This is a genomic window from Acetobacter sp. UBA5411 (genome assembly GCF_002409645.1).
Classification (GTDB): Bacteria; Pseudomonadota; Alphaproteobacteria; order Acetobacterales; family Acetobacteraceae; genus Acetobacter.
Map to the genome: position 1 here is coordinate 289193 of NZ_DHNR01000005.1, position 43714 is coordinate 332906.

General features: G+C 54.3%; 41 protein-coding genes and 2 pseudogenes. 17 read left to right on the forward strand and 26 right to left on the reverse strand.

Features of this window, described 5'->3' with window-relative positions:
- On the forward strand, positions 1-777 hold a 777-nt coding region (locus tag B3759_RS02120), incomplete at its 5' end, for an AAA family ATPase (protein ID WP_291363158.1).
- 184 nt (positions 778-961) lie between these two features.
- A complete protein-coding gene (locus B3759_RS02125; RefSeq protein WP_291363160.1) occupies positions 962-1336 on the forward strand; it encodes a YidH family protein in 375 nt (124 codons plus the stop codon).
- A 27-nt stretch (positions 1337-1363) separates the two neighbouring features.
- Here B3759_RS02125 and B3759_RS02130 read toward each other — a convergent pair whose 3' ends face one another.
- Positions 1364-2143: an acetoin reductase gene (locus B3759_RS02130; protein ID WP_291363162.1), complete on the reverse strand. Its 780-nt coding sequence runs from the start codon at positions 2141-2143 to the stop codon at positions 1364-1366.
- A 411-nt stretch (positions 2144-2554) separates the two neighbouring features.
- On the opposite strand from B3759_RS02130, the gene B3759_RS02135 reads away from it, so the two are divergent.
- Positions 2555-2722, forward strand: coding sequence for a DUF1328 domain-containing protein (locus tag B3759_RS02135; RefSeq protein ID WP_291363164.1), 168 nt, complete (start codon positions 2555-2557; stop codon positions 2720-2722).
- Here the strand turns inward: B3759_RS02135 and B3759_RS02140 are convergent.
- The 7 genes from B3759_RS02140 to B3759_RS02170 all read right to left on the reverse strand — a co-directional run bounded on the left by B3759_RS02140 (position 2691) and on the right by B3759_RS02170 (position 7641).
- The gene (locus B3759_RS02140) at positions 2691-3254 is read right to left on the reverse strand and encodes a disulfide bond formation protein B (protein WP_291363166.1); all 564 of its coding nucleotides are present in this window, start codon (positions 3252-3254) and stop codon (positions 2691-2693) included. The genes B3759_RS02135 and B3759_RS02140 overlap by 32 nt on opposite strands.
- A 54-nt stretch (positions 3255-3308) precedes the next feature.
- Positions 3309-4670 carry an alpha,alpha-trehalose-phosphate synthase (UDP-forming) gene (locus B3759_RS02145; RefSeq protein ID WP_291363168.1) on the reverse strand — a complete coding sequence of 454 codons (1362 nt, stop codon included), beginning with the start codon at positions 4668-4670 and terminating at the stop codon, positions 3309-3311.
- A 2-nt stretch (positions 4671-4672) separates the two neighbouring features.
- On the reverse strand, positions 4673-5404 hold the full coding sequence (gene otsB, locus B3759_RS02150) for a trehalose-phosphatase (RefSeq protein WP_291363257.1): 732 nt from the start codon (positions 5402-5404) through the stop codon (positions 4673-4675).
- Between the two features lie 253 nt (positions 5405-5657).
- The gene (locus tag B3759_RS02155; protein WP_291363170.1) at positions 5658-6260 is read right to left on the reverse strand and encodes a DUF2155 domain-containing protein; all 603 of its coding nucleotides are present in this window, start codon (positions 6258-6260) and stop codon (positions 5658-5660) included.
- A 20-nt stretch (positions 6261-6280) separates the two neighbouring features.
- Positions 6281-6499 (reverse strand): hypothetical protein, encoded by a 219-nt coding sequence (locus B3759_RS02160; protein ID WP_291363259.1) that lies wholly within the window; start codon positions 6497-6499, stop codon positions 6281-6283.
- Positions 6499-7068: an outer membrane lipid asymmetry maintenance protein MlaD gene (gene mlaD, locus B3759_RS02165; protein ID WP_291363172.1), complete on the reverse strand. Its 570-nt coding sequence runs from the start codon at positions 7066-7068 to the stop codon at positions 6499-6501. Before mlaD ends, B3759_RS02160 begins: the two co-directional genes overlap by 1 nt.
- Positions 7069-7260: 192 nt before the next feature.
- Positions 7261-7641, reverse strand: coding sequence for an NADH:ubiquinone oxidoreductase subunit NDUFA12 (locus tag B3759_RS02170; RefSeq protein ID WP_291363174.1), 381 nt, complete (start codon positions 7639-7641; stop codon positions 7261-7263).
- 236 nt (positions 7642-7877) lie between these two features.
- Between B3759_RS02170 and B3759_RS02175 the strand changes: the two genes are divergently transcribed.
- Entirely contained in the window at positions 7878-9524 is a 1647-nt protein-coding gene (locus B3759_RS02175; protein ID WP_291363177.1) for a vitamin B12-dependent ribonucleotide reductase, read from the forward strand.
- 568 nt (positions 9525-10092) lie between these two features.
- Here the strand turns inward: B3759_RS02175 and B3759_RS02180 are convergent.
- A complete protein-coding gene (locus B3759_RS02180) occupies positions 10093-10614 on the reverse strand; it encodes a DUF4142 domain-containing protein (protein WP_291363178.1) in 522 nt (173 codons plus the stop codon).
- Between the two features lie 303 nt (positions 10615-10917).
- On the opposite strand from B3759_RS02180, the gene B3759_RS02185 reads away from it, so the two are divergent.
- A complete protein-coding gene (locus tag B3759_RS02185; protein WP_291363180.1) occupies positions 10918-11769 on the forward strand; it encodes a glucose 1-dehydrogenase in 852 nt (283 codons plus the stop codon).
- 336 nt (positions 11770-12105) lie between these two features.
- On the opposite strand, the gene B3759_RS02190 is transcribed toward B3759_RS02185, so the two are convergent.
- From B3759_RS02190 to B3759_RS02205, 4 genes are all read right to left on the reverse strand, one after another.
- Positions 12106-13893: a thiamine pyrophosphate-requiring protein gene (locus B3759_RS02190; protein WP_291363182.1), complete on the reverse strand. Its 1788-nt coding sequence runs from the start codon at positions 13891-13893 to the stop codon at positions 12106-12108.
- A gap of 364 nt (positions 13894-14257) precedes the next feature.
- Entirely contained in the window at positions 14258-14761 is a 504-nt protein-coding gene (locus B3759_RS02195) for a ferritin-like domain-containing protein (protein ID WP_291363184.1), read from the reverse strand.
- A gap of 127 nt (positions 14762-14888) precedes the next feature.
- Entirely contained in the window at positions 14889-15221 is a 333-nt protein-coding gene (locus B3759_RS02200; RefSeq protein ID WP_291363186.1) for a hypothetical protein, read from the reverse strand.
- Between the two features lie 449 nt (positions 15222-15670).
- Positions 15671-16924 carry a DNA recombination protein RmuC gene (locus tag B3759_RS02205; protein ID WP_291363188.1) on the reverse strand — a complete coding sequence of 418 codons (1254 nt, stop codon included), beginning with the start codon at positions 16922-16924 and terminating at the stop codon, positions 15671-15673.
- 192 nt (positions 16925-17116) lie between these two features.
- On the opposite strand from B3759_RS02205, the gene dctA reads away from it, so the two are divergent.
- Positions 17117-18478 (forward strand): C4-dicarboxylate transporter DctA, encoded by a 1362-nt coding sequence (gene dctA, locus B3759_RS02210; protein ID WP_291363189.1) that lies wholly within the window; start codon positions 17117-17119, stop codon positions 18476-18478.
- Between the two features lie 144 nt (positions 18479-18622).
- On the opposite strand, the gene purU is transcribed toward dctA, so the two are convergent.
- Complete coding sequence (purU, locus tag B3759_RS02215; protein WP_291363191.1) at positions 18623-19501, reverse strand: formyltetrahydrofolate deformylase; 879 nt, start codon at positions 19499-19501, stop codon at positions 18623-18625.
- 867 nt (positions 19502-20368) lie between these two features.
- On the opposite strand from purU, the gene B3759_RS02220 reads away from it, so the two are divergent.
- The 10 genes from B3759_RS02220 to B3759_RS02265 all read left to right on the forward strand — a co-directional run bounded on the left by B3759_RS02220 (position 20369) and on the right by B3759_RS02265 (position 32254).
- Complete coding sequence (locus B3759_RS02220) at positions 20369-22129, forward strand: alginate export family protein (RefSeq protein ID WP_291363193.1); 1761 nt, start codon at positions 20369-20371, stop codon at positions 22127-22129.
- A gap of 162 nt (positions 22130-22291) precedes the next feature.
- Positions 22292-23563 (forward strand): MFS transporter, encoded by a 1272-nt coding sequence (locus B3759_RS02225; RefSeq protein WP_291363261.1) that lies wholly within the window; start codon positions 22292-22294, stop codon positions 23561-23563.
- A 131-nt stretch (positions 23564-23694) separates the two neighbouring features.
- On the forward strand, positions 23695-24300 hold the full coding sequence (locus B3759_RS02230) for a nitroreductase family protein (protein ID WP_010668453.1): 606 nt from the start codon (positions 23695-23697) through the stop codon (positions 24298-24300).
- 12 nt (positions 24301-24312) lie between these two features.
- The gene (gene ubiM / locus B3759_RS02235; protein ID WP_291363196.1) at positions 24313-25539 is read left to right on the forward strand and encodes a 5-demethoxyubiquinol-8 5-hydroxylase UbiM; all 1227 of its coding nucleotides are present in this window, start codon (positions 24313-24315) and stop codon (positions 25537-25539) included.
- A 92-nt stretch (positions 25540-25631) separates the two neighbouring features.
- Positions 25632-26372 (forward strand): flagellar basal-body rod protein FlgF, encoded by a 741-nt coding sequence (flgF, locus tag B3759_RS02240; protein ID WP_291363198.1) that lies wholly within the window; start codon positions 25632-25634, stop codon positions 26370-26372.
- Positions 26373-26418: 46 nt separating this feature from the next.
- Entirely contained in the window at positions 26419-27204 is a 786-nt protein-coding gene (gene flgG / locus B3759_RS02245) for a flagellar basal-body rod protein FlgG (RefSeq protein WP_291363263.1), read from the forward strand.
- Positions 27201-28196 carry a flagellar basal body P-ring formation chaperone FlgA gene (gene flgA / locus B3759_RS02250; RefSeq protein ID WP_291363200.1) on the forward strand — a complete coding sequence of 332 codons (996 nt, stop codon included), beginning with the start codon at positions 27201-27203 and terminating at the stop codon, positions 28194-28196. Before flgG ends, flgA begins: the two co-directional genes overlap by 4 nt.
- 30 nt (positions 28197-28226) lie before the next feature.
- Positions 28227-28952 carry a flagellar basal body L-ring protein FlgH gene (gene flgH, locus B3759_RS02255; protein WP_291363202.1) on the forward strand — a complete coding sequence of 242 codons (726 nt, stop codon included), beginning with the start codon at positions 28227-28229 and terminating at the stop codon, positions 28950-28952.
- A gap of 746 nt (positions 28953-29698) precedes the next feature.
- A complete protein-coding gene (locus tag B3759_RS02260; RefSeq protein WP_291363204.1) occupies positions 29699-30613 on the forward strand; it encodes a glycosyltransferase family 2 protein in 915 nt (304 codons plus the stop codon).
- Positions 30614-30688: 75 nt separating this feature from the next.
- Positions 30689-32254: a glycosyltransferase family 61 protein gene (locus tag B3759_RS02265; protein ID WP_291363206.1), complete on the forward strand. Its 1566-nt coding sequence runs from the start codon at positions 30689-30691 to the stop codon at positions 32252-32254.
- A gap of 28 nt (positions 32255-32282) precedes the next feature.
- Here B3759_RS02265 and fdhD read toward each other — a convergent pair whose 3' ends face one another.
- The 11 genes and pseudogenes from fdhD to B3759_RS02320 all read right to left on the reverse strand — a co-directional run bounded on the left by fdhD (position 32283) and on the right by B3759_RS02320 (position 42089).
- A complete protein-coding gene (gene fdhD, locus B3759_RS02270; RefSeq protein WP_291363208.1) occupies positions 32283-33089 on the reverse strand; it encodes a formate dehydrogenase accessory sulfurtransferase FdhD in 807 nt (268 codons plus the stop codon).
- Positions 33090-33128: 39 nt separating this feature from the next.
- The gene (locus B3759_RS02275) at positions 33129-33554 is read right to left on the reverse strand and encodes a molybdenum cofactor biosynthesis protein MoaE (RefSeq protein WP_291363210.1); all 426 of its coding nucleotides are present in this window, start codon (positions 33552-33554) and stop codon (positions 33129-33131) included.
- Positions 33551-33793, reverse strand: a complete 243-nt coding sequence (locus B3759_RS02280) for a MoaD/ThiS family protein (RefSeq protein ID WP_291363212.1) — start codon at positions 33791-33793, stop codon at positions 33551-33553. Before B3759_RS02280 ends, B3759_RS02275 begins: the two co-directional genes overlap by 4 nt.
- Positions 33781-34389, reverse strand: coding sequence for an NTP transferase domain-containing protein (locus B3759_RS02285; RefSeq protein WP_291363214.1), 609 nt, complete (start codon positions 34387-34389; stop codon positions 33781-33783). Before B3759_RS02285 ends, B3759_RS02280 begins: the two co-directional genes overlap by 13 nt.
- Positions 34390-34482: 93 nt before the next feature.
- Positions 34483-35556: a GTP 3',8-cyclase MoaA gene (gene moaA / locus B3759_RS02290; protein ID WP_291363216.1), complete on the reverse strand. Its 1074-nt coding sequence runs from the start codon at positions 35554-35556 to the stop codon at positions 34483-34485.
- Positions 35557-35627: 71 nt separating this feature from the next.
- Positions 35628-37931, reverse strand: a complete 2304-nt coding sequence (locus B3759_RS02295; protein WP_291363218.1) for an FdhF/YdeP family oxidoreductase — start codon at positions 37929-37931, stop codon at positions 35628-35630.
- 4 nt (positions 37932-37935) lie between these two features.
- Positions 37936-38397 carry a nitrate reductase associated protein gene (locus B3759_RS02300; RefSeq protein WP_291363265.1) on the reverse strand — a complete coding sequence of 154 codons (462 nt, stop codon included), beginning with the start codon at positions 38395-38397 and terminating at the stop codon, positions 37936-37938.
- Positions 38398-38450: 53 nt separating this feature from the next.
- Positions 38451-38600, reverse strand: coding sequence for a DUF2474 family protein (locus tag B3759_RS02305; protein ID WP_291363220.1), 150 nt, complete (start codon positions 38598-38600; stop codon positions 38451-38453).
- The gene (gene cydB, locus B3759_RS02310; protein WP_099349150.1) at positions 38587-39606 is read right to left on the reverse strand and encodes a cytochrome d ubiquinol oxidase subunit II; all 1020 of its coding nucleotides are present in this window, start codon (positions 39604-39606) and stop codon (positions 38587-38589) included. Before cydB ends, B3759_RS02305 begins: the two co-directional genes overlap by 14 nt.
- 3 nt (positions 39607-39609) lie before the next feature.
- Entirely contained in the window at positions 39610-41043 is a 1434-nt protein-coding gene (locus B3759_RS02315) for a cytochrome ubiquinol oxidase subunit I (RefSeq protein WP_291363223.1), read from the reverse strand.
- Between the two features lie 432 nt (positions 41044-41475).
- Positions 41476-42089 (reverse strand): annotated as a pseudogene (locus tag B3759_RS02320) (NAD(P)H-dependent oxidoreductase).
- A 201-nt stretch (positions 42090-42290) separates the two neighbouring features.
- Here B3759_RS02320 and B3759_RS02325 point away from each other — a divergent pair.
- A pseudogene (locus B3759_RS02325) lies at positions 42291-43194 on the forward strand (LysR substrate-binding domain-containing protein).
- A gap of 374 nt (positions 43195-43568) precedes the next feature.
- Here B3759_RS02325 and B3759_RS16830 read toward each other — a convergent pair.
- On the reverse strand, positions 43569-43700 hold the full coding sequence (locus B3759_RS16830; protein WP_349679285.1) for a hypothetical protein: 132 nt from the start codon (positions 43698-43700) through the stop codon (positions 43569-43571).
- Positions 43701-43714 lie beyond the last annotated feature (14 nt).

Sequence of the window (43714 nt, forward strand, 5' to 3'; positions counted from 1 at the left end):
GGCGTCGGCAAGACCGAGCTGACCAAGGCGCTCGCCGAATTCCTGTTCGACGACGAAAAGGCCCTGCTCCGTATCGACATGAGCGAGTTCATGGAGAAGCACTCCGTGGCCCGTCTGGTCGGCGCGCCTCCGGGTTATGTCGGCTACGAAGAAGGCGGTGTGCTGACCGAGGCCGTGCGGCGTCGGCCCTATCAGGTCATCCTGTTCGACGAGGTGGAGAAGGCTCATCCGGACGTCTTCAACATCCTGCTTCAGGTGCTTGATGATGGTCGTCTGACCGATGGTCAGGGCCGTACGGTGGACTTCCGCAACACGCTGATCGTGCTGACCAGTAACCTTGGTTCCGACGTTCTGGCCAACCAGCCGGATGGCGAAACCACCGACATGGTACAGGCTCAGGTCATGGAAGTCGTCCGTGCGCACTTCCGTCCCGAGTTCCTCAACCGTCTGGACGAGATCGTGCTGTTCTCGCGGTTGCAGAAGAAGGACATGGCGCGGATCGTGGATATCCAGATCGCCCGTCTCCAGTCGCTGCTGACCGACCGGAACATCGTGATCAAGCTGGACGATCTGGCCCATCAGTGGCTGGCCAACGAAGGCTACGATCCGGTCTACGGCGCCCGTCCGCTCAAGAGAGTTGTGCAGCGCAGCCTGCAGAACCCGCTTGCAGAGCTTCTGCTCGAAGGCGCGATTCACGACGGCGAAGAGGTCAAGGTCTCGGCCAATGGCGATGGTCTGATCATCAACGGTCGCGAGGCGGCAACTGTTCTCGCCTGATCGATCAGGTAAATGACGTCATGAAAGAGGCTCCCGGTTTCGGGGGCCTTTTTCTTTTTGGGGAAACTACAGATCGCAATGAAACTGCTACGTTCAGGAGCAGGATCGCTGATCGGTCTCTTGCGTCTTTGTCCGCAGTCTGAGAAACCGGCCTCCTTCATCGGCGCGACAGGAACCTCTTCTCATGATCGAACGCTATACGGATCACGCCGCGAACGAACGCACCTTTCTTGCGTGGATACGAACGGCTCTGGCGCTGGTCGCTTTCGGTTGCGTTCTCGCAAAATTCGATCTGTTCCTGCGTCTTCTGGCAGTCCAGCATGCCATGCCTGCCCATCAGTCTTTCGCGTCCACCTCGCAGGTAGGCATTCTTACTGTGCTGACCGGCATTCTGCTGATTCCGGTTTCTTACTGGCGGTTCTGCAAGGTGAGAACGGCGCTGAATGAAACGAAAACCATGGATATTGCTCTGGCGAAGGTCGAGGGCATCCTGACCATTGTCCTGATCGCCCTCTGTCTGGCCGTGTTTGCTGTGCTGCTGCCTGCTGTTACAGGCTGACGGCAGCATCGCGTTTCCAAAACGCGATCATCGGTAGACCATGCCTCCATCGATCAGAACTGCCTGCCCTGTCATGTAATCGGAATCCGATCCCGCGAAATAGGATACGAGTGCAGCGACATCGTCAGGTGTCTCGGGGCGGCCAAGAGCGATACCTTCAACATATTTATTGAAGGTTGCTCCTTTCTCAGCCCCTGTGAGTTCGGCAAAAAGACTGTCGATTTCGACCCACATGTCGGTTCCCACAATGCCGGGGCAATAGGCATTCACTGTGATCCCCTTGCTGGCATATTCCTTGGCCGCTGCCTGGGTCAGCCCCCGCACGGCGAACTTCGTCGAGGAATAGAGTCCCAGCAACGCGTAAGCCTCATGACCGGCGATCGAACAGGCGTTGATGACCTTTCCTTTCTGCTGCCGCATCATGAACCGCTCTGCCGCCGCCTGAATGCCCCACAGGACACCCTGAACATTGATGCGATAAATCCGCTCGACATCTTCCGGCGTGACAGCGGCGATCGATTTGACCTGTGCAATGCCAGCGTTATTGATCATGACATCAAAACCGCCCAGCGTCTGATCAGCATGTTCCACGGCGGCCCGAACCTGCTCCCGGTCTCCGATATCCGCGCTGAAAGTGGTGCAGGTTCCTCCTTGTGCGTGAATCTCCTGCGCCACTCCATCCAGCGCTTCCCGTTTGATGTCGACCAGAGCGACGGCAAATCCGTCACGCACCAATCGCAGGGCAATGCCCCGACCAATTCCCTGCGCCGCCCCAGTCACCAGTGCGACTTTTTGTGATGCTGTCATGCTGAACTTCCTCTCTGGACATCGGCTTTGGCCGTGACACGGGAGCACATCACGCCTGCATCTCCGATGACTAAAGACGCAGTTTCAACCTCTCATCTTCGTGACAACACCTTGTCCATTCTGTCGCATAAGCGCGACAGGTCAGCGGAAAACATACTGGACTTCAATCAGCGGAGAGTTGGTCAGAAGCAATTCACAGGATCAATCCGGAATGGTTTCGGAATGGGTCAGCACCAGACCTTTTGCGCACGCCCCATGAGCGTTTGCTGTATGAGGCCGTAGAAAGAACACACCCGCTAACATCACCTGATTCACCATGAGATCATCAGGCCCTGAAGCGCTTTCCTTCAAACCTGAGAAACTTTTCCGTTCCGCTTTGCGTTCAGAGATTAACAGAACGGAGTATTTCCCATGGACCTTTTACGCTGGACCCTGATCTTTCTGGTCTTCGCCCTGATCGCAGCTGTGTTCGGTTTTTCCGGTATAGCCGCGAACTTTGCCTATATCGGCAAGATCCTGTTCTTCATCTTTATCGTCCTGTTCGTCATCAGCCTCTTGTTTGGCCGCCGAAGGGCCTGAGTAAACCGGCGATCAGAAGAACGAAAACTGCAAGGGCTGCCACTCCCTCCATCACGGTCAGGGAGATCGGCAGCCCGTTAAAAAGATAGGTCGGCAAGTCACACGGCTTGGAAGGCCGTAACGGCATGGAAGCCAGCCGCTCGGCCATTGTCGCACCTGTCAGATGCGGTGACAGACATTCCGGAAGCGGACTCTTCCAGAAACGCCATTCAACACCGGCATGAACTCCGACAAGAATAAGATCGACAAGTAACGCCGGCACGCCGAACCACGCCACGGTTCTGGCCCAGCGTCTGGGCACGAGCAGACCCACCGCTCCAATCACCACCAGCGCACGCCACGGCCAGCGTTCCCACAGACAGAGCGGACAAGGCGCTATGCCCAGCCCGTCCTGCACCCACCACACGAAAAGCATTGCCACAACCCCTGCAAAAATCAGCAGGAGATTGGGCAGGCGGACAGTTCCGGGCGTCTGTTTATTGAAAATTCTGCGTCGTGGCATCAGCACCATGCGCCAAGCTTTCTGTTCCACATGAAGGTCATGTGTTTTCGGGAAACGTGCGTATAGCAGCCTCCCATAGGAATTTCACCCGGTGCCGGTCTTTCTGGTGCGATTCAGGGCTTTCAGGAAATCCCGCGCCCAGGAACCCGCTGTCGTATTCCTGATTTCATTGTTCAGGATATTCCAGCGACGCCTGCGCTCTTCCTTTTTCATGGTCAGCGCCAGATGCAGGGCATCCGCAATAGCATCTGAATCATGAGGATTGACCAGCAGCGCTTCATCCAGTTCAGGCGCGGCTCCAGCCAGATGCGACAGGACAAGAGCACCGGGATTGTCCGGATTCTGCGCAGCCACATATTCCTTGGCGACCAGATTCATCCCGTCCCGTAACGGCGTGACAAGAGCCACATCGGCAAGACGATAGAACCCCGCCAGCGTCTGGCGCGCAATCGGGCGTGTCAGATAACGGATTGGCGTCCAGTCATAGGCGGCAAAAGCGCCGTTGATCCGCCCGATGGTTTCGTCCAGCTGACGACGCAACAGACGATATTCCTCGACCTCACCACGGGAAACCGGTGCGACCTGAAGATAGGTCACATGACGATGATGCTCCGGGTAGCGGATCAGCAGCTTTTCATATCCAAGAAAGCGCTCTTCAAGCCCCTTGGAATAATCCAGCCGGTCCACACCGATAATCAAAGGCTCATCGTGAAGGCTTTCCCTGAGTCGACGCACTTCAGGTCCATCGAAAGCATCCCGCGCCTCTTCGCTGAAGGAAACCGGGTCGATACCGATGGGACAGGCCACAACTCGGGAAGGGTCGGTCATCCCTTCGACACGCAGACATTCCCAGAGGTTCTGGGCGTCTTCTTCCGTCTGAACGCCGATGAGATCATAGGCCTTCATATCGTCCAGAAGCGCGGTCGCAGGCGGCAGGGCGCGGAACAGGCTCCAGGGCGGAAAGGGGATATGCAGGAAGAACCCGATGGGCACGGTGACTCCCAATTCCCGTAACGCCTGCGCCAGCGGGAAAAGATGATAATCATGCACCCAGATGATATCGTCGGGCTTCAGCAGAGGGGCGAGCACCCGGGCAAACATCCGGTTCACCTCAAGATACTGCTGCCAGTCGGCCCGCGCGTAATCCATCAGGCCAAGCCGGTAATGGCAGAGTGGCCAGAGAATGGCGTTTGAAAAACGCTGATAATAGCCGCGATGCTGCGCGTGAGTCAGGGGAATGGTCGCGTAGGTTACCGTTCCATGCGTATCCAGAGCCGGCACTGGGTCCACATCTGACGCCACCACCTGCCGACCAGACCAGCCGAACCACAATGTACTCTGGTCTTCACGCAGGGCATCAGCCAGACCAACCGCCAGACCACCCGCCGGCTTGTTCCTCTCCCGAGGATCCGGCACGCGATTGGAAACGATAACAAGACGCCCCATCGTTATGCTCCGTTACCCGCAGCAGGCCGGTCTTCGTCCCGAGAGGGCACCAGAGACGCCAGCCAGCTTCGGAAAACCCCGGGCGTAGGGAAATCCACAGGGATACGGAATCCAACTCCGCCCAGACGGACTGCGGCCCGAATAGCGTCCTCATCAGTCACATCGTCTCCGACAAATACCGGTCTGCGACCTGCGAACGGCGCATTTTCCATAAGCAGTTCGACTGCGTAGCCTTTGTCGACCCCGGCTGGGCGAATTTCCCATGCCATTTTTGCCGCCTGAATATGGAATTTGCCGCCCTCGTCCTTCACCCATGCCTCCGCTGCCTTACGGAGCTGCCCTTCTGCTTCCGGCGCTCCCCTGTAATGCAGAACGAAACCGCCGACCTTTCGTTCCAGCCGCGTGCCCGGCAAAGACGCAACCAACTCCTGCGCCTCGATCACCCACTGGCTGGGAACGGAGGGAAGCGCTGCCCGCTCAATGGGGCCGCCGGGACGATGACGAATGGCAATGCCGTGCTCTCCAGCGACGGCGAAAGGCACATCTCCGAGAAAAGCGTCAATCTGATCAATGGACCGCCCGGATATGACCGCCAGCGCATCACCGGTCGCTTCTCTCAGGGCAAGCAGCGTTTCCTTCAGACCCGGCGGCACAACCACAGACTCAGGCGTGGGAGCAATGTCGACAAGCGTGCCGTCAAAATCCAGCAGAAACGCCACCTGCCCCAGAGGCATGTGATTCCGCGTCAGGGTAATGGTGGGACCCTGAGGAGCCGAAGTCTTGTCCGAAGAACTCACGACAAAATGCCTTCCCTGCTCACCTGTTTCAGCCTGCATCTGCCCGGCTTATCCCGGAGAGCAGCGCATACAGGTCGTTATACTGATGGAGCCGCTACCTGCTGCGTAGAGTGCTCAGTTTCACCACAGCTTCCCCGGCATTACCATAGACCGACCGGGGTTCCTGCCCCGCATCCCGGTCGGGGCAACTTCAGGGTTGATCGCCCTCCGTTGCACCATGATCTGCCTGAGAGCCGGAAGAAGAAGGCGTCACATCCAGATTCTGCGGGGCAGCATTCCCACCATTTTCATCCTGCTCCTGACCGGATTGTGAACCATCAGGCTTTCTTCCAGGTAAAGGCGGAACCGGCGGACGCTCCAGCACGGGCAACATGGGCTGAACGTCGTTTCCTTCACAGGTCACGACATGCACATCATAGATCGGGCTTTCGAGAATCCCCAGCGATGGTTCAGCGGCCAGCATCCAGCCGTGAAAAACCGCTCCCTCAGCTCGTCGATCCTGAATATCGAGCCACGCCGCCGCATCCTGACGCGCTGTCGGAGCATGCAGCAGGCACCGCGTCACGCCGATGGCGAGCGTCTCATACTGAGACGTTCCGCCGACAGGAACCTTGATGGTTTCAACACGAGAATCAAGACGATTGAGCACCCGAACAACGGCCGTGCTTTTCCCCTGCCATGTGTTGGGCGGATACATGGCAGGAGGCGCCAGCGGCTCCGCTGCGAGAGCCGAACCAGCACCAATCAGAACGGAGGCCAGCCCCAGACACGCTTGAGCAGACCGTAACAGCATCTTTGTTCCTACCCCGTCTGTCATACTGAAGACTTGCTTCGTGGACTGGAGAGAGACGCCACAAGAGACGTCAGCATCTTTTTCATTTCGGCCTCATCCACACCCATCAGTACGGCATCTTCAAACGCGTCCTGCATCACGCCCTGCAACTCTTCCCAGTTCTGACGCAGAACCAGCAATTTTTCCGTGCAGGAAACCGGCGTTCCATCCGGCTGGGGCCAGAGCGCAGGCGTCTCCATCACGGCTGGGCCTCGCCCTTTGGCGCGTCCATTCCCTGCTTCGCTTTCGCCTGATTGGCCTGCGTCAGCGTATCCGTCACAGAGAAAATGAACTTGCTGAGCAACTGCTCCAGACTGATCGCCCCCTGCGTCTCGCTGATCTCACCGCCCGCCTTGAGCATCTTCGTGTCACCGCCGGGTGAAATGGCGATGTATTTACCGCCAAGCAGACTGTCGCTTGTGATGATGGCAGCGCTATCCACTGGCAACTGCACGTCCGGGCGGACCGTGAACACAACCTTCGCCTGAAAAGTCTTCGGATCCACGCCTGCGGACGCAACATGACCGATGGGGATCCCAGCCAGCTTCACATCGGAGCCGATGTCGAGACCATCAATATGAGAGAAACCGGCCTTGAGCTGGTAGCCCGCATCCGTCTTGCGACCGCTGCTGACCACGGCGAGCCCCAGCAGAAGCACGAATACGACGATCACAGCAAAACCCGCCACGAGCTCTACGGTCGGACGTGAATTACGCAGAGGCGGCAACGCCGCCGTCGCCGGCTGGGAAGTGGTCGAAACAGAACTCATGGGTTCTCACGCGTCTTTGTGATCATTCGTTCTTGTCGTCTGGAACGATGAAGTCTGACAAGCCCGATAGCGCAACTCTCTGGCAAGAATGTGCCCATAGCGACGCATTCGTCTGTTCAGACCATATGAAAAAAGCGCGTAAGGGTTTTCACCCTCGCCGCGCCTTTCAGCCTCATTCAATGCCGTAAAGGCTCAGCTTTCCGGTGTCCAGGCATCATAATCGCCAGTCGCAGACGGACGGTGACCACCCTTGTAGGCGCTGCCGGGTGGACGATAAGCCTCAGCCGTACCGGTCTTGTTCGGCTCATATGGCAACTGCCAGGGCTTGCGGGTCTCCATGGGGATCGGCTGATCTTCCATGTAATGCAGCCAGCCCCACCATTCAGGCGGCACGGCGGACGCATCCTCGCCCTTCTTGTAGATGACCCAGCGCTCATAGCGCTCGCCCCCGCCCGTCTTCCGGGTGGGTCGCCGCGACTCGTAATAGGCGCGACCATCGTTGTCCTTGCCCACAAAACGTCCATGCAGGCGGGTATGAAGAAGGGTGCCGAGCGTTGCCATGAAGAAGACCATAAGGAGTCGAACCGCCGCCGTCCACTGCCCACACGCCTGCTCTCGTTCACGTTACGCAGTACTCCTTCCGGAGCGCACAGAAAGCATCGCCATGCCGGTCAGAAGAGTAATTTCAGCCCTGTTTCGGGCCTGCTGAAAGTTATCCCCCATATCCTCGCTATTCCGACCATTATCCCCCCCTTATCCTCAGCCTGCCCCGCTTCCGCCCGCCTCTTGCGGAACGATAAGCTTCCGGCATGAACGCTCATCATTTCTGGAACGGTGTCGAAATGCGCACCGTCATGGCCTCCGCCGACCCTGATGCTCCGGCACGCGCCATTACGCTGCCCGCCGACTGGGATGACGAGGCCGCCTCCGCACTCGCAGAAATCGTTACCGGAATCGGTGCGGTTTCCCTGCCGCGAGAATCCGCACGCTGGATCGACTCCTTTACATCCGGTGCGCCGCAACCGGATGGACAGAGCGCAGCGCCATCACGCGGCGAGATCATCAGCGGGCGCTCGCTCGCATGGCTCCTGATCCTGAGACAGGCCGCGCCGACGCTTGCCGTCTGGCATGGGGCTTCCGACAGACGGCCCGGATTTGTGCTCAACCTCGCCGCCTTTGTCCTGCCGGGCGAAGACTTTGCCGCCGAGACGTTTGTTGCGGCGCTTCGTCTGCTATGCCTCGTTCTGCGCACGGATGCCCGCGTCAAGGCAGCGCGACGGAACGGCGAACTGCCGCTCGACGAGGCAATGCCTTCCGAGCCGACGCTGTTTGATCTGCCTGTCGCTTCACAGACGACAGAGTCCGCCCCAGCAGAAGCCGACATGACGGGCAATCTGCTTCCGGATGCACCGCTTCCGATTGTGGGTGAAATCCTGTTGACCAATCTGGACGCCTGCCTCGCCGCGCTTGGACTGGATTATGACAGTGATGATGGGCGTGACGCCGCATGTTCGATCGTCGCACTGACGACACTTGTTTCCCGTGAGGGCACAGGGTGCGACCACCTCCCTCTCATGCCGCATCGCCATGTCCTGCCGGGCCTGTCCGCTGCAATCCGGGATGCCTGGTCGCGGGCCGCTGTGGATACTGAAGCACCGGAAGCCCGCATTGAAACCGGCTTTTCCTCACCCGGTCCTGTCGATGCGCTGCTCGGTTGCGAAGCCTGTGGCCTCGCCCCCATCTTTTCCCCGCTTGGACCTGATGGACAGCTTGCCGCAAGCACGCTCAATCGACTGGCTGCACGGGGCCTGTCGGTGGAAACGGCCCTCGCCGCTTCTCTCGCAGGTGAAAGTCCGCTGCTTCTGCCGACGACCGACGCGCATATGCGGATGTATCGCGCCCTCGCCGGATTTGTGGACCGCGTTCCGGCCCGTCCTGATCCGACGATGGCGCCGCCGCCCCGCATCCTGCCACGCGGCACGTTGCAGCCGCTTCCCGAGCGTCATACCGGCATCGCCCAGAAAGCTTCCGTCGGCGGTCATCGCTTCTTCCTGCGAACGGCTGAATATGAAGACGGCACGCTTGGCGAGATTGCCCTGACACCGGCCCGCGAAAGCGCGATGGTGCGTGGTCTGATGGAGAGCTTCAGTCAGGCCGTGAGCATCGGTCTGCAATATGGCGCGCCGCTGGAGGATTTCGTCGAGCGGTTCGCCTACTCATCCTTCGGTCCCGCAGGCACTGTCGAGGGCGATCCGGTCACATCCTACGCCACGTCGATTCTGGATTATGCGTTCCGCGCCCTGTCCAATCTGTATCTGCAACAGCGTCTGCCCGACGCGCCGCACGAGGATGACAATCAGGGTAATTCACCGCTTCTGCCGTTCGACTTCAAAAGCGGAGAGACACCCAAACCTTCAACGCCGGGTGGACGGCGTGGATTGCGACTGGTCAGTTAGGTTCAAAATCCACTTGAGAGAAGAATGACAATTCACCGCTTGATCGATGAAGATCAAGCGGTGAACGTAAATGTTTCTGCTGTCTGAAAGCCTGATGGAACGGATTAAGCCGTTTTGTCTCTGACGCACCCAGTTCCGCACGTGGATGACCGTCGTGTTCTGAGCGGAATTGTTTACGTGATCGGTAACGGTCTTCAGCCGAAAAGACGCGCCGGGCAGACGCCTCTTTACCCAAAAGAGGGCTTTTCCTGCCACATCGAGTGCACAAAGAGCGGGCTGAACTGAAAGCGGTATGTCGTATATAGCGCTCAGGGCTAACCAGTTCAGCAACATCTGATCACAGGTAGCGACTTCAAGGCCACCGATGTTTTACTGACGGTCTGTCGGAAGAGACGGAAAAAGTTCGTTTGAAGCAGGCTCTATGTCAGCAACCGGATCAGATGCCCACCTGCAAAACGAAGCATCAGAGCGCGTTTCCATCAAAGAAGAATCGCACATAAAGCCACCTGACCGTTTAACGGTCAGGTGGCTGTTTCGTATTAAATCCAACCAGCGGTTAAATTCGTAGTTATTCCGGAAGTGCTTTCGCCATTTTCAAATGTTCCTCAAGAGCAGGTATCGTATCCCCAGCCCATTTTTTCAATGCTTCATTTTCACCGCTTTTCGCGTATCGTTTGAAAAGCGACAGCGCGTTCTCATGAGCAGAAATCTGATCCATACGATACTGCCTTACAAAACTATCGCCATGAAGACCGTTCAATGTGTCCAGTTTTGTCTTGTGTGTGTCATCAATAGAAGTCGGAAGGATACTTCCCTTACTGTTCTCACCAACAATCTGCTTCAGTTCAGATGATGTTTTCTGATGATCTGCGATCATTCTTGATGCAAATGCTTTAAGAGAGGCATTTGACAAAGCCATCTGACTGGACTGAATCTCAAAAAGATCACTCCAGGCAACACTCTGAATGAAATCATCCGTTTTGGGAGCAACTCCCATCATGGAGTTCAGACCCGTTTTCTCCGGAAGTGACTGTGCCAAAGCGGGCGTAGAAAAACACAACGCTATAGCGAACAAATACGATATTTTCATAGGAGTTTCCTTTTTCAAACCGTGATGCTTATTTAGACAATCCTGGAAATAAAGCCTCAATCATACGATCGCCTTTGACTATATTTTCCAGATTTTACAGTTTCCCATAAGCTTCGTTTTCTACAGGGCGAAAAACAAAACTTATGGGTGATAGACGGCTAAGAGAGTAAAATTCTGAACGATATGTTCATCTGAAAGTTGCGCATTTCCGCCTCAATAAATCCGATACAAAGCATTTTTTCTGCATCGAGAAACTTTCTTTCTTGATGGTCTTTGGAACTATACCCTCAAGGAGAAAATTCCATGCCAAATGAAGAAAAATTCCCACCCCAGAAGCAATCTGTTCCGGGTGACACACAAAAAATGAATCCAACTCCCGATCACGGAGAGGAAAGTTACCGAGGTTCAAACAAGCTTTCGGGCAAAGTCGCTTTGATAACTGGCGCTGATTCAGGAATAGGTCGAGCTGTCGCGATCGCCTTTGCTCGCGAAGGTGCTGACATTGCAATTGCTTATTATACAGAAGACAAAGATGCAAAGACGACAGCTGATTGGGTTCAACAGGCAGGTCGTCGTGCCCTCCTCATTCCGGGTGATATCCAGCAACAATCCCATTGCAATGAGATAATACAAAAAACAATCGATGAATTTGGACGGCTGGACATTCTTGTCAACAATGCCGCTCACCAGAAATCCGTGAATAATATTTCCGAAATAGATGAGAAAGAACTCGACACAACATTTCGCACTAATTTTTATAGTATGTTCTTTTTGTGTCAGGCGGCATTGCCGCACCTGCAAAGTGGGGCCTCAATTATTAATACGAGTTCCATTAACGCCGCTCAGCCATCTCCTCATCTGCCTGCTTATGCGGCCACAAAGGCAGCTATTTCCAATTTTACGGCTGGTCTTGCTCAAATGCTGGCTGAACGCAATATCCGCGTTAATGCTGTTGCACCAGGCCCTGTCTGGACACCTCTCATTCCGTCTACAATTCCGGAAGAAGCCATTACTGAATTTGGTAAAAACACCCCTATGGGCCGAGCAGCTCAACCAGCAGAACTGGCAGCCGCATACGTGCTGTTTGCTTCAGATGAGAGCAGTTATACGACCGGAGCAGTAATTCCTGTAACCGGAGGCAGATCAATGCTCTGACAGTAGAGCCTCTCAACAGGTGAAATTTATAGAAACCATTGCTTCACGGGGCCATCACAGGCCCTGTGATTTTTTTAAATATAATTCTATAGACAACAACCGTGTCATTATCTGCCTTCCTGAAATTCTCATCCTCATCATTCAAAAATATCTTTTACCCAATACATCCCAAGAAACCCTACCATGAGTTAAAAAACACATCACGTTGGTCGTAATATCGCTTCGTCCATATCACAGATCACACACTAACGTCCGTTTCCAACGCTTCTCTTCAGACTATGTTGAACCAGATAACTCCTTATTCAGTCACTCTGTTTACATATATATCCGAAGAGATCACGATTTGTGTGAAGGCAGAATGGAAGCAAGCATTTCCTTTGCCGATCCCATGATGACACTGGCACGCTCAGGTTCCGTCGGTAAAGAAGACAGGAATGCTTTTGCCTGCTGCAAAGTAATATGCGGAGGCAGCGGCGGCACGTTGGGATCTGTACGCGCTTCAAGAATGACCGGACGGTCGGCAGTCAGAACTTCGTCCCACGCGGCAGCTACTTTTTCGGGATCATCAACATAGATACCCTTTAGTCCCAGCAGTTCGGCATATTTGTGATAGGGAAAATCCGGAATGGATTGTGTAGATTCCGTCTTTCCCTTGCCAAGCTGAATACGTTCTTCCCATGTCACCTGACTGAGATCCTGATTATTCAAAACAAGAACAATCAGTTTCGGATTCGACCACTGTTTCCAGTATTTGGAAATTGTAATCATGACATTCAGGCCGTTCATCTGCATGGCGCCGTCACCCATACACGCAATGACGGTACGCTCAGGATAAGCCATCTTCCCTGCCATCGCGTAAGGTGTTCCTGCTCCGAGCGACGCCAGTCCACCCGACAGGGAGGCTTTCATTCCACGGCGCATTTTGAGATCACGCGCGTACCAGTTGGCGACGGAACCAGAGTCAGCAGTGATGATGGCGTTCTCGGGCAAGCGTGGCGAAAGTTCCCAGAATACACGCTGAGGGTTGAGAGGCTGGGCGCTGGTCATGGCGCGTGCTTCCAGAACCTTCCACCAATCGGCGACTTCTTTCTCGATCTGTACGCGCCACGACCGGTCCTCGTTGCGGTGAAGCAGCGGGATCAGGGCGCGCAGGGTTGCCGCGCTATCGCCCTGAAGATTGATTTCCATGGGGTAACGCAGTGACAGGTTGGCTCCATTGATGTCGATCTGCACACCACGCGCCTGTCCCGGTTTCGGCAGAAATTCGCTGTAGGGAAACGATGATCCGACCATCAGAAACGTGTCGCATCCCTTCATGAGATCCCATGAAGGCTTCGTACCCAGCAGGCCGATCGAACCCGTGACAAAGGGTAGTTCATCGGGAACCGCGGCTTTTCCCAGAAGCGCCTTGGCGATGCCAGCACCGAGAATTTCCGCGATCTCCAGTAGTTCATCTGTTGCCTCAAGGGCACCGGCCCCCACAAGGATGGCGATTTTCTTTCCTGCATTAAGTATATCAGCTGCCGCGCGAAGACCTGCGTCCTCTGGTACTTTGCTGCCAATTGTCGTTCCGATGCCTGTATGGGTCGAACCATGCTCCATCGGCGGATCGGAATAGGACAACTCCTGCAAATCATTGGGCACAATGACGACCGTAGGCGACCGTTTATCACGGGCAATACGTACGGCACGATCAATGGCATGCCGCATTTGTGATGGTTCAGTGACTGTCACAATGTATTCGCATGCCACATCCTTGCAGAGCGATTGCAGATCGACTTCCTGCTGATAATTCGAGCCAATTGCCGTTCGCGCTTGCTGACCCATGATCGCCACGACGCCGACATGATCGAGTTTAGCATCGTAAAGTCCGTTCAGAAGATGGATTGCGCCCGGTCCGGATGTGGCGAAACACAGCCCCACCTGCCCGGTAAACTTGGCATGAGCCGTAGCCATGAAAGCCGCCATTTCTTCATGTCTTACTTGAATATATTCAATGTGGCCTGCATCAACTTCCTTCTGCAAAGCGATATCAATGCCACCAGCACCATCACCAGGATAACCGTAAGCACGCTTGAGGCCCCATTCCTGAAGACGTTTCCATAGGAATTCGCTGACGTTCATCTCGCCCTCCTTTTTGGAAGAAGTTTATAAAAACCAGAAATGCTTTGTATGATCGTATTTTCTGAGAAAATTCACCCAACGTATCGACAGAAGGAACATCAATCCCTTCTTATTACAGGAAGATTTTTTCTAATCTTTATCTATAGAACACTATCATCCACCGAATATTACTTCGATATCATCGCAGAGAATTCGTTTTATTTTGAAATACAGACTACAAACCACACTGGATAGATCTTCGGTCAAAAAAGATCCAATTTCCGTTTGACCCACCTTGTAAAAGAAGAATTACAGAGACTTTTCCCTGCTCTCTCCATGTCAAGGAAGGTCAAACCTCTCGCTCAACCGAAGAAGTTCTGCAGCTTCAGACAGCATGCAGGTTCACGCCTTTTTCAGCGATGCGTGTCAGCTTCTGATCTGCCGACTTCTCTTCCTCAAGTGTCTGCTTCAGGACCGCTGCACAATCGGGGCGACCAAGTTGTGTGGCATAAGCAATAAGGCTGCCGTAACGGGTTATTTCATAATGTTCCACGGCCTGAGCTGCTGAAAGCATGGCGGCGTCACAAACCTCGGCATCATCACAATCACTGATAATGTCTTTTGCTTCGGCAAGGATTCCATCCATAGCCGGACACGTGACCCCTTTGACGGGCTGGTCATGCATCTGGAACACCCGCTCCAGCCTACGGACTTGCTCCTCTGTTTCAGTCAGATGATGCTGAAAAGCCGCTTTCAATTCAGGATCTGTCGCGCTGTCCACCATGGTTGGCAGATTCTTTATGATCTGATTTTCAGCATAATAGATATCCTGAAGTGTATGCACGAACAGATCATCAAGAGTCTTTATAGGATGTGAGAAAAAGCCCATGGGTTTTCTCCATTTTCAAAAACATATCCCTAGCCTCACTGGCGCGGGATGATGCGTAAATTGATGGGAACATTTGATTTTCGGGAACACCAGCACATCGCCGATGTTCCCTCTAGCTGACAGCAAATCAGCTCTTCTTGTGGCTTTGCTGTCCTGCTTTGACATGCTGTTCATGCGTGCCGCCCCGTGTGCTGGAGCCATGCTCGCCTTCCCCTTTCTCGCTATGCGATGTGCCTGCATTCTTGTGGCTTTGCTCGCCCGCCTTGACGTGCTGTTCGTGAGTGCCGCCACGCGTACCAGAAGCATGTTCACTTTCGTTCTTTTCGCCATGAGAAGAACCAGCATTTTTATGGCTTTGTTCGCCAGCTTTTACATGCTGTTCGTGACTACCACCTTGGTTTGCCATTTTTCCATTCCTCTTTTTTGATACAGGGACGATTGCACATTCAACCGTCCTCATGACAAACCACCTAGTTTGAATGAAGTTTCGAAAATTCTAGGGAAATTACAAAATATTGAGGAATAAACTGATTAAAAATAAAAATGCAAAACAGATTCATGTTTTGAAATCGATAAATTTCCAACCCATGACTGATTGGATTATTTGGCATACTGATTATCAACCTCAGAATACAGACAGCCGAATCTGATGTGTTACGAAAATTAATTACAATATAAATCATAAATTTTTATAAAATAAACTAAATACACAATAATTTATTATAAAATTTTACATTTCTTTTTTTGAAATAAATTGAAAATATTCAAATTTTTAATTTAATATACTTCACATAAAAACACCTTTTATTTAACCACAATTAATCAGAGATTCCTTCTTATAAATCCTGAAAAAATCTCGAATTATCTTTATCCAATATATTTCTCCACTCTCAAAAAGAATAACTCTTCCTACAGCAGCACTTCTTCTCCACCATCGTCAGTCGTGTCGAGGCTTCGCAACTGCCGGGCCACAACCCGTGTGCGCTGCCGTGCGTCCTCAATCGTCGAACTCATCGACTGGGCGTTGCGCGACAGTTTTTCGAGAACACCGTCCATTTTCAGCATTTCCTGACGTGTCGCACCAAGCAGTCGGGCAATGGTGTCCGTGCGTTCTTCAAGAGAAAGCGTGACATAGCCAAGATGAATGGTACGCAGGAGAGCAGGCATCAATGATGGCCCCATGATCAGAACACGGTATGTACGGCCAATCTCGTCAATCAGTCCTGGCGCACGGGCCACTTCCGCATAAAGACCATCTGTCGGCAGATAAAGAACAGCGAACTCCACCGTTTCGGGTGGCACGATGTATTTGGAAGCAATCTTGCGCGCCTCCATCTTCACCGTATTTTCCAGAGCCCGCCGAGAACCACGTTCCGCATCCTTGTCATCCTGCGCAACGGCGTCGAGCAGTCGCTCATAGGCTTCTGTCGGAAATTTGCTGTCTATGGCGAGCACCGGCGGATTCGACCCCCGCACAGGCATACGCACAACAAATTCGACGACCTCACGCCCCTGCCCAAGACGACGGTTGGCCTCGAAGGTACCTGGAGGAAGCACATCCTCCAGAATGGCACGCAGTTGCGCCTCCCCCCATCCACCGCGTGTTTTGACATTGCCAAAGAGACGCTTGAGATCGCCAATCTGCGCCGTCATTGCAGACACTTCGCCCATAGCTTTCTGCATGGCCGAAAACTGCTCCAGCACGCGCTGGAAGGATGTCTGCATCTGACGCTCAACCGCTGCGTGCAGCTGCTCCGTGACTGCACCGCGGATGGCGTTCAACTGAAGCGCACTCGCCTCCGCCATTTCCCTCAGCGCTTCGGACTGCACCGCCCGGGCCTCCGCCTGATCCTTGCCGAGTGCGCCGGACAGATGAGCCACGCGTTCCATCAGTTCAGCCCGCATCTGCTCGACACGACCGATCAGCGCCCGTTCGGTTTCCGCCAGCCTGATCCGCTGCTGTTCAGCTTCGGCACGGCGCACTCCGGCCTCTCGCTCCACCAGCACATAAAGCCGCGCCAGCAGGTCGCTGTCACTCTCCCCACCAGAAGTTGAACGGTAACGCAGAACTATGAACAGCAGAAAAGCGATTATCAGACAGGCGCACACCAGCAGCCCAATCCACAGACCGGTTTCAGGGGAGCCCGCAGACGTTGGAATCATGACTCACTGTGCTTTCTGAACGATCGAACGCCTTCCCTCTAACAAATCAGAACAAAACAAGAAAGTGCTGCTGAATTTGGCGCAAAGCCTTTGTCCTGTTATCGAAACCATTCCATCCACCGCCTTGCTGCTGTGACAGGACCAACAACAACAAGAATTCTCCTGTACGGGATCACTCAAAGAACCATGATAATGACAGAAACCTCTTCTCCATCCCCTCGGCGGCAACTCTGGAAAAGCCTGTATGTGCAAGTTCTGGTGGCCGTGGTGGCCGGTGTCCTGCTTGGCTACTTTGATCCCGGACTGGGGGCCGCCCTGCGACCGCTGGGCGACGGCTTCATCAAGCTGGTAAAAATGGTGATTGCGCCGGTCATCTTTCTGACCGTCTCAACAGGCATTGCCGGAATGGGCAATCTCGGCAAGGCGGGACGGATTGGCGCAAAGGCCATGACCTACTTCCTGTTCTTCTCAACCCTTGCGCTGATTGTGGGCATGGTGGTCGCCAACATTGTCCAGCCCGGGGCCTCGATGCATGTGGACGTGCGCTCCCTTGATGCCGCCAGCGTCGGCACTTATGTCGAACGGGCGAAGGAACATTCCTTCTCCGACTTCCTGCTGCAGATCATCCCGACAACCACGGCCAGCGCCTTCACCTCTGGCGAGATCCTTCAGGTTCTGTTCGTCGCCATCGTGTTCGGCATCAGCCTGTCGCAGATGGGACCACGTGGCGAGCCTGTTCTCAAGCTGTTCAAACAACTCACCGAACTTGTCTTCGGCGTGGTCCGCATTGTCATGCTGGCAGCCCCTATCGGCGCTTTCGGAGCCATGGCGTTCACCATCGGCAAGTTTGGGATTGGCTCCGTCATCAGCCTGATCTGGCTGGTGGCCACATTCTACTTCACCTCAATTCTGTTCATTCTTCTTGTTCTGGGAATTGTCACGCGCCTGTGCGGTTTTTCGATCATCAAACTACTCCGCTATCTGCGCGAGGAACTGCTGATCGTGCTGGGAACGAGTTCTTCAGAATCTGCCCTCCCCACCCTGATGTCCAAGCTGGAAGCCGCAGGTTGCGATCGTCCCATCGTCGGACTGGTCGTGCCGATGGGCTATTCCTTCAATCTTGACGGGACCAACATCTACATGACGATTGCCGCCCTGTTCGTGGCGCAGGCAACGGATGTGCATCTTTCTCTGGGAGAACAGCTGGCGCTGCTGCTCGTCGCCATGGTCAGCTCCAAGGGAGCCGCAGGTGTTACAGGCGCAGGCTTTGTCACACTGGCCGCAACACTGTCCGTCGTGCCGTCCATTCCGGTCGCAGGCATGGCGCTGATCCTCGGCGTGGACAAGTTCATGTCCGAGTGTCGCTCCCTGACCAATATTGTCGGCAACGCTGTCGCAACCATTGTGGTAGCGCGTTGGGAAGGCGCACTGGACATGGACAAGTTGCAGGACGCCTTGGCAGGCAGGCTTCCTCCGCCGGAAGCACTAGCTTTGGACAATGCCGCAGCCGATCATGATGAAATACCGGACGAAGGAGTCCATGGTTTTCATTAAGGCAGGAGAGCATCCTGATTTGTTTGTGAAGCGTCTCACCTAATCAGCCAGCGCTATTCCTTCCTCCTTTCAGGGAAGGAATAGGAGGCTCTTTCATACCAAGGACAACAACTCTCATGTCGTGATGAAGACAGACCCCGCAGATCAGGACGTGAAAACGATCGCCTTGTTTCCATTCAGGATCGTCCGCATCTCGATGTGATAGCGCACGGCCCGTGACAGAACACGGCGCTCGATATCACGCCCCTTGCGGATCAGATCTTCCGGGCTGTCAGCGTGCGAGATACGCTCCACATCCTGCTCAATGATCGGACCTTCATCCAGATCACTGGTTACATAATGTGCGGTCGCACCAATCAGTTTTACGCCCCGGTTCCATGCCTGATGATAGGGGCGCGCGCCCTTGAATCCCGGCAGGAACGAGTGATGGATGTTGATGCAGCGTCCCGAGAAGGCGGCAGCCATCTCATTGGACAGGATCTGCATATAGCGCGCCAGCACGACGAGTTCCGTCTGACTCTCCTGAACGAGCGAGAAAATACGCGCTTCCTGTTCGGTCTTCGTGTCTTTCGTGATCGGCAGATAATGGAAGGGGATGCCATAGAAATCGACATCGCGGTAGGTCTCTTCAGGGTGGTTGGCGATGATCCCGACAGGATCGATCTGCAGCTCACCAATCCGCCAGCGATACAGAAGGTCCACAAGACAGTGATCGAATTTCGACATAAGGATCATGACCTTGGGACGATAGGACTGACAGTTCAGCCTGTATTTCATCCCGAACCGATTTGTGACCGTCTCGATAGCCTCGCGAACTTCGGCTTCTGAGTGACCGCTTTTCCTCACATCGAACATGATGCGCATGAAAAAGCTGCCACTGCCCGTGTCATCGAACTGCTGCGCTTCAGTGATATTCGCCCCTGCTTCAAACAGGGTCTGGCTTAGAGCGGCCACGATGCCCGGCTGATCCGGACAGCTCAGCGTCAGAATGTAGCCTTTGCCATCAGGAGAGAGCGTCGTCATACACACAAGTCCAATTTCTGAAGAAAAAACCATTGAGCGTAACAGGAAAACTTCTGGTCGGCCCACTGCCTGCCTTGGAAAGCCAATAGGGACAGCAGGCATTTCCTCCCATGGCTCATAAAGGGCAGAGCATATCCTGCCAACATTAAGACGGTATGATGGGTGTGGGGCAGTGACGAATACAGCCTTGCGCCTACCGTCTCTACCCGGATTATGCTTCTGCCGCTCAGCGTCCGTCTTGGGTACCATTTGCCGTCTCGAAGTGTCCTTCAGGCGCTCATCAGCAGTTACTACGTTCCACAGCTTCATCCTTCAGGAGCGAGCGGTCGTCGGGCAGCTGCGTTGTTTATCTTTTTCTCCTCAGAACACTCTCCGTTACGCCGGACGATATCCCCTTCGTTTCTTTTTCCTGACATATGAGGGCGAAAACAGCATTTCGCATGCTTGGGATGATTTTATATTTTATCAAAACATTGCTGGAACGGGGTGCGTTTACGTCTGGTTTGAGACTTCAGACCTGTACAAATTCGCGCATTTCCTGCCCCATCTTACAAAAGAAAATGCGCTCATCATGGCACGCCGCAACATACGCGTCTTCGACAAGTGCCCATCACGTCATTGCACTATCGAATATACAAGAGATTCTCTTACCCGAAGTAGGGCCTAACAAAGGACCGCCCCTTCCTCTAACCATTAGCCATTTATTTATTCAAAATATGGATAATCGTGATAATTATATCGCATATATAATTATCCTGATGACCACACGATTTCTCGATGTGACGAAACATAAATATGCGTGCAGCGTATGTATTATCTGCCATGCAAGAGCAGCATGGGTTTCGACGGCGTCAGGCTGCAAAAAGAATGAAAAACAAACATCGCATCGCCCCCTCTGGAAAACTGTCCCGTTCCCTGATCGGCCAGTTGATCTTTTCGACTGCACTGGCTGGCCTCCCCGGGATGCTGCCGGTTTCCGCTATGGCTGAGACGGCGCCAAACGCCAACGTGAATCACCACGCGCAGATTCCGGAGGAATATCGCAGCACCCCCAAAACTGTGACACCACCGGTCCCCAGATCGAACCCCTGGAGCAGCAGCCTTCTGCCGCCTCTGGAATCGCGTCCGGAAAACTATGCACAGCCGCAGACCCTGATGCTGACAAAACAGCAGTCAAACCCGGCTCTGCTGCATCAGGGCCCATGGGGGATCTTCAACTCCAACACCGGCGCGGCCTCAGGCTGGGGCACCGTGGGCTACTACGCGATCTCCCGCTGGGCGGAAGACTGGTCCAATCTGCGGGACAAGAAGAATCGCATCGACTTCATGGACCCGCTGAAATACATCCCGCTGAATGACAGCGGATCGATCTATCTGTCTTTCAGCGGCAACTTCCGTCAGCACAATTTTTATGATCAGCGGGCAGGTTTCGGACAGACCAAGAAAGATCCGGCCTATCGTAACAACTTCCGCTGGAACGTCGGTGCTGATCTGCATCTCGGCGAGCACGTCCGTCTGTATGGCGAACTGCTGAGCGCTCAGGCCGGCGGCACGAACTATTACGGCTATGCCAATGGCCGCTGGCGCAGCAAACTCGACGCCCAGCAGGCTTTCGTCGAGGTCAAGGGGCATCTTCTCAACGCCAACATGGGCGTGATGGTCGGCCGCATGACCTTTCTTGACGCACCCCCCTACTTCACGGCCGGATCAGTCTACCCAGCGGTTCCGTTCTCCTGGAACGGCGTGCGCGTCTATTCTTTCTGGAAGAATTTCCGTGCGGACTTTTTCGACCTGACGCTGACAAACTGGACACAGAAGAATGTGCCGTTCAGCGATCAGGTCGGTTACAAGACGCGGCTTTTCGGAGCCTACACGTCATACGCCGTGCCGTCCTTCACGTTCCTCGGTAAGAAAAGTCAGATCTTTGTCGATACCTACTATTTCGGCTTTATCATGGCTTCAGCGCCAATAGCCCAGCAGACCGGCACGATGGCGGGTTCTACGCACCGCGATAATCCCGGCATGCGTATCTGGGGCAATGCCGGTCCTCTGGAATTCTCCGCCGGCGGCGCCTGGCAGGGAGGCTCTTTCAACGCCGCCAACAATGGACCGTCCCGCCCTGTCAGCGCCTATTCCTTCAATGCGCAGGCATCATGGCGTTTCGCCAAATGGTGGGGGCGTCCGGCCATCGGTATCCAGGCGGACGATATCTCCGGCGGTAATTACAACAAGAGCAAGACAAGCTCATGGGGCAGCTACCTGTCGCCCTTCGTACCGTCAGCCTACTACCTCGATATCAGCACCTATCTGGGCAACCAGAACCTGATTGATGTCGGCCCTATTCTCACGATGTCGCCCACACCGAACACAACCCTGCTGGCGAAAGTGCCGGTCGTCTGGCGCAACAGCACCAATGACGCAATTTACGCGAGCGGAACGGCGGCTTACGGCCTGCGCCCTCATGGCGGTTACACAGCTACCCTCCCGCAGGCCAGCTTCACCTGGCGTGCGACCCGCCACATCACGCTCAGCATCGACGGAGAATACATCTTTGCGGGCAAGGCGATGATCAAGGCAGGCGCTTCGTCCGGTGCCTACGTGCAGAGCAACCTTGAACTAACGTTCTGATCGTGTATCGAACCCGCAGCCTGCGTCACGACACAGGCTGCTCACCCAGAGTTGCTGGAGGGATATCTTTATGAACTCCCCGATTCCGGCCAGTTGAACCACACTCTTGTGTCGCTTTTTTCCGGAATACAGGCCGCAATGACATCATCACCCTCCGACCAGATGACCAACCTCCAGCGTCTGCGCGGCATCTTTTCCGGCTCGGCAGGCAATCTGCTCGAATATTTCGACTGGTATGTCTATTCGGCCTTTGCGCTCTATTTCGCGCACGCCTTCTTCCCCGGACATGATCACACCGCCGAACTGCTGAACACGGCAGCCGTCTTCGCCGTCGGCTTCCTGATGCGCCCCGTCGGCGGCTGGCTGATGGGCGTCGTCGCCGACCAGTATGGCCGCAAACGCGCCCTCACCCTGTCAGTCGGCGCGATGTGTATCGGCTCTCTGGCCATAGCCCTCTGCCCGACCTATGCCCAGATCGGGCTTGCTGCTCCCATCATCCTCGTTCTGGCGCGTCTGGTTCAGGGCTTGAGTCTGGGAGGAGAATACGGCGCTTCGGCAACCTACATCGCAGAAGTCTCACAGCCCGAGCATCGTGGCTTCTGGTCCGGGTTTCTCTACGTCACGCTGATCATGGGGCAACTGGGCGCAATGGCCGTGCTCCTGCTCATGCAATATCTGTTTCTGACGCCGGAACAGATCAATGCATGGGGCTGGCGTATCCCGTTCCTGCTTGGCGCAGCGGGTGCTGTTCTGATCTTCTGGCTGCGTCGGAACATGGAGGAAAGCACGGCCTTCAAGAAATCCGAGCAGGCGCATGAAGGTGGCGGCCTGAAAGTTCTGCTCCGTCACAAGCGCGCCGTGCTGACGGTCGTGGGTCTGACGCTTGGAGGCACGGTCGCGTTCTACACCTACACCATCTACATGCAGAAGTTCCTCGCCAACTCGCTGGACTTCGGCAAGGACGAGGCGACGCTGATCTCCTCCGCCTCGCTGCTGGTGTTCGCCGTGGCTCAGCCGCTGTTCGGCGCAGTGTCGGACCGGGTCGGTCGCAAACCTCTGCTGATTGCGTTTGGCGTTCTTGGAACACTCTGCACCGTTCCGCTGATGACCCTGCTGGCTGACACCCATTCCAAGCTCGGGGCCTTCGCCCTGATCACCGTCGCCCTGCTGATGGCGTCGGGCTACACCTCGATTAACGCCATTGTGAAAGCCGAACTGTTCCCCACCCGTATCCGCGCACTGGGTGTTGCGTTCCCTTATGCCGTGACTGTGTCAGTCTTCGGTGGCACAGCGGAATATATCGCGCTCTGGTGCCGACATGCGGGTCATGAAGGCTGGTTTGCGTGGTATGTCTCGGCCTGCGCCTGCTGCACGCTGATCACGGCGCTGACGCTTCCGGCGCGGGGCTCAACCCTGCCGGATAATGGAAGCTGAGCAGGCAGAGTTACGTTTTTTAAACAGGAGAGCTCATACCAAACGACAAGTCGAGAACGGCTCGCATTTGGCTTCCCTCCACGATTACTTCATGGTGTCCTACCTCGATCTTCCCTCGCAGGAGTCCTCCCATGAACAAACACGCCCATATCGCGCTTGAGTCGCTTCTGTCCCGCTCCTCCACGGATGCCCTGACCAAGCCCGCCCCCAAGGGTGAGGAACTGGAGACAATCCTTTCAGCCGTCATGCGTGCGCCCGATCACGGCAAGCTGCGCCCCTGGCGGCTGGTCGTGGTCAAGGGCGACGCGCGCGTCAAACTCGCGGAAAAGATTGTCGAGAGCATGAAGCGGCTCCATGCGGACCCGGACCCGAAGAAGCTGGAAAAGCGCTACAAGCGTTTTTCCACCATGCCGATGACCATTGTTCTGGGCATGCATCTACGTCCTGATGACAAGATTCCCCTGCTTGAACAGGAACTCGCTGTCGGCGCTGCGGGCATGAATCTTCTGAATGCCCTTCATGCGGCTGGATATGGCGCGGTATGGGTCTCCGGTGATGTCGCCTATGATCCGGTGCTGGCGGAAGAACTGGGCTTCCCTGCCCCTCATGCGCTGGCGGGTTTCTTCTTTGTCGGCACGCCGGAGAAGAAGGATCATGAAACGAAACGTCGCCCTGTCGCGCCTTACGTGGCCGAGTGGACTGGCGAACCGGTTTCCTTCGACGCCGACAAGGATTAAGAACTGGTCGTCATGAGCACCTTTTCCGATCACGATATGGCCCCGGATCACGACGTCACCATCGTTGGAGGCGGTCCTGTCGGGCTTGCCGCAGCGCTGGCGCTGGACGCCGCTGGCCTTTCGGTGGCCGTTCTGGAACGCGCTCCCGGAGCAGTCTGGGCCGAGCCTTCCTTCGATGGCCGGGAAATTGCTCTGACCTATCACGCGCGGGCGCTGCTCGAACGGCTGGGCGCGTGGCGGCACATCCCGGAAAGTGTGATCTGCCCGTTGAACGAGGCCCGTATCGAGACGGGACGCGGCAATCATCCCCTGATCTTTGAAGCGGATCGGCCCGCCGGAACCAAGGAAGCGCCTCTCGGCTGGCTGGTCTCGAACAACATGATCCGCCGCGCCCTGTATGCCGAAGCTTCCGAGCGATCGGGGATTACCCTTCTGCCGGACGTCACGGTCGAAACCGTGCGTCAGGATACGGCGACTGCTGTGGTCCACTGTCAGGGGGCAGAGCCTCGTCGGGTGCGGACACGGCTAGTCATCGCCGCCGATGGGCGTTTTTCTCCCACACGGCGTCGGGCCGGAATCGGGGCCGTAATCCACGATTTCGAACGGATGATGATGGTCTGCCGTATGGCGCATGACCTGCCGCATCATAACGTCGCGCTCCAGTGGTTTGCCGAGGGGCAGACCATCGCGCTTCTGCCGGTGAACGGACATGCTTCTTCACTGGTCCTGACGCTTCCTCCTGCCGAAATCCAGCGCCTGATGCACACCGAGCAGGATGCGTTCAATGCCGAGGTCATGGAGCGTGTCGGCAATCGGCTGGGTGCCATGCGGCTGGTCAGCACGCGACACGCCTATCCGCTCAAATGTGTCTATGCCCATCGCTTCGCCGCCCGACGGCTGGCGCTTCTGGGGGATGCCGCTGTCGGGATGCACCCGATCACAGCGCATGGCTTCAATCTGGGCCTGCGTGGCGCGGAAGTTCTGGCTGGCGAAGTGGCAGCGGCTTTTTCCCGCGGTCAGGACATTGGATCAGCGGCGGTGCTGCGTCGTTTTGAAAAGAAACATCGCGCAGCCACGATGCCGCTCTTTGCCGCCACGAACGGAATTGCGACGCTTTATACGCACGACGCCGTCCCGTTCCGTCTGCTCCGCAGCCTCGGCCTTCGGGTTGCGGATGCTCTTCCGCCGTTGAAATCAGCCGTCACCGGCATGCTGATGGATCGCTCCCCCGCCGCCTGACGCGGGATGAAGCGGACAGGCGAATCCTGTCCGGGGAAACTGTTTGTCAATTTTTACACGGCACTGTGTCTCCAGAAGGAGACGTCTGCCGCATGGACAACACGACCTATATCGCGCTGTCACGCATGGACGCAGAGCAACGCGCCATGAGCGTGCTCGCGAACAATATTGCAAACGGTTCAACCGCTGGCTTCAAATCAGGGCACGTTCAATTTGCCGATTATCTTTCAAGGCTGAAGGACGGTCCGCATGCGCCCGGCGAGAATCCGGAAGTCTATGTGCAGGACCGCGCGACCTATCGTGACTTCACGCAGGGCGCTCTCACGCAGACCGGCAACCCGCTCGACATCGCCATCACCGGCGAGGGCTTCTTCTCCGTGATGACCGAGCAGGGCGTGCGCCTGACCCGCAACGGTCGTTTCCAGCGCCTGTCCGACGGAAGCGTCACGGATGCTGCCGGTCACGCCCTGCTAGACCGCACGGGGCAGCCCATCGTGCTGCGCCCTCAGGATCGCACCGTCAGCATTGCCTCAGACGGCACCCTGTCCACGGAAAATGGTGTGGCTGCGGAAATCGGCCTCGTCCGGGTGGCCAACAACCATGACCTGCACGGAGAAGGCAGCGAACTTTTCCGGGCAAGCACGCCAACGACACAACTGGACGTCAAGGAACTCCGGCAGGGGATGCTGGAGGGCAGCAACGTCAACATGATGAGCGAGACGACAAATCTCGTCGAGCTGCAACGTGATTTCCAGATTACGGCCAATCTTGTCGAGAGTGAATCAACACGTCGCCAGAATGCGATCGACAAGCTCACCCAGACCCAATCCTGACCCGCCTTCCATCCTGATCTGACACAGACGAAAGCTTACCGACATGATGCGTTCTCTCGATATTGCCGGAACCGGCATGCAGGCCCAGCAGACGAATGTGGAGGTCATCGCCAACAATATCGCCAACATGACGACGACGGGTTTCAAGCGTCGCCGTCCGGAATTTCAGGATCTGATCTATCAGGACATGCGTCGTGTCGGCACGATGAGTTCCGACAGCGGCACTCTGGTTCCGGCTGGCGCACAGGTGGGCCTTGGTGTCCGCACGGCGGGCATTTACCGAATCAACGTGCAGGGCACGCTGGAGCAGACAAACAACAGTCTGGATCTTGCCATTGAGGGTCCGGGATATTTTCAGGTCACCCTGCCTTCCGGTGAATATGCCTATACCCGTGATGGCACGTTTTCCCTATCCGACACCGGACAGATCGTGACAGCGGATGGTTATCCTGTCAGTCCCGGCATTACGGTCCCGAACAACGCCCAGACCATAACGGTTGATCAGACCGGTCAGGTGCAGGTGACAGTTTCAGGTCAGACCCAGTCAACGGTTGTCGGTCAGCTCCAGATGGCGACCTTCCAGAACGAAAACGGTCTGGCCGCCATGGGTCAGAACCTGTTCACCGAGACCCAGTCCTCCGGCAACGCCATCACTGGCACAGGACAGAGTGTTGGTTTCGGTGATGTCCGGCAGGGCTATGTCGAAGAATCCAACGTCAACGTGGTGACTGAAATCACGGATCTCATCACCGCCCAACGCGCTTATGAGATGAACAGTAAAGTTATCACGGCCTCCGATGAAATGCTGCAGACCCTGACAGGACTGAAATGAGGCGTATAGCCCTTCATTTTTTTGCCGCATGCCTTGTGGGGGGATGCCTGAACATCGCTCCCGCGGATGCAGCGAGTCTTCGTCGGACAAGCGTGCTGCATCATTCACAGGTAAAACTCTCAGACCTTTTCAATGGGATCGCACCCGATCAGGATTGCGATCTTGGTCCCGCCCCTGCGCCGGGACAAAGCCTTACTATCAGCGCGCCGCAGCTACAGGCGATTGCCCAGCAATACGGCATTGACTGGCCGGAAATGTCTGATTTGGCGCAGGCTACGCTCACTCGAGCCAGCCATACGGTGTCACGTGATGACATCATGCCGCTGATCGTCGATGGATTAAAGACGCGAGGCGTTTCGGATAGCGCCACCATCGAACTCACAAACTTTTCCGGACCAACGGTCGCAGCCGAACTGGCGAATAATCCGCAATTATCGAACATTGTTTACGATGCTTCGCATGGCAGGTTTTCAGCATTTTTTTCCATCACATCCGATGATTCCACGCAGTCGTTCCGTGCGGATGGAACAGTCAGTTCCCGTGTAAAGGTTGTGACAGCACGCACCGATCTGCCTGCAGGACAGATTATCGAACAGCCGGACATTGAAATCGCCGAGGTCGATTCACGATCAGTGCCAACCCGAGCCATCTTTGATCCCGCCGATATCATTGGCCAGTCCACACGACGGGCCGTTCGTGCCCACACACCCCTTACCTCCGAGATGACATCGCGTATCGATCTTATTGAAAAAGGGTCGCCTATTATTCTCGATGTTTCTTCATCAGGCCTTCATCTTACCGCAGCAGGAGTAGCATTGGACTCCGGCGCTCAGGGCGAACGGATTCATGCGTTGAATCCCACATCGCGAATGGTCGTTGTTGGTCAGATTATCGACAGGACACGCATCGCGGTAACCCCTGGAACGGCTCCAACTCCTGCCGATTCCAGAGAGATGCGCTCTGCAGGAATCAGGGCGCCGAAAAATATCTAGACATTTCCAGATTGGATCAGATTTTTTTTCATGAAACGTTCTTTATTGCTTCTTCCCCTCCTCAGCCTGTCAGCCTGTAATGGTGGCATTGGAAGTCTGAGCGAAATCGGACATCCTCCGGCAATGACGCGGACACAGGATCCGACACGCGACACGACCTACAGACCTGTCACGATGCCCATGCCTCCCCTGCAGCCACCTCCAGCTGAGGTCGCCAGCCTCTGGAGACCGGGAAGCCGAGCGTTTTTCAAGGATCAGCGTGCTGCACAGGTCGGTGATCTTGTGACTGTTATTGTCGACATCACAGACAATGCCACAATGGTTGATAATACAAGCGCAAGTGGCGGCGGCAGCGAAAGCATGGGTATACCGAGCCTTTTCGGTTTCCACGGCAAGGCCATTTCCCACATCACGGGTTCCAGCGCTCTTTCAACATCCAGCAACAACAGCAACACCGCCGCCGGACGGATCAGCAGAAACGAAACTGTGACCGTCAGGGTAGCAGGCACAATCACACAAGTCCTCCCTAACGGTAATTTCGTTGTCGTGGGAAGGCAGGAAGTCCGTGTGAACAGCGAACTCCGCGAACTACAGGTAACGGGTGTTGTCCGGCCACAGGACATCACAGCAGACAACACAGTTACTCATGACCGCATGGCTGAAGCCCGGATTTCCTATGGTGGGCGAGGACAACTCTCCATTCTTCAAACACCACGGTATGGCCAGCAATTACTGGATGCTGTTGCGCCATTCTGACAGCATATATGCCTGACATTACCCACTCATGTATCCTTTAATATACATATTTTATCAGGAGTGATGAAATCTCTACTCCTCCTGATACAGTAGAGTTTCTTTCCTGGACCATGGAATCTACCTGATTGCCCGTCCAATCAGGTAGCTTGGGACGAAAAATGCCAAATCTGACGCGTTAGCGATGACGTTATTCATCCCGTTATTTTTCAACTCCATTGTGCGCAAAACAAAAGGGCATACTGTCGTGACTTTCACACGTCTATGCAGACAGAATCTTTTGAACACATGAGAGTTTTCGCAATACCAAAGACTGGTTCAAAATCCCCTTACCGTCCTCAAAGGTTTGAGCTTTCGTAAGAAGAAGTTACATCCAGGCGGCTAAACATCAGAATCAATGTCACCAGATATATCTCATACTACATTTGTCTCTCGTTCACCCCGCATGAAAAAGTCCTCATAAGAATCTGCTCAGTCATGTCACAACACGCCATATCACCAATAGAAAGCCATGCCTCCCAATCTTGTGACAAAGTCAGGATTATGGCCAATTGCATGAAGTCCATTAACTGATCACAATATTTTATAGTCATACTGCTTTACGGCAAACAAAACCCAACTGAGAATCAAACACTCTCCCTCATTTCAACTCTGATAGAACCTTGAAAAATCCCGAAATTCTCAGTATAAACAAATAAGATAATTTATGAGTTTGTTTACTTTACTCGTTAAAACAGAAAGAAACAGATATGATTCCGAAAGCATGCGAGATAGGTATTGCAATTACAACATACAATAGAAAAGAAATGGTTTGTGCTCTTGTCGAAAGAATACGACAACTAACAAAAGAGAATTATTTTCTGGTTGTATGCGATGATGGATCGACAGATGGAACAATTGAAGCCTTAAAAAAATTAGGAGTCACAGTTATAGGCGGTATCAATAAAGGCATTGCCTGGAATAAAAATAGAGGGCTTTTCTTTTTCTCAAACATTTGCAAAGCAGACTCCATTATTTTAATGGATGATGATGTTTTTCCAAATATGTTTGGCTGGGCACAAGAGTGGGCTTACGGCAGCTACCGTGTTGGTCATGTAAATTATGTGCCTCATTTTTATGACAGATCGTCCCCACGGCGTCCGATGACCGCCATGAATCTGGGAGTGGGGCACATGATCGGCGGCATGTTGCTAGCGCAGAATGCGAAAGCTTTGGCATCTGTGGGTTATATGGATACCCGATTTGGGCGTTACGGGCATGAACATACAGATTTCTCCCTGCGATTTTTAAGAGCTGGTTTTGGGGGAGTGCGCGTTCTCTGGAATGGAGAAATGCATAATAGATTTTATCTAATGGACAGCGGTATTGAGTTGAAGGAAGCAAAGAGCTCTGGCCAGGAAGCCGATCTGGAGCGAAATGCAAATCTTCTGACCGCTTTGCAGAAAGAGCCTATCTACCGTTCTGCGTGGAACAATGAAGAGGAAAAGAGGGATTTCTTACAGGAATTTGGAACTGGATTTTTTGAAATGGAAGCACCTCCCCTCGCTGGAACTGTTTTTAATGCCGATAGTTATCTCTCTTTAAACCCCGATATTTCGCATTCTGGCTGGGATAGTTTTGCCCATTATATTGAGCACGGCTTACGGGAAAACAGAAAATTTTAAGTAATTTTTCCATGTTTGCGTGATGCATTTACTTTTTATATTTTAATATTTCCGAGCCCACACGAAGGAATATTCATGATTGTCCCATGTGAACGTGAAAATCTGTCATATGATCTTCTTAGTAAAGACATGGAAGTGTTTGAATATAAAACAGCTCTCGCTATCCCTTCCAGTGAAAGGCTACTTGAGGATTTTTCTGGTATTTATGATAAATATGGTCGTATCATATCAGCAGGTTCTCTATTCAGGGGACCTGAACTAGATTATGTGATGGGGAAAAACCATTATATTCTTGGGAAATTCAATCCCAGAAGTGCTTTTCCTTCTGTTTCAGATGTTTATTGGGGCGGTTTTTTTGTAGGCCATTACGGTCATTTTATAATGGATACACTACCTCGGTGGTGGAACTACAAAAAATTTAAAAATATTGGTTATAAAATTGCTTTGAATAGCCCTCTAAGTAGAGAAAAAATTCTTTCCTTGTCTTGGTTTCGTGAATTTTTATTTCTTCTTGATATAGATGAAAGTGATCTTATAGTTTTTATGTTTCCGGTAATTATTAAAAATCTTATTGTCGCAGAATCTCCTATGATGGATAGGAATTGCGTAAATGAAGAGTTGGCCAAATTTTATCAATCAATTGGCGATAAAGCGACTGGGCATTCTGATCCAGAATTGCGTTCAATAAAAAATGTATATCTTACCAGAGAAAATTTAAAATATGGGGGATTGTACATAAAAAATGAAAAGGAGATATCAGGGGCTTTAATGAAAAATGGATTTTCCATTGTAAGTCCCGAGAATTTATCTTTATGTGATCAGCTTTCTCTTTTCAGAAATAAAAACATAACAGGGTTTGTTGGATCTGCATTTCATAATAGCGCTTTTAGTAAGGGCACTAACGGCCTTGCTTTGTCATTTTCAAAAAAAATCAACCGATCATATGCTCTTTTTGATGCTGTCAACGCAGCAAAGATTTCTTACTACCACATAGAAAACTATTCGATCGAAGGAAAGGAACATTTTGGTGGCTCTTTTTCTGTCCTCAATCCCGAAAAATTATTATCATTTATTGATAATTGGGTCTCTGGAAAAGTAGAAAACAACTTTCTTTATGAATTTTCAGACTGGGAAAAAGAAAATATTCCCTCACAGGCGATGGATCTTGATGGTCCATATAAAATCTATGATTACAAAGGGTTAGAGGCATATGTTCATCCACAGGAAAGCACGATCTGGTTTGGCAACAGTGGAAACGGCACGCCTTTTACTCACTCAGTACATGCATTTATCTCAGGAAATACCATATTCCTGATTGTAGCTCATAAAGATGCGCCTTTACTGCACATTGACGGCATGAATGATAGCTTATCGCCGGTTTTGATGCTGGATTTCCTTGGCGATAAAAGCCTTTGCGGCATGTCTTTTCAGAAAAAAGGTATGGTGACATCTTCTCTGATTAATGAAAACAATAAAGCAGTTATAAAAGGAACCGATTTCGGTGAGTGGGAAAAATTTCGGTTAGAAAAGGACAATAATATTATTTCTTGCGGTCGTTATGACAAAATAATCTCCTTAATAAAGAAACAAATTCATATATCAGGAAGAGAATCAATTTTGGAGAAGGTATCTATATTTTAGAAAATTCTTCATTACAAAAACGACGCTGTCATCGCCCTGTTAGACGTTCACCGCCGCAAAAGACGAACTGCCGGTCATGCCGGGCGATTGCAATCAACGTCTGGTTCGTCCGCTCAGCCAGCCGAAAAGCACGCTCAGTCGGGGCTGATACTGCGACAACAGTGGTCATGCCCGCGCATATTGTCTTGAGCGCCATTTCATAGGAATAACGGCTGGTCAGCAGACAGATTCCGTCGTCGGAAAGTGTGCCGTTGCGCATACGAATACCGATCAGCTTGTCGAGCGCATTGTGGCGACCGATATCTTCCCGGATCAGAAGAATCTCGCCCTCCCTGTTTGCCCACGCTGCTCCGTGGACCATGCGTGTCGCAGTATTCAGTGTCTGCCAATGGTCAAGATCCTGTAACGCACGACAGATCGCAGCCGACGAAACCTTGGGATTGAGCGCAAAAGGTGACTGACAGCTCGCATCCACTGAGGGCACATCGTCGCTGCCACAGATACCACAGCTCGAATGCCCGGTTTGGACTCGGGGTCTGCGCCGCAGCAACGCCGAAAGGCAGTCACCCGAAACCGTGATATCAAGCGTCGGACCATCTTCGTCTTCCGACATCACGACCGATCGGATCTGTTCCGCCCTCTCAATAATGCGTTCCGTCAGGCAGTAACCAAATGCGAAATCCGTCAGATGATCCGGCGTCAGCATCATCACGCCGTAGGGAAACATTCCATTGAAGACGAGTTTGACCGGCACCTCGTCGGCAATGTTCAGGTCGACCTCTCCCTCCGGATGATCAAGGCTCGTCACTTTCCTTGTATGAAATAAGGGAATCATGGCGTGCAGCCACCGCCCGTACCGAATAGACCTGCCGTTTCAGCCGACATGATGACAGGCTACCCATTCAATCTGACCATCCACATAATGCTCACGTTTCCAAATCGGCACGCGACGCTTGATCTCATCAATGACGTAACGGCAGGCCTTGAATGCGGCATCGCGATGGGGTGCGGCAACACCGATCCATACGGCGAGATCACCAACCGGCAGATAACCCGTCCGATGCATCGCACAGATCGCCGTGATGTCAAAACGTTCCATCACCTCGTCGAGAATGGACCGTCCCTCGGAAATGGCCAGAGGCGCAAACGCCTCATACTCGATGGCTGAAACGAGCCTTCCGTCGTTCGTCTGCCGCACCCATCCCTCGAAAGTGCAGAAACCGCCAGCCTCAGGCTTCAGAAGCGTTTCCCGTAGTGCGCCGATGTCGACGGCCCTATCGGCAATCAGAAAGCGGTTCATCCGCCACTGACCGGCGGAATGAACACCACATGGTCCCCCTCTTTCAGACTCTGGGTCCAGGGACGGAAAGCCGCATTCACGGCAACACGCATCTGCCCGGCAGGAAGCGCGAAGCCGTATGCCGCACGAAGTTCCTCATAAAGCGCCCCCGCCGTGGTCTCCGACGTCTCTCTCGTTTCAGCGCGACGACCAGCCTGTTCACCCAGTTGTGCGAAATATTCGAGTTCTATCCTTGGCATATCTGCTCCTGACAGCGGGCAAGTCTGACTTCAGCCTGCTCCCGCTCCTCGGGTGTATTGATATTGTCGAGTGCACCGGGCGTGCATGGCGGTAAAAGAGCCGTAACACCGCTGAGGAGCGCCTGCCGCGGCCCGACCCTGCCAGACGCTACCAGATGAGATAATATTTCCAGAGCCTCTGGTTCCCAGATGGTACAGAACGGTTCCGGCAACCCGTCATGCTCACTTCGGAACGCAACAGCCGTATAGTCCTCCCGACGGACCTGAATCAGCGCGTCAAGCGTTGGCGCATCCAGAAACGGCAGGTCGCATGCCAGTATCAGCCATGCGACATCAGGATATTCCTCATGAGCCGCGAGCAAACCTGCGGCAGGTCCGATTTCCTGAGACCTGTCGGTTATTCCAGGATAAACGCATCTCACGGCATCGGTTTTCTGGTCTTCCCGCAGGGATACGAAACAGCGGCTGACGCGCGGCGCAAGCAGGCTGAACGCACGGTCAAGTTGTGGCCGCCCCTCATAAGCAAGCGCCGCCTTGTCCTGTCCCATGCGCCGACTGACACCACCTGCGAGGACAAGTCCGTAAAGAGGCTTCATAAAACCGCAGTCACAGACATCGTCTTACCGACAAGACGCACCTCGCGGATTACCATGTCATGAGTGAAAACCGACCTTTCACCATTCATCGCATCACCCTCCGATATAGTGCATTTCAATTTTTCCCTCCGCCCTATCCTCAGGAGAAGCTTCAGCCCGGGACCGTCGTTCCTGACGCTCTTCGCTGTATCGGTCGGTGCGACGATGCCAAATGCCCGCCAGCGCCTGTCGGAGCGGCTCATCCTCGCCCCCCTGATCGGCATCACGCAGGACTGTCCGCAGGTCGGTGCCTTTCGTGGCGAAGAGACAGGTGAATAGCTGCCCATCCGAAGAAAGCCGCGCCCGCGAGCAATTTCCGCAAAACGGCGCACTGACCGAGGAGATGAACCCGATCTCTCCACCACCATCGACATAGCGGTAACGGGTAGCGACTTCGCCACGATAGGCGGGGGACACCGGATCAAGAGGCCAGAGCGCATCGATCCGCGTCATCATCTCGCGCGAGGTTACAACGTCAGCACGGTCCCAGCCGTTGCGATTGCCGACATCCATATATTCTATCAGGCGTACGATCACATCCGTATGCCGGAAGTGTGCAAGAAGTTTCGGGACACCCGCATCGTTCACGTCACGCTGCACAACCGTGTTGATCTTCACTCCATGTGGAAAACCGATTGCACGCGCAGCCTCAATACCATCCAGCACGGTTTGCAGATCACCGCGTCCCCCACTCATGCGCGCAAACACAGCCGGGTCCAGACTATCGAGACTCACGGTCACACGGTGCAGACCTGCTGCACGGAGCACCGCAGCCTGACGCGCCAGCAGCATCCCGTTGGTCGTGAGCGCGATATCTTCGATCCCCGGAATCCGCACAAGCCGCGCCACCAGTTCCGGCAGGTTTGGACGAAGCAGCGGTTCTCCTCCGGTCAGCCGCAACTTGGTCACGCCCAATTCAGCCGCAACTCTTGCCACCCGTTCGATTTCATCAAAATTCAGCCGTTCAGCAGGCGTCAGAAAACTGAAACCTTCATGATAAATCGAATCCGGCATGCAATAGGGACAGCGAAAATTGCACCGATCCATCACGGAAATTCGCAGATCCCTGAGCGGTCGATTGATCTGGTCTTTTGTGAGCCTGACGCTCGGCAAGAGTTCTGCATTCATGTTCTGAGGTCTTCGCTTTCCATCCGCGACATTATCCCCAGAGGGATAACGCCGCATTGAATGGGACATACTCAGCCGGCGATCCGGATTGGCGCTGCCGAGGCAATACTCGGCACCACTTTAACCGGAATGGCTTTGGCGGCTGGCGTGCCACTGATCTCGTCATAAAAATCAAGCGGCAGGAGCGGATTGAGTTCCGGGTAATATCCCGCGATAGCGCCACGCGGCATGGGGTAATCGAGGATTGTCAGCCCATCGACATACCGACGGCGTCCGTCCTCGCTATAGGTTTCCAGACCGATGACTGCTCCGTTTTCCAGCCCCCGATCTTCACGGTCCTCCTTGTTCATGAAAATGACCTGGCGATTGTTGTACACACCACGATACCGGTCACTGTTGCTGTAGATCGTGGTGTTGTACTGATCATGCGAGCGGATCGTCGCTAGACGCAGCATGGCCGGATCTTCGATGACGTCGTTGACTTCAAGTCCCGGCATGACGATGAAGTTCGCCTTGCCGTTCGGCGTTTTCCACACGCGTCGGCGCGGCGGAATATCGAGATGAAAACCGTGAGGATCTTTCATTTTCTCCGAAAAACCGGTGTAAATCTCGGGATAGACCTCCGCAATCCTGTCACGGATCAGCGTATAATCCTCGATATAATCTGCCCACGCTGTCTTCGAATGAGGCAGCGTCGCCATTGCTATGCGGCAGATGATCTCGGTTTCCGGTCTCACATCCGGGCTGACTGGTTCGAACACACCGCGCGACGGGGTCACGTTCGACATCGCATCTTCGATGGTGACGAACTGCTCTCCCTTGGATGTCCGGATGATCTCGGAGCGAGACACGACCGGCAGGATCAGTGCATCCTTGCCGTGAACCAGATGACCGCGATTGAGTTTGGTTGTGACGTTGACCGTCAGGTTCAGCCGTCCCATCGCTGCATAGGAACGCTCGGTATCCGGAATGGCGCGGGCGAAGTTTCCGCCCATGCCAAAGAAAACCTTTGCCGTGCCCTCTTCCATGGCCGCGACCGCTTCAACGACATGATGACCGTGCTCACGCGGCGGCTCGAAGCCAAAGACATCCCGCACGCGGTCCAGATAGGCCTGCGTTGGCTTCTCGTCGATGCCGACCGTGCGGTCGCCCTGCACGTTGGAATGCCCCCGGATCGGGGCGATACCGGCACCCTTCTTTCCGAAATTTCCTTTCAGAAGAAGCAGACTCGCCACCTGCTGAACAAGGTGAGAGCCTTCCTGATGCTGCGTCAGCCCCATCCCGTAGCAGATGATCGTCGCGTTCGATTTGGCGTAAATTCCGGCAATCCGACGGATCTGTTCTTCAGACACTCCGGATATGCGGGTGATATCCGCCCACGAGACCGACATCACATCCGCACGCAGCGCCTCCAGTCCCGCTGTGTGTTCCGCGATGAAGTCCTGATCCAGAACCTTCTCGCCACGTTCTTCGGCTTCGAACAGCGCGCGCATCATGCCTTTGAAAATGGCCAGATCGCCGCCAATACGCACATGCACGAATTCGCTGGAAATCGCGGTTGAACCGAATGTCCCCATCTGCAGGATGTCCTGCGGCTCGGTGAAGCGGATCAGCGCGCGTTCAGGCATCGGGTTGATCAGCACGACCGGAACGCCGCGTTTACGGGCCTCCACGAGGTTTGTCATCATACGCGGGGAATTGGTGCCCGTATTCTGTCCGATAACGAAGATTGCCTCGGCATGTTCGAAATCGGCCATGACAATTGTGCCTTTGCCGATGCCAATGGCTGGCGGCAGTCCCCGCGATGTCGGCTCGTGGCACATGTTCGAACAGTCGGGGAAATTGTTGGTCCCGAACTCGCGTACGAAGATGGAATAGAGAAACGCCGTTTCATTGGCCGTTCTGCCGGATGTGTAGAACTCCGCCTGATGCGGGCTGTCGAGCGCCTGAAGATGCTTGCCGATCAACGCGAACGCATCGTCCCATGCGACCGGAACATATTTGTCGGTTGCCGCATCGTAGCGCATCGGCTCGGTCAGACGCCCCTGCATCTCCAGCCAGTAATCGCTGCGCTCCATCAGTTCGGTGACAGTATGCTGGGCGAAGAACTCCCGCGTGACGCGCGCCTTGGTCACCTCATGCGCCAGCGCCTTGGCGCCGTTCTCGCAGAATTCAAGTGTCTTGCGATGATCGGGATCAGGGAAAGCGCAGCTCGGGCATTTGAAGCCGCCCGGCTGGTTCATTGCCAGCAGACCGCGTGATCCCTTGACCAGAACGCTCTGTTCCATGAGGACCTTGGCTGTCGCGTTCGCGGCTCCCCATCCACCAGCAGGATGATGATAGGGCTTGAATTCAGATTCTTTTTCTTTGTTCATGATATCAACCCTCTCCCTGAAGGATGCCGAACTCTTTCAATGCAGGCACGAAATTTTCATTTTCATGCTTCGATCTTGCGAGCTTGATCAGCGCAAATCGCTCAAGCGGCGATAGCCCGGCCCACTGCTGCGGCGTGGGAGCGGGCACACCGTCCGCCTCTGCCTGTGTCGATACCGCGTCCGGCATCTGATCCGCCTCGCGCCAGTCTTCAAACGTCAGAGGTGGCAGAAAGCGGACAGGCTCATCCGCCCGTGCCGCAATCAGATCCAGAACAAGGGCACGGTATGCTTCCTGTTTCGCGGGCGTATCGCAGCGCATCTCCACAAGCCTGCCCCGTTCCTCACGCGACAGCCGGCTCCACTGACGAAGCGTCATCTTGATGCCAACGATATCGAGCTTTTGCCGCGTGATCATGGGAATACAACGCAGCGAACCGGCGAAATCACGCTCAAATTCGAAAATCATGGGACTTTCAGACATTGTGCCTGCTCTTTCGGCCATCAGGAGAGATGCATTTTTCATTTGGGCACCAGAAGATGAAGTAACGAGGCTGCGATAAAGAATGCGGCGGTACTGACAATCCAGATGGCGGTAAGCCACGCCAACCGGATGCTCAGGTGACGGGACGCCCGCGAACCGTCACCCTTTACAATTTCAATGGTAGCCATCGGCTTCAGACACTTTTCCGCGAAACACGCGATAGGAGTAAATTGTGTAGGTCAGGATGATCGGCAGAAGGATGACGGTCCCGACAAGCTGGAAGAACTGGCTGGAAGGCGGCGACGACACGTCCCACAGGGTCAGCGTCGGCGGCACGGCATAGGGCCATACGGTAATGCCCAGACCGGACAGGCACAGAAAGAACCAGCCAAGAGCGCAAAGGAACGGCACACGAGAATGCCCTTTTCGCAGACTTGCAGCCAGCAGAAGACCAAACACGATCACGAGTACAGGCACCGGGGCCACGAACAGGATGTTCGGCCATTCCGTCCAGCGGCGGAGATAGGGCGCATGCAGCAGGGGCGTCCAGAAGCTGACAGCGACGATACATGTGAACAACCCGATCGCCAGTCGCCCCGCCCAGTGACGGCAAGAAGCTTCCAGAACGCCGGTCGTCCGCCATACCAGCCACGTTGCGCCAAGCAGGGCATAACCGCACATCACCGACAGTCCGCAAAGGATGGTGAATGGTGTCAGCCAGTCGAGTGATCCGCCTGAAAAAGCGCCGTCAGTAACCTTGACGCCCTGGATCACGCCGCCGAGGACCGATCCCTGACAGAACGCGGCAACCGCCGAGCCGATCATGAAACCAAGATCCCAGTGTCGTGCGCGGGGTGTGCCTCTGGTCATCACGCGAAATTCGAAGGCGACACCACGAAAGATCAGGGCAACCAGCATCAGCACGATCGGCAGATAGAAGGCAGGCAGCAGCGTGGCATAAGCGCCGGGGAAAACACCGTAGAGCACGGCCCCCCCCAGAACCATCCACGTCTCGTTACCGTCCCAGACCGGAGCGATCGTGCTGATCATGACATTGCGTCGTGTCTCGTCCCGTTCGAGCATGAACAGCATGCCGATGCCGAGATCGAACCCGTCAAGAATGACATAGATCGAGATCGCAGCGATCAGGATAACGGCCCAGATGATCGGCAGCCAGTGTGCAAAATCCATCATCTTTCAAGCACCTTTCTCAGCAGAAGCATCGACGATGGCGGGATGGGTTCGCGTCGCCAGAATATCGGAGGCATGGGACGGATCGGCGTCGTGTTCGCCTTCCTCGGGTTCACGGCCAAGCATGCGGACAAGAATGCCGAGACCCGAACCAAAAACGACGACGTAGACAACGACGAACACGGTCATCGACACCACCATGCTCGACAGCACGACTGGCGAAACACTCTGTGAAGTCCGCAGAAGTCCGTAAACGGTCCAGGGCTGACGACCGACCTCGGTGGTTATCCAGCCACACAGCAGGGCCAGAAACCCGGCGGGAGCCATACATAGCGCCACGCGATGAAAGGCCGGGCTGGTAAAGAGCGTGCTGTTCCGCCGATGCCAAAGCGACCAGAACCCGACCAGCATCATGAGAACACCCAGAGCCACCATGATACGGAACGAGAAGAAGATGACCGGAGACGGCGGCCGCTGGTCACGGGGGAAATCCTTCATTCCCGGCACCTTGCCGTCGAGGCTGTGTGTGAGGATCAGCGATCCCAGCAGCGGCACTCCGATGGCGTAATCCGTATGCTCGGTCTTCATGTTTGGGATACCGAACAGCAGTTCCGGCGCACGTCCTTCGCTGTTCCAATCGCCTTCCATCGCAGCCAGTTTGGCAGGCTGATATTTCAGCGTGTTCAGTCCGTGAGCATCGCCTGCAAGAATCTGGAGCGGCGCGACGATGGCCGCCATCCACATGGCCATTGAGAACATGACACGCACGGGCTCGCTTGAAATCCTGCCCTGCCGTCGCGCTTTCAGGAGGTGCCACGCGCCTGTTGCGCCAACGGCAAAAGCCACCGACAGGAAGGCCGCCAGCCCCATATGCACAAGGCGGAACGGAAAGGACGGATTGAAGATGATGGCCAGCCAGTCATCTGGCAGAAATTGTCCGTTGGCCGGGTCAATCCGGTAACCGCGCGGTGTCTGCATCCAAGAATTGGACGCCAGAATCCAGGTCATGGAGATCAGCGTGCCGACCGAGACGCAGCAGGTCGCGGCGAAATGCAACCCTCGTCCCACCTTGTTCATGCCGAACAGCATCACGCCGAGGAAGCCGGCCTCCATGAAGAAAGCGGTCATGACTTCGTAGGACAGCAGGACGCCGGTAATCGGTCCCGCCTTCTTTGAAAACACCGACCAGTTCGTGCCGAATTCGTAAGCCATGACCAGACCGGACACGACTCCCATGCCGAAGACGACGGAGAAGGCCTTGATCCAGTATCGGTAGAGATCGAGAAAAACCTGCCGACCGGTTGCCAGCCATAATCCTTCGAGAACAGCCAAGTATGCGGCAAGACCAATTGAAAAGGCTGGAAAGATAATATGAACGCCAACAGTAAAGGCGAACTGAAAACGTGCCAGAAGGAACGCTATATCATGAGCATTCTGCATTCATAACATCCAAGATCTTTTCGACATCTGAAAAGACGCCTTTTATTTATAAAGGGTGAACCTGCGTCGACAGTCAGAAGCAGTCATCCAGTAGCCGTCTGATGACGCGTCAAATTGTTGCACTGTTCATTTCGGGATTATTTAAAGGCCATTCCGACTCACCCGTCCAAGACCTTCTCTTTATAGTATTATATGCGTAGATTATATTATGATCTATATTCTATTAGATATGGTTATAATTCAGGATACGTGGTCAGTTCGCGCTCGGTAGCGTGAGGCTTGTACTTCCATCTGATCTGAGGTGTTTTTTCACTGTTTTCAGAGAGCGCGTGAATGCGTCGGTACTGTCTGAGCGACAACCAGTGGGAACGGATAAAGGATCTTATCCCGGGTCGTGAAGGTCATGCTGCCGGGACGATCCTGCGCTCTGCATTACCATGCGACATCAGTCTTAGACGGAACAAAGCCAAGAACATCTGCAAGGTGGGCACGATAGCGCGCGATCGTCTGGTCAACGTGTGGCTCCTTCATGACGTTCGTTGCCAGATACGTTGGAAGTGGAGTCATCCCCAGAAACTGATTGGCCTTGTGGAAAGGGAAATAGACCGCATCAATCCCCTTCCCTTCAAAGAACTGGGCCGGATCGACAAAGGCCTCTTCGGGAGCGTTCCATGTCAGGGAAAGCATGTAATGCTTCCCTTGCAGTAGGCCGCCTGAACCGTATTTGCGCTCAGGATGTGACGCGGCTGCGCCCATCATTGGCGTAAAGCGTGCCATGACCGGCAGTAAAAACTTCATCAATATATTTCTTGACGGTCCATGGCAGCGTCCATCCACCAGCCCGGCATCTGGTAGATGACCAGATCAGCCCAATGAATATTTTCAACTTCCGCCTGAATGTCGTACCCAGCGTCGATCTTTGTCTGCCTCGTGCTGAAACCCGCGTCCGACAGGACCGCAAGGGCGGCGTCGTGCAGCGTATCGTTCAGACGACCATGAGAATGGGCGAAAGCCTTTCCGCCATTCAGGAGGAGAATATTTTTCATCACAATAGTGTCCCGCAAAAAGTATCCCGGATACGCCTGACCAGAATTCAGAGCCGATTATCCGAAAGAATTTTCAATATGATGGCGTCTCGGCACATCAGCAGTGAGAGCGGCATCTGTTCCCTACGGAACATGATGAACTTGACAGGTTTTGATAATCCGTCGCTTCTCCATAGAACCTGTTTCATCAAAGGGGCGCTGATGGATAACCGGATTGGCGAAATGCAGATGTTTCTGCGTGTCGTGGAAAGCGGCAGTTTTTCCGAAGCAGCGCGTCTATCGATGACAACGCCCTCGACGATCAGCAAACTGATTGCCCGCGTTGAAACACGCCTTGGCGTACGCCTGCTCGAACGTTCGACACGTCGCCTTTCCGTCACACCGGAAGGGCAGCTTTACTACGAGCGTGCGCAGGCGCTGATCGCCGAACTTGACGATATGGAACATGCGCTCACAACAGGATCAGTTCGGCCAGGACGGCACTGTGCGCATCAATGCTTCGGTGGCCTTTGGAGCGCTCGCGCTCGAACCTCTCCTTCCAGAATTCTGGGACGCCTATCCAGATATCGTCGTTGACCTGTCGCTCTCCGATGAACTGACGGACCTTTATCTTGATCGCACTGATGTCGCCTTTCGGGTCGGACCGTTACAGGACTCAAATCTGACAGCCCGGCATATCGGCACGGCACGACGTAAGATTGTTGGATCGCCGGATTACCTAAGCCGGTTCGGCACGCCGCAAAGCATTGATGATCTGGACCGCCACAAATGCCTCGGCTTCAATTTCCGGCGTGCGGCCCCTGTCTGGCCGCTACAGGAGAAAGGCCGCATTGCCGATCGTATCGTCCGAGGCCCCCTGCTCGCCAATAACGGGGAAACGGTAAGACGCCTGACCCTACGGGGTGCGGGACTGGCGAGGCTTGGCGACTATCATGTGCGCGATGATCTCAAGGCCGGCCGTCTCGTTGAGGTTCTGGCTCATGCGGACGCGCAGGACGAAGAGGAGATCCATGCGCTCTATCTGGGCAGCAAACAGGCACCCCAGCGCGTGAGGGTGTTTCTTGACTTCGTTATTCCGCGCCTTCAGACATATATGCGCGCCTAACCTGCATGAAGACCATCCGATGTCGCGCTCGAAGTTCCGGAATATCTCCTCGGCGGCGCGTAAAGATTACGCAAGGATTACCGCAGTGGTGCTGGCAGACGGGAACCACGCCAGCGGGACCTGTGAACTGGCGAACGACCACTCCCCTCAATGGCACCGTAAACGAGTTCTTCTGATTCCTCACGCGGTATGCCGACTTTTGTATTCTGTAGAAATCGGCCCACGTCCCGACTTCAGTCGTTTATTTTACTGCAGGGCGATCCAGACGTTCGTGAATTACCAAGGTCGTCATACCCAGAACATTGCGTCAAATGCAGACGTCACCATGACGGCGGCCGAAAAGTTATATCTCGCCACCAAGAATAAGCCTCACCCTATGCAAAATTTGCGTTCTTGACCTTCAGGAGGGGGATGTCGGTCTTCATGCTACGCACGCCTTTGATCCGCGCAAGCTGTTCACTCTGAAAACGTCGCAGTCCTGGAAGGTCTTCTGCAATAACGCGCAACAGGAAATCACAAT

Excerpts from the sequence above, each read along its gene's own strand:
- B3759_RS02305 (WP_291363220.1), bottom strand. The coding sequence starts at position 38,600 with ATGGCTACCATTGAAATTGTAAAGGGTGACGGTTCGCGGGCGTCCCGT.
- ubiM (WP_291363196.1), top strand. The coding sequence starts at position 24,313 with ATGAGCACCTTTTCCGATCACGATATGGCCCCGGATCACGACGTCACC.
- B3759_RS02275 (WP_291363210.1), bottom strand. The coding sequence starts at position 33,554 with ATGAACCGCTTTCTGATTGCCGATAGGGCCGTCGACATCGGCGCACTA.
- B3759_RS02230 (WP_010668453.1), top strand. The coding sequence starts at position 23,695 with ATGAACAAACACGCCCATATCGCGCTTGAGTCGCTTCTGTCCCGCTCC.
- B3759_RS02145 (WP_291363168.1), bottom strand. The coding sequence starts at position 4,670 with ATGGGGCGTCTTGTTATCGTTTCCAATCGCGTGCCGGATCCTCGGGAG.
- flgF (WP_291363198.1), top strand. The coding sequence starts at position 25,632 with ATGGACAACACGACCTATATCGCGCTGTCACGCATGGACGCAGAGCAA.
- B3759_RS02225 (WP_291363261.1), top strand. The coding sequence starts at position 22,292 with ATGACCAACCTCCAGCGTCTGCGCGGCATCTTTTCCGGCTCGGCAGGC.
- otsB (WP_291363257.1), bottom strand. The coding sequence starts at position 5,404 with ATGCCTCTGGGGCAGGTGGCGTTTCTGCTGGATTTTGACGGCACGCTT.
- moaA (WP_291363216.1), bottom strand. The coding sequence starts at position 35,556 with ATGAATGCAGAACTCTTGCCGAGCGTCAGGCTCACAAAAGACCAGATC.
- B3759_RS02285 (WP_291363214.1), bottom strand. The coding sequence starts at position 34,389 with ATGAAGCCTCTTTACGGACTTGTCCTCGCAGGTGGTGTCAGTCGGCGC.
- B3759_RS02280 (WP_291363212.1), bottom strand. The coding sequence starts at position 33,793 with ATGCCAAGGATAGAACTCGAATATTTCGCACAACTGGGTGAACAGGCT.
- mlaD (WP_291363172.1), bottom strand. The coding sequence starts at position 7,068 with ATGAGTTCTGTTTCGACCACTTCCCAGCCGGCGACGGCGGCGTTGCCG.
- B3759_RS02265 (WP_291363206.1), top strand. The coding sequence starts at position 30,689 with ATGATTGTCCCATGTGAACGTGAAAATCTGTCATATGATCTTCTTAGT.
- flgG (WP_291363263.1), top strand. The coding sequence starts at position 26,419 with ATGCGTTCTCTCGATATTGCCGGAACCGGCATGCAGGCCCAGCAGACG.
- B3759_RS02155 (WP_291363170.1), bottom strand. The coding sequence starts at position 6,260 with ATGCTGTTACGGTCTGCTCAAGCGTGTCTGGGGCTGGCCTCCGTTCTG.
- B3759_RS02160 (WP_291363259.1), bottom strand. The coding sequence starts at position 6,499 with ATGGAGACGCCTGCGCTCTGGCCCCAGCCGGATGGAACGCCGGTTTCC.
- B3759_RS02260 (WP_291363204.1), top strand. The coding sequence starts at position 29,699 with ATGATTCCGAAAGCATGCGAGATAGGTATTGCAATTACAACATACAAT.
- B3759_RS02200 (WP_291363186.1), bottom strand. The coding sequence starts at position 15,221 with ATGAGGACGGTTGAATGTGCAATCGTCCCTGTATCAAAAAAGAGGAAT.
- B3759_RS02195 (WP_291363184.1), bottom strand. The coding sequence starts at position 14,761 with ATGGGCTTTTTCTCACATCCTATAAAGACTCTTGATGATCTGTTCGTG.
- B3759_RS02125 (WP_291363160.1), top strand. The coding sequence starts at position 962 with ATGATCGAACGCTATACGGATCACGCCGCGAACGAACGCACCTTTCTT.
- cydB (WP_099349150.1), bottom strand. The coding sequence starts at position 39,606 with ATGATGGATTTTGCACACTGGCTGCCGATCATCTGGGCCGTTATCCTG.
- purU (WP_291363191.1), bottom strand. The coding sequence starts at position 19,501 with ATGACGACGCTCTCTCCTGATGGCAAAGGCTACATTCTGACGCTGAGC.
- B3759_RS02170 (WP_291363174.1), bottom strand. The coding sequence starts at position 7,641 with ATGGTCTTCTTCATGGCAACGCTCGGCACCCTTCTTCATACCCGCCTG.
- dctA (WP_291363189.1), top strand. The coding sequence starts at position 17,117 with ATGACAGAAACCTCTTCTCCATCCCCTCGGCGGCAACTCTGGAAAAGC.
- B3759_RS02175 (WP_291363177.1), top strand. The coding sequence starts at position 7,878 with ATGAACGCTCATCATTTCTGGAACGGTGTCGAAATGCGCACCGTCATG.
- fdhD (WP_291363208.1), bottom strand. The coding sequence starts at position 33,089 with ATGATTCCCTTATTTCATACAAGGAAAGTGACGAGCCTTGATCATCCG.
- B3759_RS02315 (WP_291363223.1), bottom strand. The coding sequence starts at position 41,043 with ATGCAGAATGCTCATGATATAGCGTTCCTTCTGGCACGTTTTCAGTTC.
- B3759_RS02295 (WP_291363218.1), bottom strand. The coding sequence starts at position 37,931 with ATGAACAAAGAAAAAGAATCTGAATTCAAGCCCTATCATCATCCTGCT.
- B3759_RS02300 (WP_291363265.1), bottom strand. The coding sequence starts at position 38,397 with ATGATTTTCGAATTTGAGCGTGATTTCGCCGGTTCGCTGCGTTGTATT.
- B3759_RS02130 (WP_291363162.1), bottom strand. The coding sequence starts at position 2,143 with ATGACAGCATCACAAAAAGTCGCACTGGTGACTGGGGCGGCGCAGGGA.
- B3759_RS02205 (WP_291363188.1), bottom strand. The coding sequence starts at position 16,924 with ATGATTCCAACGTCTGCGGGCTCCCCTGAAACCGGTCTGTGGATTGGG.
- B3759_RS02220 (WP_291363193.1), top strand. The coding sequence starts at position 20,369 with ATGAAAAACAAACATCGCATCGCCCCCTCTGGAAAACTGTCCCGTTCC.
- flgH (WP_291363202.1), top strand. The coding sequence starts at position 28,227 with ATGAAACGTTCTTTATTGCTTCTTCCCCTCCTCAGCCTGTCAGCCTGT.
- B3759_RS02185 (WP_291363180.1), top strand. The coding sequence starts at position 10,918 with ATGCCAAATGAAGAAAAATTCCCACCCCAGAAGCAATCTGTTCCGGGT.
- B3759_RS02180 (WP_291363178.1), bottom strand. The coding sequence starts at position 10,614 with ATGAAAATATCGTATTTGTTCGCTATAGCGTTGTGTTTTTCTACGCCC.
- B3759_RS02135 (WP_291363164.1), top strand. The coding sequence starts at position 2,555 with ATGGACCTTTTACGCTGGACCCTGATCTTTCTGGTCTTCGCCCTGATC.
- flgA (WP_291363200.1), top strand. The coding sequence starts at position 27,201 with ATGAGGCGTATAGCCCTTCATTTTTTTGCCGCATGCCTTGTGGGGGGA.
- B3759_RS02190 (WP_291363182.1), bottom strand. The coding sequence starts at position 13,893 with ATGAACGTCAGCGAATTCCTATGGAAACGTCTTCAGGAATGGGGCCTC.